Raw genomic sequence first — 57,671 nt, 5'->3', positions numbered from 1 at the left:
GCTATTAGCTATTGGGGCACTAATGACGCTGACAAAAGTTGATATAACAGATCCGCACCCAACACTTTCTGAGTCACCTTGGCACTTTGGCTTTAGCCAATTAGTCGACCGAAGTGCCCCCTGGATTATCCTTAGCTTAGTATTAGCAAACCTAATAGGTCATCCCTCTGTTCCGCTTGAGAACCCCGCATTACAGGTATTTATTTTGCTATTAGTCTTTTTACCGATGCGTTTTTGTAATTTAGGCACGGTAATTTTGGCGCTTGCCTTGGCTTACAGTGGTTGGAGCCAAATTGCAGTGGCATTTACTTTACTCGCTGCGCCGGTACTCAGCATCGGCCAGTTGAAGTTAATGAATTGGAAACAAGGACTCATGTTAGGCGGGATTTTACTGGTAGGATTAATGGTGGCAGATCAACTCACTCTGAGCTCATCATTAACATTACAGTTACCTGAGGCGGCCAATATACTTGGTCTAGTGGCAATCGTTTTATTGTTTGGCGCCAGCTTATTGCGACTTGGACCTCGAAAATTTTTAAGCCGTTTGATGATCAACCTAAAATCAACACCACATAGCCACGACCATGGCCATCATTCAGACACCAAAGCTGCACATCATCACGAGTCAACTTCGACACATAAACATCATCATTAATCATAATCGATTTATTAGGTTATGATGGCGGTGTCGATACTTTTAAGGGGCTGCCATGTGTATTTTATTTATTGCCGTTGAGGCGCATCCGGATTATCCCTTAATTGTCTGTGCTAACCGCGATGAATTTCATCACAGAGCAACCGAACCCGCCTATCGCTGGGCAACAACACCAATCATTATCGCTGGGCAAGATAAACAAGCCGGCGGTACTTGGTTAGGAATTAATGAACAGGGTCAATTTGCTGGGCTAACCAATATTCGAGCAATCGAACAGCAAGATGGCGTACGCAGTCGTGGAGAGTTAGTCGTTGACGCGCTAACCAAACAACACATCAATAGCCAATGGTTAACTGAACACTCGATTAACTACAATCCGTTTAATTTAGTCTTCGAACAGCACAATCAACTCCATTGCTTTAACAGTAAAACCTTAACGACTACTTTGCTTAAGCCTGGTTTTCATGCTGTGAGTAACGGTGCGCTGGATGATATATGGCCTAAAATGGCTAAAGGTCAGCAACAGCTACAAAGCTATATCAAACAAATGCAATCACCTTGCATAGACCAATTACTCAATATCATGCGCGATACTTCTCAACCCAAAGATCAAGATTTACCCCAAACAGGCATCAGTCTTGAGTGGGAGCGACGTCTATCATCTATTTTTATCGAACATGAAGAATACGGCACTCGTTCAACGAGTATTGTGTTGAAACACCGCAGCGGTAAAGTACAACTTACTGAAGTAAGATACGATGGTAAGGCACGCAATTTAGGCTCTCAACGTTTTAACCTTGGCTAGAAGCCAGCCTTATCTAAATAATCGCCAAACACAAACTGTGACCTGCTGCACAGTCTAGTCATTATTTCATATCAGCTATCGCTAAACCTCACTAATCACCATAGGCAACATTCATTTTTACAACCTAGATCAAGGTTATTTGATCACGAACATTGCATACTTCGCCTGTTGCTAATTTACTCCCGGAGGACACGCCTTGAAGCAGCCCACTCAGATTAGTTGGGATCAGTCGATGATCGAAAAGTACAATTACAGCGGTCCCCGTTATACTTCTTACCCGACCGCACTAGAGTTTGACGATGCCTTTACTGAGCAAAATCTACTGACATCTATTAAAAACAGTAAGTCAGACAAACTGTCGCTATATGTGCATATTCCTTTTTGCGCCAAGCTTTGCTACTACTGTGGTTGTAATAAAATTATTACTCGCCATGCTCATAAAGCAGATCAATACATTGAATATCTGGCCACTGAAATTATTAAGCGCGCTCCATTATTCAAAAACTACACTGTAACCCAAATGCATTGGGGTGGCGGAACACCGACATTTTTAAGCCCTGAACAAATTCTTAAACTGACCGCACTAATTAAACAACACTTTAATTTTGCTGACGTGGGTGAATACTCAATTGAAGTTGACCCGCGAGAGATAGAACTCAGCATGTTAGACACCTTAAAAGAAGCTGGGTTTAACCGGGTGTCTATTGGTGTGCAAGACTTTAATAAAGAAGTACAAATTGCCGTTAACCGTGAGCAAGATGAACAATTTATTTTCGACTTAATTGCCAGAGCTAAAGAACTCGGTTTCGTGTCCACTAACGTTGATTTAATTTACGGTTTACCGCTGCAAACGCCAGAAACCTTTGCAAAAACCATTGCACGCATTATTGAGCTATCGCCTGATCGTCTATCGGTCTTTAACTATGCACATTTACCATCGCGTTTTGCTGCACAACGTAAAATTAAAGAACATGATATGCCTGCTCCACAACAGAAATTAGATATGCTTCGCCAAACGATAGAATCGTTAACAGATGCGGGTTATCAATTTATTGGTATGGACCATTTTGCCAAACCCAATGATGAGTTGGCAAAGTTACAAAATGCCGGCAAATTACATCGTAATTTCCAAGGGTACACCACCCAAGAAGAATGTGACTTGCTTGGGTTAGGGGTATCATCTATCAGCCAAATTGGCGACTGCTATGCCCAAAATCAAAAAGATATTCGTCCATACTACGAATCTATTGATGCTAATGGTCATGCATTATGGAAAGGCTGTAGCTTAAATCACGATGATGAAATTCGTCGCGCGGTCATTAAACAGATTATCTGTCATTTTGATTTAGACATGGATAAAATTGAACAAAAGTTTGCTATTAACTTTGATGAATATTTTGCTGAAGATCTAAAACTGTTGCAAACATTCATTAATGATAAATTGGTTGATATCACAGACCGCAAACTTACCGTTAGCACGACCGGTCGTCTACTTATTCGAAATATCTGTATGTGCTTTGATGTATATTATCGTCAAAAAGCTCGTCAGCAACAGTTTTCAAGGGTTATTTAACTCACTGTTTATGCAAAGTAGAATACAAAAATAGCCAGCATTTGCTGGCTATTTTTTCTCACATTCGCCATTTACTTCGCTTTTTTAGCGTATAACGCTTTGCGGTCACTGTCAGACATAAAGGCCATTTCAACCCCATTACGTTGCAATGTCGCCAGTTGACTATCACTGAAACCCATTTCAGATTTAACCACACGATATTCATGAGCGATATCAATAGCACTCACTCCTGGGTCATCGGTATTAAGACCAATTAATACACCAGCATCCATAAATTTACGCAGTGGATGAACATCGTAATCTTGAACGGTAGACGTATGTAAGTTGCTAGTTGGACATGATTCAATTCCAATACGATGCTTGGCCAAATACTCCATCAACTTCGGATCATGAATCGCATTCACGCCATGCCCAATTCGGGTTGCACCCAGTACGTTAATGGCTTGCCACATACTTTCAGCACCCGCGGCTTCACCAGCATGAGCGGTAACTTGTAGCCCTGCATCTCGAACACGCTTAAAGTGCTCAGTAAACAAATCGCCTGGGAAACCAAGTTCATCGCCGGCTAAGTCCATCGCCACAATGCTGTCACGATGAGCAAGTATGCCTTCAAGTTCTAAGCGGCATTTTTCTTGTCCAAAAGAACGCGACATAATACCAATGAGGTTAACGCTAATATCCTGCTCTTTTACACCTGCACGTACACCATCGATAACGGCTTCAACGACACCTTCAATGGGCAGATTATGATTCATCGCCATGTAATAAGGGCTAAAGCGCAATTCAGCGTAATCTAACCCTTGCGATGCTGCATCAATAACATTTTCATAAGCAACACGCTTTACAGCATCTAGATCAGCTAATACCGCGACCATCCAATCTAGTTTCTTCAAAAAATCGACTAGGTTGTTCTCTTTCCCTTGGATTTGCACAAATGGCGCAAGCTCTTCTAGCGAATTAGCGGGTAACTGAATACCGTGTTGGTGGCCTAATTCCCAAATAGTTTTTACATTAACATTACCGTCTAAATGTCGATGCAAATCAACCAACGGAATGGTTTTATCTATCATAATTAACCCCTATAAACTTACCCTGCCATTAGTTTAATTTTGTCGGTCAGAGAATCGTATTCAGTTTAACATGTATTTATACAAATTCTGATGGCCAATGTTTTTTTCTGGAATCTACCACACTAAAAAGCAAACGCTAATTTGGAATGTGTTTTTTATACTTAAATCGGGCATACTCTAATGCTAACAAACAGATTAAACCATAAAGGACTATAGATGCGCTTGCTGATCCTACCTGCACTGATAATGTTAAGTTTATTGGGTTGTAGTAGCCATTCAACCACGACTCAGGTTGATACCCCAATCACTGGCCAACAAACGCAGATAGATAGAGATTTACAAGCGATTATAGACCAGAGTTGGGCGGTTAATTTAGCTTACTCACCGGAGTTAGCCGCCAGTTTAGGAGATGCATCAGTAGCTGCAAAGCTTGACGATTTATCTGCAGAAACATTAGCAGAAAAGAACCAACAGACGCTCAAAATTCTCCATACACTTAAGCAGCTTGACCGGAAAAACTTATCCAAATCAGATGTCATCAATGCTAAGATTTTACAAGACCAGCTACAAAACGAAGTCGACATGTATCGGTTTCATGACCACTATTTACCGATAACAGCTGAAAGTGGTTTTCATGCTTATATTGCGTCTATTGCTAAAGCTCGCTTCAATAGTATTGAAGATTATCAGCACTATTTAGCTAAACTTGAACAATTACCACGTTATTTCGCCCAACAAACATATTGGCTCAAACAAGGCTTAGCCAGCGGTATTACCCCAGCAAAAATCACCCTGAATGGATTTGAAGACAGTATTAGCGCATTTATTGTTCCGGTTGAGAGCAGCGGCTACTTTACTCCGTTTACCCACTATCCTGACCATTTTAGCGCAACAGAAAAAAATACGCTGACCCAACAAGGCAAAACAACCGTAGAACAAATCGTGCTTCCTCTGTACCAACAGTTTTATAATTTCATGACTGAGGAGTATATTCCCAACGCACGAATAGACATCGCGGCTTCGGCTTTACCAGATGGCGCTGCGTTTTATCAAAACAGAGTTGAGTATTACACCACGCTGCCAATGACAGCTGAACAAGTCCATCAACTTGGATTACAAGAAGTTGCTCGTATAAGATCAGAAATGGAGCAGGTAATTAAAGGTGTTGGCTTTAAAGGCAGTTTTGCGGACTTTTTAATGTTTTTACGCACGGATCCACAGTTTTATCCTAAAACCGCTGATGAGTTACTTAAAGAAGCAGCATTTATTGCCAAAAAAGCAGATGCCATGTTGCCTAAGTATTTCGGCAAATTACCGCGCACACCTTATGGTATTGCACCGGTACCTGCTGAAATTGCGCCTAAATACACCACAGGGCGCTACTCGGGTTCAAACCGTGACGACGAGCCAGGCTATTATTGGGTTAACACCTACGCCTTAGATAAGCGACCGCTATACGAGCTTGAAGCCTTAACCCTACACGAAGCAGTACCTGGGCACCATTTACAAATATCACTCAATAAAGAACTCACTGACTTACCTAATTTTAGACGTTACAGTTATATCTCTGCATTTGGTGAAGGTTGGGGCTTATATTCAGAATATTTAGGCTTAGAAGCTGGGTTTTATCAAGACCCATACAGTAACTTTGGCCGGCTAACCTATGAGATGTGGCGTGCGGCGCGTTTAGTCGTCGACACCGGCATGCATGCTAAAGGTTGGAGCCGCCAACAAGCGATAGATTTTATGGCCGGTAATACTGCACTTTCAATGCACAACGTTACCACTGAAATAGATCGCTATATTTCCTGGCCTGGCCAAGCGTTGTCATACAAAATTGGTGAATTAACCATAAAACGGTTACGGGCTAAGGCTGAAAAGGCATTAGGAAAAAACTTTGATATCCGAAAGTTTCATGATGCCATTTTAAAAAATGGTTCTATCCCAATGTCGGTATTAGAACAAATGGTTGATGAGTTTATTGCTAGCCAAAAGGCGATAATAAAACAAGCAAGTACCTGATAATCAGACAGATAAATACATCGAACACACAATACTTTAGATATAAATGAGCTGGCTTAATAACTATGCATTACATGAAATTTTCATCAGAACTAAAGCTCGATACCAGTGAGCAACGACACTTTTGGCAACAAGTACACCAATCGAGTTTCAGTACTGATGACGGTATAAATATTGCCTATGCGATGATCCAACATCCAAACAATCAGCGCGCAATCGTGATAAGCAATGGCAGAGTTGAATCCTATATAAAATATCAAGAATTGATGTTTGATTTATACCAACAAGGATTTAGCGTTTACGCTTTAGATCATCGAGGACAAGGGTTATCAGACCGGCTGACACACAATCCACATCAGGGTTATGTTGCCAACTTTACCGATTACACTGAGGATTTAACTCAATTTATTGAGCAGGTCGTACGCCAACAACAGCATGATGAGCTATTTATCATCGCTCACTCAATGGGATGCACCATTGCCAGCGATTACATTAATCAACACCCAAATACGTTTACGGCAGCAGTCTTCTCTGCTCCAATGTTTGGTATTCGATTACCGTTTACAAAACCCATCATTCGGTGGCTAGCACAAAAGCTTGATACTAATCGTCTGGAAGCAAATAAAGTACACAGTACATTTGTAATAGGGGGAACTCATTACAAACCAGACAGCTTTAAACGCAACCGACTCACTCATAGCCAACAACGCTATAAGCACTATCGCAACATCTTTGAAGAAACCACTAAAGCACAGTTAGGCTCACCGACTAACCATTGGTTACTAGAGGCAATGGATGCAGCGGAGAAATGCATTGACTACGCTAAGCACAGCCAAACTCCGATACTAATTTTGCAAGCTGAAAGAGACACTATTGTCTGCAATGAGGCGCAAAACGTAGCACTAAGTACTCATTGCCATAAAGTCATTATTGAAGGCGCATATCACGAAGTGTTCATCGAAAAAGATAACATGCGTAATATCGCCCTATCTCATACCATTGACTTTATTGCACAACACTCAAAGATAACTGTGTCTTAATTAATTGAATAATGTCGTCATGTGCTAATGGGCGGCTGATAATATAGCCTTGAAACCAAGTACATTTTGCATGGGTCAGTAAATTGAGTTGCTGCTTATTCTCGACTTGTTTAGCCACTACAGGGAAGTTTAACTTAGTGGCAAACTCAACAATGGCATTCACTATGTTAAAGGTTTCAGGGTTATATTCTATGTCCTCAATATAAACAGCTGCTAACTTCACTTGTGAAAAACGAATACCTTGTAATAAATGGACCGCGCAAGAACCTCCACCAAAATTATCCATCGCAATGTTGACACCAAATCGTTGTAACTCAGCTATTTTGTTTCTGGCAACATTTGCGTTCACCACGAATACATCTTCAGATAATTCGAACTGAAACAATGCAGGAGAGACATGTGCTGCATTGATTCGGTTCATCACTACGTTTACAAAATGATCTTGATGAAAGTGACGTGAAGATACATTTAATGACATTAAAGGAACTGTCGCATTTGCCTGTTGCAGTGTTTGAATAAGTTCACAGACTTGATCTAATGCCCACAGCTCTAATTCAAAGATACAATCAGACAGTTCAGCTGACGCAATAAACTTACGAGGGCTAATATATCCGTACTGTGGGTGATACCAACGCATTAGTACTTCAATGCTATTGAGCTGCCCGGCCTGATCAACAACGGGTTGATAAACCAATGACATCTGCTTGTTCTGGATAGCCAGTTTCAACTCGTTTTGTAATTTGAATGGTTGCACTTGATTCTGGTCTAATTCCGGTTGATAAATAGCGCAACCATTAGAGCGACTATCTTTTGCTTGCTCCAGAGCGCTATCTGCACGGGCCAATAATATTTGAGGTTCTAATGACTCAATACCATCAAAAACAACTAATCCGATCCGAGCTGAAATTGATAAGTTTTGATCTGAAATGGTGTAACCGCGGCCAATTAACTGCCTCACTTCACTTGCCAATGCTAATGCACGTTTACTTGCTTGATCAATTTCATTACCAAAATTTTTGGCTAGAATAACGAACTCGTCCGCGCCAAGTCGAGCAACCAAACCAGCACTAGAAAATGTGCCAGATAAGCGTGCTGCTATCTGCATTAATAATCTATCACCAAGTTGATGACCCAAAGCATCATTAATTAATTTAAAATTATCTAAATTAATCATAAGCAGTGCAGAAAACTGACCAGTCTTGCGGCTAAGAACCTGTAAATCATAGAGCTGATCGGCTAATACATCACGATTAATTAAATCCGTAAGACCACTATGACCCTGTTTATCGGTTGTAATATGTTGGCTTTTTACATCACCAGAAACATCTGTTATTGTGCCGATAATTCGTAATGGCCGTCCTAATTCATCCCACTCAACTATTTTGCCACGATCTAGAATCCAAATATATCGGCCATCTTTATGACGTAAACGATGCACACTTTCATAATATTCATGTTGATTACTGATGTAATTCTGTAAGGTATTTAATACCTGCGCCTTATCATCACGATGTAAACGCGACTCCCAAACAGAATAATCATTATCGAGCTCATAAGGTTGATAACCTAGGATATCTTTCCAACGATCAGAAACAAACACATCGCCAGTAGCAATACACCAATCCCAAATACCATTACGAGCACCCTCAACCACAAAAAGCCAACGTTGCTCTGCATCATTGAGGCGTTTTTTACTGCGAGATAACCGGCCATTAACCTGATTCAAATAATCGCGTAAGTTAACTAGTTCGGTCGATGTGCACACGATATCAGTATTGAAATCAGGAGAGTCGAGGTTTTTAGCGGCTTGGCTTAATTGAGTTAACGGTCTAATCAGTAAATAATGCAACATGACACAGAATAAAGACAACAATAGAGCACCAATCCCCCATATCTCTATAAAGCGCTTTAACAGACTATCAACCGCTTCTGATAAAATATTGGCAATGTCATATTCTAGATAAATAAGCTCTACAGAATTTGAATAACTATAACGAGAATTAGCATTAAGAGGATAGTAAGCCTGAATCGATAAACGGTCCAAATTCACCTTTAAATAAGGTTTATTATTGGTGATAACAATTCTATGTAAATCAACAGAATAACCTTCTAGCACGTTAGTGGCATTACTTTCTCGCCAAATAATATGATTAGCGAATTGAATTTCACTACTCGAATCAAGTATCACATACACCATCATGTTTTGATCTGTTGAAACTAAAGCAACCTCCTGCTCTATTCGTTCTAAATCATGCGTCAACAGCGATGATTCAACGACATGCCGCATTCGAAATAAATCTTTCTGTATTTGCTCTGACTGTCTTAATGCAAGCTGATCATTTAGCTCTGCATGCTCATAGAAATACTCCCCACATACCAAGCCAAGGTAAAGGATAAAGATACATGCAGGAACAAGTAGAGACAGAGAAAGTTTTGGCAACCGAGGCAAAATAGACCCACCCAATTAAATATATGAAGATATGCTAGCGGTAATCTTATCAATAAGTAAAGAAATAGTTATGAATCCTAATAGCATATACGACATAAAAACTTTTTATTTATTAAACACTTTAAATAGATCTACACACTTTAACTTGTTTAACGGATAAGTGTTATTTTATTTACACAGATGAAGTATGGCACACAGCTCAAACCACTAGCATATTATCAATAAGGTTAAAGTGGTAGGAATATACAGCAGACGAAATCAACTTATGTTAACAATAGATTATATCAATTTTCAGATACCGAAATTTGGTTTCAAGATTAATAATTGCTCGCAAAAAAACAATAAAGCCTTATACCTACTACATATCATGTAAAAAATGATGATATCTTCCACAATATTTTACATTGTCACCATGAATTAGCAGTAATGACTCTGGTGAAAAAAATTTGCATCTTGTTTACTGAAGTAAATATTGTTATAGACCTGCATGTCAGTAAATGGCAGAAGTAAAAATACCTGATTATCACGCCAGGTCACGACTCTTTCAAGTCAATTAGGCGCCTGGAAATGACCTACTCTTGATTATCCCCGAAGGGGACGCATGGGTATATCGTCTGCACTATGATGGATGCTATCAACCACCGTACTCTCAAATTTTGAACTAAAAAAACCCGCTATATGATCGCGGGCTGTTTCGCGACTCTCTAAAGTCAATTAAGCGCCTGGAAATGACCTACTCTTTTATCCCCGAAGGGGACGCATGGGCATATTCGACAAACTGCTGTCATGTTTTGGCCAATAACAAACTCTACACTATAAATTGCAGACGTAAAAAAGCCCGTTACGTTAGTAACGGGCTTATCACTACTCTTTCGAGTCAATTAGGCGCCTGGAAATGACCTACTCTCGCATGGGGAGACCCCAAACTACCATCGGCGATACTGTGTTTCACTTCTGAGTTCGGAATGGGATCAGGTGGTGCCACAGCTCTATGGTTTCCAGACAAATTTTGTTTATCTAACGCACTATTCTTGATGCATTAAATAATAATTCGGAAAGCTGATTGCTTTTACTCTATCAAGAGTCTTGAGTTCAACAAGTACACGAATGTACTTGATGTCATAAACGCATTGAGCATTTTATGACCACTGTTTAAGCGCCTCATTCTAATACTAAGTCGTATCAGTAAAACCCATCTGGGTTGTATGGTTAAGCCTCACGGGTCATTAGTACAAGTTAGCTCAACGCCTCACAACGCTTACACACCTTGCCTATCAACGTAGTAGTCTCCTACGGCCCTTTAGAGAGCTTAAAGCTCTAGGGATGACTCATCTTAGGGCTCGCTTCCCGCTTAGATGCTTTCAGCGGTTATCGATTCCGAACGTAGCTACCGGGCAATGCCATTGGCATGACAACCCGAACACCAGCGGTTCGTCCACTCCGGTCCTCTCGTACTAGGAGCAGCTCCCTTCAATCATCCAACGCCCACGGCAGATAGGGACCGAACTGTCTCACGACGTTCTGAACCCAGCTCGCGTACCACTTTAAATGGCGAACAGCCATACCCTTGGGACCGACTTCAGCCCCAGGATGTGATGAGCCGACATCGAGGTGCCAAACACCGCCGTCGATATGAACTCTTGGGCGGTATCAGCCTGTTATCCCCGGAGTACCTTTTATCCGTTGAGCGATGGCCCTTCCATTCAGAACCACCGGATCACTATGACCTACTTTCGTACCTGCTCGACGTGTATGTCTCGCAGTTAAGCTGGCTTATGCCATTGCACTAACCGTACGATGTCCGACCGTACTTAGCCAACCTTCGTGCTCCTCCGTTACTCTTTGGGAGGAGACCGCCCCAGTCAAACTACCCACCAGGCACTGTCCTCAACCCCGATAAGGGGCCAGAGTTAGAACATCAAAACTACAAGGGTGGTATTTCAAGATTGACTCCACTCAGACTAGCGTCCAAGCTTCAAAGTCTCCCACCTATCCTACACATGTAGGTTCAATGTTCAGTGCCAAGCTATAGTAAAGGTTCACGGGGTCTTTCCGTCTAGCCGCGGGTATACGGCATCTTCACCGCAATTTCAACTTCACTGAGTCTCGGCTGGAGACAGCGTGGCCATCATTACGCCATTCGTGCAGGTCGGAACTTACCCGACAAGGAATTTCGCTACCTTAGGACCGTTATAGTTACGGCCGCCGTTTACCGGGGCTTCGATCATGAGCTTCTCCGAAGATAACCCAATCAATTAACCTTCCGGCACCGGGCAGGCGTCACACCGTATACGTCATCTTGCGATTTTGCACAGTGCTGTGTTTTTGATAAACAGTTGCAGCCACCTGGTATCTGCGACTCCCGTCAGCTTAGAGAGCAAGTCTCATCACCAACAAGAGCGTACCTTCTCCCGAAGTTACGGTACCATTTTGCCTAGTTCCTTCAGCCGAGTTCTCTCAAGCGCCTTGGTATTCTCTACCCGACCACCTGTGTCGGTTTGGGGTACGATTCCCGCTAACCTGAAGCTTAGAAGATTTTCCTGGAAGCATGGCATCAACTACTTCATCACCTTAGTGACTCGTCATCAGCTCTCAGCCTGTACATTAAAGTACGATTTCCCGGATTTGCCTAAGAAATCAACCTACCACCTTAAACGCGGACTACCAACGCCGCGCTAGCCTAGCCTTCTCCGTCTCTCCATCGCAGTTAGCGGAAGTACAGAAATATTAATCTGTTTCCCATCGATTACGCCTTTCGGCCTCACCTTAGGGGTCGACTCACCCTGCCCCGATTAACGTTGGACAGGAACCCTTGGTCTTCCGGCGAGGGAGTTTTTCACTCCCTTTATCGTTACTCATGTCAGCATTCGCACTTCTGATACGTCCAGTGTGGGTTACCCCTTCACCTTCAACCGCTTACAGAACGCTCCTCTACCGCGCATCTCTAATGAAATGCACCCGTAGCTTCGGTGGTATGTTTAGCCCCGTTAAATCTTCCGCGCAGGCCGACTCGACTAGTGAGCTATTACGCTTTCTTTAAATGATGGCTGCTTCTAAGCCAACATCCTAGCTGTCTAAGCCTTCCCACATCGTTTCCCACTTAACATACACTTTGGGACCTTAGCTGACGGTCTGGGTTGTTTCCCTTTTGACAACGGACGTTAGCACCCGCTGTCTGTCTCCCGAGTAGTACTCATTGGTATTCGGAGTTTGCAAAGGGTTGGTAAGTCGGGATGACCCCCTAGCCTTAACAGTGCTCTACCCCCAATGGTATTCGCTCGAGGCGCTACCTAAATAGCTTTCGAGGAGAACCAGATATCTCCGAGTTTGATTGGCCTTTCACCCCCAGCCACAAGTCATCCGCTCATTTTTCAACATAAGTCGGTTCGGTCCTCCAGTTGATGTTACTCAACCTTCAACCTGCCCATGGCTAGATCACTCGGTTTCGGGTCTACACCTTGCAACTAAACGCGCAGTTAACACTCGGTTTCCCTACGGCTCCGCTATTCGCTTAACCTCGCTACAAAATGTAAGTCGCTGACCCATTATACAAAAGGTACGCAGTCACGGTCTCAAGAACCGCTCCCACTGCTTGTACGTATACGGTTTCAGGTTCTATTTCACTCCCCTCACAGGGGTTCTTTTCGCCTTTCCCTCACGGTACTGGTTCACTATCGGTCAGTCAGGAGTATTTAGCCTTGGAGGATGGTCCCCCCATATTCAAACAGGATGTCACGTGTCCCGCCTTACTCGTTTTCATCTATGGTTAGTTTTCATGTACGGGGCTATCACCCTGTGCCGCTGTGCTTTCCAACACATTCCACTAACACCCCATAGACTTAAGGGCTAATCCCCGTTCGCTCGCCGCTACTAGGGGAATCTCGGTTGATTTCTTTTCCTCCGGGTACTTAGATGTTTCAGTTCCCCGGGTTTGCCTCACTACACTATGTATTCATGTAGTGATAACAGCTTATGCTGCTGGGTTTCCCCATTCGGATATCGTTAGCTCAAATGCTTATTACTAGCTCGCCAACGCTTTTCGCAAGTTATTACGTCCTTCATCGCCTCTGACTGCCAAGGCATCCACCGTATACGCTTGGTCACTTAACCATACAACCCAAATGAGTTTCACTTACGTGAACATCTGGGTCATATCATGACCAGCTGGTTTTTACTTGTCTCACCTCCGACCAGGAAGTGGACTCGCCTTAGTTTTTAGAATATTCAAGACACTTAAACAGTGTTTTGAGAACTCAAGTGTTAATGCTTTCGCATTAACGTTTTTCGCACTAACATCATCACACCAATAACAACGAATCATCATCTATGCGCCTTTAGTTAGTACTATCAGCTTTCCAAATTGTTAAAGAACAACACTTAACCGGCAAGCGGTGTGTTTCACTCTACTTCCGAAGAAGTTAACAAGTAATCTGTGTGAACACTCACATGCATCTCTGCACTTTAGGTATTGAGTTAGTCGTATAGGTAAGGAGGTGATCCAGCCCCAGGTTCCCCTAGGGCTACCTTGTTACGACTTCACCCCAGTCATGAACCACAAAGTGGTGAGCGTTCTCCCGAAGGTTAAACTACCCACTTCTTTTGCAGCCCACTCCCATGGTGTGACGGGCGGTGTGTACAAGGCCCGGGAACGTATTCACCGTGGCATTCTGATCCACGATTACTAGCGATTCCGACTTCACGGAGTCGAGTTGCAGACTCCGATCCGGACTACGACGTACTTTGTGAGATTAGCTCCACCTCGCGGCTTTGCAACCCTCTGTATACGCCATTGTAGCACGTGTGTAGCCCTACTCGTAAGGGCCATGATGACTTGACGTCGTCCCCACCTTCCTCCGGTTTATCACCGGCAGTCTCCCTAGAGTTCCCACCATTACGTGCTGGCAAATAAGGATAGGGGTTGCGCTCGTTGCGGGACTTAACCCAACATTTCACAACACGAGCTGACGACAGCCATGCAGCACCTGTCTCACAGTTCCCGAAGGCACAAGTCCATCTCTGGTCTCTTCTGTGGATGTCAAGAGTAGGTAAGGTTCTTCGCGTTGCATCGAATTAAACCACATGCTCCACCGCTTGTGCGGGCCCCCGTCAATTCATTTGAGTTTTAACCTTGCGGCCGTACTCCCCAGGCGGTCTACTTAATGCGTTAGCTTGGGAGCCCAGTGACTAAGTCACCAAACTCCGAGTAGACATCGTTTACGGCGTGGACTACCAGGGTATCTAATCCTGTTTGCTCCCCACGCTTTCGTGCATGAGCGTCAGTCTTTGTCCAGGGGGCCGCCTTCGCCACCGGTATTCCTCCAGATATCTACGCATTTCACCGCTACACCTGGAATTCTACCCCCCTCTACAAGACTCTAGTTCGCCAGTTCCAAATGCAATTCCCAGGTTGAGCCCGGGGATTTCACATCTGGCTTAACAAACCGCCTGCGCACGCTTTACGCCCAGTAATTCCGATTAACGCTCGGACCCTCCGTATTACCGCGGCTGCTGGCACGGAGTTAGCCGGTCCTTCTTCTGTAGGTAACGTCACAGTAATAGTTTATTAAACTATTACCTTTCCTCCCTACTGAAAGTGCTTTACAACCCGAAGGCCTTCTTCACACACGCGGCATGGCTGCATCAGGGTTTCCCCCATTGTGCAATATTCCCCACTGCTGCCTCCCGTAGGAGTCTGGGCCGTGTCTCAGTCCCAGTGTGGCTGATCATCCTCTCAGAACAGCTAGGGATCGTCGCCTTGGTGAGCCATTACCTCACCAACTAGCTAATCCCACCTAGGTTCATCCAATCGCGGAAGGCCCGAAGGTCCCCTCCTTTCCCCCGTAGGGCGTATGCGGTATTAGCAGTCGTTTCCAACTGTTATCCCCCTCGACTGGGCAGATCCCTAGGCATTACTCACCCGTCCGCCGCTCGTCACCTCAGGAGCAAGCTCCCTTGTGTTACCGCTCGACTTGCATGTGTTAGGCCTGCCGCCAGCGTTCAATCTGAGCCATGATCAAACTCTTCAATTAAAGTTCTTTTGAAAACCCCACTCTTATAAATAAGAACGACGCTTTCGGCTCAATGAATTCTGATTTCATTTAAAAGACTCGGAAGAATCAATTAAATGTTTGTACATATTACTATGAACACTCATCGTTGCATTGAGTTGTAATTTTTTGATTGCCAACATTCCGAAGAACAGAAGACAATTTCGAATAACTCAATACCTGTGAATGTCCACACAGATTTCTTGTTTAGATTGTTAAAGAACGTTGCTAACATGAACATCTTTCGATTTTTCATTCAGCGGCCGTTGACGCTAGGTCGTTGGCTTGGGGTGCGTATTCTACGCTTTCCCGGGTTGGCGTCAAGTGTTTTTTCAAACTTTCTTTTCACCTTGAACTCAGTGTTTTGAAGCACTTAATTCAACCTGACTCAGTAACCGCTTGCGCTGTCTGCCGTGTCAGTGGATGCGCATTATAGGCACCACACGTTTTTGCGCAAGGCCTTTTTCAAGGTTATTTGTTATTTTCGGCTTGTTTGCGGATAATTTAGCCTGACCAGCTAGTTTTTAAGCATTATACTGTCACAAACCATGAATATATAAGGATTGTTATGTCGACTAATATAAGAACTTACCAAGGAATACACCCTGATTTAGCTGATAACGTCTATGTTGACGAGTCTGCAGTGCTGGTTGGTGACATTAAATTAGACCATGACGCGAGTGTTTGGCCATTAGTTGCTGCGCGCGGTGACGTAAATAAGATACGCATAGGTAAACGCAGTAATGTGCAGGACGGCAGCATATTACATGTAAGCCGTAAGTCTGCGGCAAATCCTGATGGGCATCCATTGATTATTGGTGATGATGTCACTATTGGTCACAAAGCAATGTTACATGGCTGCAAGATTGGTCATCGTGTACTTATCGGTATGGGGGCAATTTTACTTGATGGTGCAATAGTAGAAGATGATGTGATTGTGGGAGCGGGTTCATTAGTTCCTCCCAATAAGGTTTTGCAGAGTGGTTATTTATATGTTGGCAGCCCATGCAAACAAGTGAGGCCATTAACTGAAGCCGAACGTGCATTTTTGCCACAGTCTGCTGATAACTATGTTCGTTTAAAAAATGAATACTTAGTAGACCTACAACAATAAGCCTGTTCGTTTAATGTAATGGATCGATTTTTCTTGGTCCATTGCATGTCCCCACTAAAATGCCTTACTCCACACATTTTTTTATACTATCTGTTGATAAACTAATGTGGTCTTATATGATAGTAACTCATTAAGTTATGAAGTACTGCGTGTTTGATTGTTGCAACTAAAAATCTAAGAGTCACTATATTGAGCTTTATTGCTAGATAGAGTGACTACATACAGTTTTGAATGCTAACCAGTATCGCCGAATATTTAACAAGGATGGTTAAGTGAAAACCCAAAAACGCGTTTCCACCAAATATATCGGCTATCTTGATATTAAGCAGCACTTACTACTCTTGCTCATCCCTTTATTACTTATCAGTATTATTTCATTTACAGCATTTGATACAGGTAGTGCTTATCAATTCCTATCTCTTATTGGTTGTGGTTACACTACCTGTTATGCCATAACATATTTTGTCCATAGACAAAATATGTTACGCCTTTGGCAACATTTAGAGCAAGTTGTCCACATTAACGATACGACTTATGAATTAGTGAATTTATCCAGTCAATACGATTCTGAAAAAACCTTTTTAGACGCTCTATTGCAAAAAGCAGTAAGTGCTATCGATGATGCCGAAATGGGCAGTATCATTCTGGTTGATAAGAATACCACTAGATTACAATTTGAGTCGGTTGTGGGGTTGGATATAGATGCTCTTCGAAAAATAAACTTTACCTTAGAAGAAACCTTTCAGTTCCGACGGACGAATGGTCGTTGTGATAAGGCGGTTGTGATTAACAACATGAAGAACATCAATGCTAAAAGCACTCTCACAAATGAAGACCAACACGCACTATTACATGCTTCGATACAACCAATTTGTTCCACCTTGTCTAGCCCCATCCGTATTGACGGAGAGCTTTACGGAATGATGAATTTAGACAGTAGCAAGATGGAAGCCTTTGGTGATTACGATATAAATCTGGTGAATATTCTTACATCAGAAGCCGCGAACGCAATTTCACTGTACCAAAAGTCTAAAAAAATTGAGCTCCTGGCTGATTATGATGGATTAACAGGACTGTATAATCGCAAAAAATTTGATGCAACAATTCTACAATGGCAACACCACCCAGAGTTAGCAAGCTATATCATTATTTTGGATATGGATAACTTAAAGCCGTTAAATGATCAGTACGGACATCAAGCCGGGGACGATGCATTAAAGGCTTTTGCGCAATCACTAAAATCAATGTGGCATCCACATTTTTTAGTCGCTCGATATGGCGGTGATGAATTTATTGCACTATGCCGTGGCCCCATCGATGTCTTAGAGCAGCAAATAACACAACTGCAGCATGACCTAACGCTGTTAAACCCCGCGATTCATTTTAGCTATGGACTTGCCCAGTATAATCAAGATTGGTCTAACGCGTTTAAACAGGCAGATAATAATATGTATAGCCAAAAGCGACTGAAGAAACAACTGAATCAGCCTTAAGCTAGAATAATATTACCACTGTCACTAAAAGCTTCTTGTTCAATCAATGCTTCTGCTTGGTCTTCAAGGTCAAAACGACATTGCTCAAATAAACACACGGCATTACTTCCACTCACAATTTGCTTGTCGCAAAGCTCACTGATGGCCGAAAAACTGGCATAACAGTTGATATTAACCCCTTGCTGCTGAGCAACAAACTTCACTTGATTGGTTTCGAGGTAGACTTGATCGGTAAATATCACGCTTTGATTCATTAGTCAGCTGCCTTTTGTGCTAATGATTCACGCAGTTTTAGCATAACCGAACCAGTATCAGGAGTAACCCCACGCCACAAACTAAAGCTTTTTGCCGCTTGACCAACCAACATACCTAGCCCATCAGCAGTTTTACGAGCGTGTTGTTCTTGAGCCCATTGGTTAAAGACTGTGGTTTGTTGGCTGTAGGTCATGTCGTAACAATCTGTTGTTTCATCAACTATAACGTTAGGCAAGGAAATTAATTGTCCAGATAGACCTGCTGAAGTTGAGTTAATCACTAAATCAAATGGCGATATTAGCTCTTCAATGGGTTTAGCAAAAAAGTTACCATACTCATTGAATAAAGCTTGAAGTTGCTCTGCTTTTTCGTGGGTCCGATTACAGATAATCAACTGAGCCACATTGTGTTGTAATATCGGTAAAATGCAGCCTCTTGCCGCGCCACCAGCTCCCACCAATAACACTCGCTTACCTTTCAGCGAACCGAACAGCATTTCCAGGTCATTCACCAAACCAACACCATCGGTGTTGTCACCGCCAATTTTACCATCTGACAAATTAAACAGGGTGTTTACTGAACCTGCGAGTTTAGCCATCTCACTGAGCTCGTCACACATGGCAAATGCTTGCTCTTTAAAAGGTGCAGTAACATTAGCGCCTTTACCACCATCGGCAAAGAATGCCGTTAACGAAGAGTCAAATTGATCGACCGGCGCGAGAATAGCTTCATAGCTTAAGTCTTGCTGAGTTTGCTTGGCAAACTCAGTATGTATAAATGGTGACTTACTTTGGGCTATTGGGTTACCAAATACAGCATACTTATCTGTCATTCGCTTTGTCTCTTCATTAACGATTTAGGGAAACGCCCCACGTAAATCGTGAGATGCTATCGGCTATAGGCTTCAGGCATTGCCGTTTTTTGTAAATAGCGATCACGGAGCTTGTCTTGACGACTGTCTGTGCTTTGCTCCTCTCCTGCAATCCACATCTTTTGCACTTTACTACTGAACTCGAAAGGATCGCCGCTCCATAATACTAAATCGGCAGGCTTGCCGACCGCAATCCGCCCAGAGTCTAAATGAAAAATATCAGCCACATTTGCCGTCACAGAAGCCAGAGCATCATCATAATTCATCCCGTTAGCAACCGCATTACCAGCACTAAAGCGTAGTGCGTAAATACCATGACTATCACCGGGTAATGCAATGGCTACTTTGACACCCGCGTTTGCTAGTTTACCTGCATTTTCGAGTGAATTATGCAATGCATCAAAACTTTCTGGTAAGTTACGCATGCTATCAATAACCACAGGGATGTTTGCTTGCGCGAGCTTATCAGCCACTAATACAGCATCAGCAGCATTGACTAGGATAAGATCTATGCCTAAGTCTTGTTTAAGTTTAATTAAATGCAAAATATCGCTGGCACGGTCGACGTCGATAATTAATGGTTTTTCACCCGCGAGTACCGCGTGAATAATCTCATCTTCACGACTTGGCACTTCGCTATCATCTTCAGCTGTTTTTTTCGTTTTACTCTTTTTGGCTTGCGCTTTTTTAGCATCTTCAAGTTTATGGATCAATTGCTGCATTCCTGCTGCACGAGAGCCTTCTTCTTTGGCACCTAATGCAACCACTAATCCGGTGTTAGCGGCCAGTATACTGTCCCAATCACCACTTAAGTCTACGGTAAATATTTGTCCTGCAAAAATGCCTTCACCACCACCTGATGACACTACATTACGAGTTATTCCGCCTTTGCGAGCAAATGGCACCGTAGACGCCTTGGGGTTGTAAGCTAAACTAGGATCAAAAATGACATCCGCTTCTTTTTCGTAAGCATCACGTGAAGATGCTACCGCACCAATTTCCACTAAGCCCAAATCATTCATACTCGCGATAAAGCCTGGAGTTAATATTGCCCCTTTAGCATCTATCACGGTATCAGCAGTCGGTGACGCCGGATTTATGGCCACAATAGTGCCATCTTCAATCACAACAGTAGCATCGGTTAATACGCCTTGTTCTGTGGCGGTATGCACTGTGGCATGGATAATTGCTACGCTTTCAGCTTGAACTACACCGCAACTTAACGCAAAGCTTATAGATAAACTCAAGGCAAGTACTGATTTATTAAATAATGTCATTGTCTTGATCCTTATTGTTGACCTAACATAAAGTCACTTTGTGCCTGGTAGGCAGGGTCTTGGCGGTCATACACTTTTGCACCATCAATAAATACCTGATCAGCTTGAGCGTATACGCTAAACGGGTTGGTATTCCATACAACCACATCTGCATTTTTACCCTTTTCGAGTGAACCGGTCTTATCGCTAATACCCAATGATTTTGCCGCATTAGCAGTAATCCAACCAATTACGTGCTCAGCTTTTAAGTCAAAGCCGTTAGCATTCGCGTTATTCATGATTTTTGCCGTTTCTTGATTAAGGCGCTGAATGGTTACGCCAGAGTCTGAATGTACGACAGCACAAGAATTTTTAACGGCATCGACCATGGCAACATTTTCAAGCACCATGTCGTATGCTTCGAGTTTAAAGCCCCACCAATCTGGCCACATAGCAGCACAGTTACCATTCTCAGCAAGTAAATCGGCAATTTTATAAGCTTCTACCGCATGATGGAATGTACCTGCGTGATAACCGAACTCCTTACCTAGGTCGATCATCATTGCCATTTCTTCAGCTTTGTAACAATGGTTGTGAATTAAAATATCACCTTCAAGCACACCTTTTAGCGTGTCTTTCATTAAGTCGCGCTCTGGTGCTACAGGGTTCTTACCTGCGGCATAGTCAGCATCATATTTATCCCAAGCACGTTTGTATTCTGTTGCTTGAATAAACGCTGTACGGTAGCCCGCCATATTACCCATACGAGTCATAGGTAATTCGTTACGGCTGCCATATAAAGATTTAGGATTTTCACCACAGGCCATTTTTAATCCATAAGGCGCGGCTGGGAACTTCATCGCTTGCATGGTCGTAGCGGGAACATTTTTGAGTGTCACCCCACGGCCACCAATCAGGTTGGCTGAACCAGGTAAAATTTGTAGCGTAGTGATGCCACCTTCTCGGGCACGATTAAACCCAGGGTCTTGTGGCCATACACTATGCTCTGCCCATACCTCAGCGGTTACTGGGTTGGTCATTTCATTACCGTCATTGTGTGACTCGGCATTGGGACTTGGATAAACCCCTAAGTGTGAATGCACATCAATAATACCAGGGGTAATCCACTTGCCTTTAGCGTCGATAACTACAGCATCTTCAGCGGAAAGCTGTTGACCAACTGCGCTAATTTTACCGTCTTTAATTAATACATCGGCATCATCAATACGTTCACCAGTGCCGGTTAACACAATGGCATTTTTTAACAGTGTGGTTGAATTAGGCAGTATTTGATAAGTACTTGGATACGGATTGGCATTGATTGTGATTTTAGGGTCTTGTTGTTCTGCTGGACTACAACCTGCAATTGCAGTTGATAGCGCCACAGCAACCAAAGAAGGCATTAATTTTGCCATTGGGATCTCCTGTCTTATTTTGCGACTAATCTAACCAAGTTAACTGCCGAAATACAGCCTAATCGTTAAATAATTGGTATCAAAACGTTAACAAAAAAATGATCCTGCCATGACCTTGATTTAGATATAATAACCCCGACACTCTTAAACACTGACTTAAACACTGACAATATGAACTGGTTACGTAAATTATTCGCTAAGCCGCAAACCGCTGATGACAGAGATACAGCGCAGTCAAATGCCTACGACCTTATTGGTGGCGACAAGGTTATCCGCACAATTACCCATGACTTTTATCAACAAATGCAAACACGTCCCGAAACCCAAGCGTTATTAGCGATGCATCACTCGCCAATGCAAGAGTCTGAACAAAAACTGTATGAGTTCTTAAGTGGTTGGTTAGGTGGTCCGCAACTGTATCAACAAAAACATGGTCATCCGGCTTTACGTGCCAGACACATGCACTTCGCGATTGATGAATCAATGCGAGATCAATGGTTAATCTGTATGCGTGCAGCCATTCAAAACAACATAAAAAAGCCTGAACATCAGCAAGTGATTATTCAGGCTATTTCTGCGCTAGCAGATAATATGCGTAATCGTTAGACTGCAGCTAACCAGTCTTGTGGCTTTAGGTAGATGTCATACAGCTCTGCTTCTGCAGTCCCTTCTTCTGGGGTGAATGCATATTCCCAGCGAACCAATGGTGGCATCGACATTAAAATGGATTCCGTTCGGCCACCAGTTTGCAGGCCAAATAAAGTGCCACGATCATAGACCAAGTTAAACTCAACATAGCGACCACGGCGATAAAGCTGGAACTGGCGTTCGTCATCGCCATATTCTAACTCTTTGTTGCGTTCGACTATCGGCGCATAAGCTTCAATAAAACCGTTGCCTACCGCTTGCATAAACTCAAAGCTTCGCTCAAAACCAGGTTCGTTAAGATCATCAAAAAACAATCCACCGACACCACGGGTTTCATTACGATGCGGTAAGAAGAAGTACTCATCACACCATTTTTTATACTTTGGATAAACATCTTCACCAAATGGATCGCAAATATCTTTAGCCGTTTGATGCCAGCTAACGACATCTTCTTTAAATGGATAGTAAGGCGTTAAATCAAATCCACCACCAAACCACCATACTGGGTCGGCACCTTCTTTACGGGCGATAAAAAAACGCACGTTAGCATGAGTCGTTGGAATAAACGGATTATTAGGGTGAATAACCAATGACACCCCCATAGCTTCAAAACTTCGGCCAGCTAATTCTGGACGATGTGCCGTGGCCGATGCGGGCATAGCGGCGCCCATCACATGAGAAAAGTTAACGCCGGCTTGCTCAAATACTTGGCCTTGAGTTAATACTCGACTCGTACCACCGCCACCTTCTTCACGTTCCCACGAATCTGCTTTAAACGTCGCTTTACCATCGAGCAGCTCTAAACGCTGACAAATATTTTGCTGTAATCCCAACAAAAACGATTTTACTTGTTGTGCGTCTGGCACATGGGAAGAGGTGTTTGACATAGTATTAGCTTCCATTACGAAGAATTTGACCACTGCGAGCATCGATAATGGTTGATGGCTGACGTTGTTCGCCCAGCTTACCTAAAATCAATGCATCAATTTTATCGCTAAAATCAGTGATGATATGTTGTGCATCGACTACCGGTTGCTCACCGGCTAAATTGGCACTTGTCGATACTAAGGGTTTATTGAGGGTGTCGCATAACTCTCGAACTACTGGGTGAGCAGATACCCGTACGGCAATTGAATCAAACTCGCCGCATAATAATTTTGATACGTGTGACTGAATAGGCATAACAAATGTAAATGGCCCAGGCCACTTTGATTGAGCAAACTGCAGTTGTTGCTCAGTTAACTGAGTGATATCAAGATAAGGTAATAGTTGCTCAAATGAACTGGCCACCAAAATTAAGCCTTTTTGCCAAGGACGCTGTTTTACTGCCAACAGTTTCTCGATAGCACTGTCATTATCAGGATCGCATCCTAAACCAAATACAGCTTCTGTTGGGTAAGCTATCACGCCACCTTGTTGTATGGTGGTGGCGACAGCCGATGGCTGCAGTTGTAACATTGGATTTCCTTTCATGGTATAGAAACTATAAAGCACGCTTATATTTACAGGATTTTTGCGGACACTCGACTCGGCTACCAGCCGCACCTTTACGTTCGACTAAAATTCCGAAGCCACAGTCTGGGCACGCTTCATTATGGGGAGGATAGTTTACGATAAACTTACATTTTGGGTAGGCACTGCATGCAAAAAAAGTTTTACCATACCGGCTCGTTCGAGATTCTAGATGGCCTTTTTTGCACAATGGGCAAGTTATCTGCTCAGCTTCATTGGCGTGGTCATGCTTTTCAATATGGGTACATTCAGGATAATGCGTACAACCGATAAAAATACCAAATCGACCAGACTTAACAGCCAACTCATTACCACATTTAGGGCACTCAGAACCGCTAATAATTTGGGTTTCGATCGACTCGTGTTGCACTAGCGGACGGGTATAGTCGCAGGTTGGATAGTTATTACAGCCAACAAAACTGCCATGTTTACTGTGTTTAACCGACAACTCAGCGCCACAAACAGGACAAAGTTCAAACTCTTTCTCCAATGCATGTTCGTGGACAGTAAATAGCTGCTGATCAATTTTCGACATGGGTTTCTCTATGAGTAATATTCTATAGACCTAAAAAAGGAGGCTAAGCCTCCTTTCTGTTATGAGTGTAAGCGCCCTTCTGGCTGCTCGAAGATTAAATCTTCCATTTGCTCATAGGCTGACTCATTTCCTGGCACATTAAATAGTACCATTAATACCACCCATTTGAGATCTTCTAACTCTAATGTTGGTTCATCTAACTCCATAACACGGTCAATAACCATTTCACGAGTTTCGACACTGAGCACTTGAATCTGTTCTAAAAACAGTAAAAAACCACGACACTCAACATCTAATTTGGCCATTTCCGCTTTAGTATAAATACGGAATGAATGTTGTGCATGATTACACAAGTACGGTTTATCACTCTCTTGTAGATCAGCTAAGTGCTCTAACCAAGAAAGTGCTTTGATAATATCAACTTGATGAAAACCCGCACGGGTTAACTCTTTAGTGAGTTCATCTTCATCAACTAATAACTCAATCTCACTATGAACATAATTTTCAAATAAATACATGAGGATATCGAACATGGCTAACTCCTCTTTAGTCTGACGTAACCACCGGGCACAGCTGCAACCCACCCTTGTAACTCAAGTTCAAGCATTTGTATTAACACCAGATCTATCGGTTTCCCACTATCCTCAACCACCGAGTCTATCGCGGTTGTTTCATATCCTACACTAGCTAACAGCGGAGGAAATGGCAAATCACTAATATCATTATCCTGTATATGGTGCCGTAGATGCAATTGTTCAAGGTGATAATCTGATAAACAGCCTAATTCTTCTATTATATCGGCAGCAGACTCGACAAGTTTTGCACCATTTTTAATTAAATCATGACAACCTTGGCTATATCCTCCTAATACCGATCCAGGTACAGCAAACACTTCACGATTTTGCTCCATTGCCAACCGAGCACTTATTAATGAACCACTTTTACGGCTTGCCTCAACCACCACAGTACCTAAGCTTAAACCGCTGACAATACGGTTACGCCGAGGAAAGTTACCAGCAAAAGGCCCTATACTTGGCCAGTATTCACTGATGACGCAACCAGTATTAATGATCTCATGATACAAGTGTTGATGACGCTTAGGATAAATACACTCTACTCCACAGCCCAGCACTGCCATGGTCGTTCCATTAACCGCCAAAGTCGCTTTATGGGCTGCACCATCAATACCCGTCGCCATGCCGCTAGTGATCGAAAAACCTTGATTAGCTAAATGACCAGCGAGATCTGTTGCCATATCTAAGCCGCCTCGAGAGGCATTACGGCTACCAACAATCGCAATACTCGGTAATAAAAGGGATGCTATCGAGCCTTTAATAAATAATACCTGCGGTGGATCTGATATTTGCGCAAGTAATGGGGGGTAAAGTGGATCAGAGAGGGTCACAATGTAGTGATTAGGCTGCGAATCGAGCCAGGTTAGAGCTTGCTCTACTTTATTAAAGTCGATATGGCATTTAGCCAACAGGCTTGCCGATAAAGGTAAGGCCTGTGGCTCAAACTCTAGACGTTGACGAATCTCTTCAACGTCCATTTGAGTTAACAATTGTTGAATCCGAGCAGGTCCTAGCCCAGATACTGCACAAACAACTAGCCAGTCGACCAGTTTATCTGAAATTATTCACCTTTAATCGTCAATGGATTTGGTTTGGTCAATTTATCACCCACTCGAACAGGATGGTCATTAAACATAATCAACCCTAAACTGGTTTTATCAAACACTTTAAAAACCATCAAATTACCATGGAAAATATCGGGCATTTTATACACGGTATCTTCTGAAAAATTCGCCAACACTTTATCGTAAGATGAACGGTCAAGAGGGCGAACAGGATTACCATCATTATCGATAATAATGTTTTCGCCATCACGGTACATTGAAAAAACATGTCCAGTCTCAACGCCATCATTGGCACCACGATCTATATAGACAACGTCTAATTTACCTGCTTCGCGAATATTACCTGTTGTACCAATAATAGATGTAGCAACGCTTAAATCTGCCGCTTTAGGAATAAAATAAGCCGACATTAACGCTTCATCTTCTACAGGTGCAACATGAAATCCACCTTTGGTTTCACGTAAACTACTCAGTAATTCAACTTTCGAGACATCGCCAGACTCAATAACACGTCCACTAGAGGTTAAAATAAGTTCTAGGCCTAATAATTCACCGCTATCTGGAGCAAAAAACTCACGTCCAGTTTGATAAATTGCCACTTTAAGACCTTGCTCAAGCTTTGAGTTCACATAGACAACGTCATTGACCACATGATGAATTGATGAGCTTTCACCACTCATAACTATCGGTAATCCCGCCAACCAAGTTGGATCAACAACTCTGTTCTGCACTAGATAGGGCTTAATCAACGCAAGGTCAACAGGTGGGATAGGACCATCTTTCGATATCATCCGCCCTTCTGGACTCTTTTTAATGTGCTGCTTAACAACCAAACGGGGCTGACCATCAATAAAGACTAATGTCAGTCGATCCCCTGGATAAATTAAATGTGGGTTAGCAATTTGTGGGTTTTCCCCCCACAATTTAGGCCAACGCCATGGGTCATTTAAAAAATAACCAGAAATATCCCATAGAGTATCGCCTTTTTTAACGATATACGTATCTGGATGTCCAGCTTTCAAGGTTAATGTATCAGCATTGACCCAATAAGAATTTAGACATAAAAAAACAAGTAAAAGTAAGCGTTTCATGGTGCAGTCCATGTTGTTTAGCTCTTTATTAGAGCTTTTTGCTGTTATTGATAGGCTGTAAGGATTAAAATTACCCTAATCGCAAAGGCCAGTATAGCTAACTGGCTGAAATTTGACAGACTTGCTAAGAGTTTATATATGCCATTACTTAATGTTTTACGCTTTCCAGATGAACGTTTACGCACTATCGCTCAACCTGTAACGGATTTCGGTCCACAATTACAGACACAAATAGATAACATGCTCGAAACCATGTACCTAGAGAAAGGTATCGGTTTAGCTGCTACTCAAGTGGATTTTCATCAACAATTGATTGTGATGGATCTACAAGATGAAGTTGAACGGCCAACTATTTTTATTAATCCTCAAATAGTGGCTAGCAGTGGTGACTTGGCTAATGAAGAAGGTTGCCTATCGGTACCCGGTATTTACGCCAAAGTTGACCGTGCAGAATTTGTCACCTTAAAAGCGCTAGATCGTCACGGTAAAGAGTTTACTGTTGAAGCTGATGAGTTGTTTGCTATTTGTATTCAACACGAAATGGATCACCTTAAAGGTAAGCTATTTGTCGATTATTTATCGCCTCTAAAACGTCAACGCATTAAAACTAAGCTTGAAAAAGAAGCTCGTTTAGATGCTAGAGAAGCATAGGAAAAAATTTGAAACCGTTAAAAATTATCTTTGCCGGTACTCCGGATTTCGCAGCTCGACACTTACAAGCACTCATCGACTCTGAACACGATGTGATTGCGACTTATACTCAACCCGATAGGCCTGCTGGTCGAGGTAAGAAACTCACCGCAAGCCCAGTAAAAGCGTTGGCTTTAGAGCATGCTATTCCGGTATTTCAGCCTGCATCATTACGTAATGAAGAGGCACAAGCGGCATTAGCAGCTCTTAATGCAGATATTATGATTGTTGTGGCTTACGGGTTGATTTTGCCAAAGGTAGTGCTTGATACCCCACGTTTAGGTTGTATCAATGTGCACGGTTCAATTTTACCTCGCTGGCGTGGAGCGGCCCCAATACAGCGCGCTTTATGGGCCGGTGATACCGAAACCGGTGTCACCATTATGCAGATGGATATAGGCCTAGATACTGGCGACATGCTGCTCAAAACGCACTTACCGATAGAGGCTACGGATACCTCGGCTAGCCTTTATGAAAAGCTGGCAGAACAAGGGCCAAAAGCCCTAGTACAAGCACTGATTGGTTTAAGTGATGGTAGCCTCAAAGCACAAAAGCAAGATGAAACTCTGGCTAACTACGCTGAAAAATTGTCCAAAGAAGAGGCTCGTCTTGATTGGAATAAAAGCGCAAAACAGTTGTGGCAAGACATTCGCGCCTTCAATCCATGGCCAGTAAGTTATTTTGAACACCAACAAAGCGTGATTAAAGTGTGGCAAGCAGATTACAGCGCAGAATTCTGCTCGCAAGCGCCAGGAACCATTATTGCAGCGACTAAGCAAGGTATTGAAATTGCTACCGCAGACGGCAAGTTAATGATTAAAACCATGCAACTGCCCAACAAAAAGCCGCTTGATGTGGCCGACATTCTTAATGCTCGTGGTGATTGGTTTACCGCAGGTGTGTGTTTAAACCAAGAGGCTAACTAGCATGAATGTTCGCGCACTGGCAGCTAAAGCGATTTATGAAGTCCTTGAAAAAGGCATTTCGTTATCGGTGGCTCTACCCGATCAACAGCAACACTTACAAAATGGCAAAGACAAAGCCCTATTAGCTGAATTATGTTACGGCGTTATGCGTCAATTACCACAACTAGACAAGTGCGTGAGTGACTGCTTAGCAAAACCGTTTAAAGGTAAACAGCGTATATTGCATCAATTGCTGATCGTAGGTTGTTATCAACTCTACTTTACTCGTATTCCAGCGCATGCGGCGATCTCAGAAACGGCAGAAGCTTGCAGACAATTACGTTTTGATGGTTTGGTGAAAGTGGTCAATGGCGTATTGCGTAATATTCAGCGCCAAGACAGTGCATTAAATACTGACTCAGACACGCTACGTTTTAATACTCCAGCTTGGTTTATTAAGCGTTTACAACAAGCGTATCCAGATAACTGGCAAGACATTATTGAGCAGAGCCACCAGCGTCCGCCAATGTGGCTACGCAATAATCAGCAATCACAGACATGTGATGCTTATTTAGCGGCACTAGCTCAACACGATATTCCAGCCCAAGCCGGTTCAAGTCAAGATGCTATATTGCTCGAAAGCGCAAAAGATGTCGCAGCATTACCCAACTTTATGGAAGGAGCTGCATCGGTGCAAGATGGCGCGGCGCAATGGGCTGCTACCTTACTTGCTCCTGCAGCAGATGAACTCGTTTTAGACGCTTGCGCCGCTCCTGGCGGAAAAAGTTGCCATTTACTAGAGCTTGCTCCCACTATCAACTTAGTCGCTGTCGACTTTGATCAAAAACGCCTTGCTCGAGTACAACAAAATCTGGACAGGTTGCATTTAAAAGCGCAACTTATTCACGGCGATGCGGCAGATATTCCATCATGGTGGCAAGGGCAACAATTTGATCGAATCTTGCTTGATGCGCCTTGTTCTGCAACTGGGGTCATTCGCCGTCACCCAGACATAAAATGGTTACGTAAAAATAGCGATATTGAAGAGTTAGCCAACTTACAAAAACAAATATTGGATCATTGTTGGCAATGGCTTAAACCGGGTGGCACCTTATTATATGCAACCTGTTCTATTTTACCGCAGGAAAACAGCCAACAAGTTGAACAGTTTCTAGCACGGACACCCGATGCGAGTTTAGTACCGATAGAGCAACAAGCTCATATCAGTGATATCGGTTGGCAAATTTTGCCTGGGCAAGACAACATGGACGGCTTCTATTACGCGCGCCTAGTTAAAGCAATTTAAGGATGTACCTCAAGCCATGAAAATTATTATTTTAGGGGCTGGGCAAGTAGGCGGCACGTTAGCTGAAAACTTAGTCGGTGAAAATAACGACATCACACTCGTCGACAGTGATCGCGCTCGGCTAAGGCTATTACAAGACAAGTTTGACCTACGAGTTGTTGTCGGTCATGGCGCTCATCCGAGTGTATTAAAAGAAGCGGGTGCAGAAGATGCTGACATGCTCATTGCGGTAACCAATAGCGATGAATGTAACATGGCAGCTTGTCAAATTGCTTACAGCTTATTTGGTACACCAACAAAAATTGCTCGTATTCGCTCAGAAGCTTATTTAGAACTGCAAGATAAACTGTTTATCAATAGTGAAATTAAAAGCGGTGACGCTAAGCCTCGCGGCGGTTTTATTATTGATGAGCTGATTGCACCAGAGCAGTTAGTGACCGCTTACATACAAAGATTAGTAGAATACCCAGGTGCACTCCAAGTACTTGAATTTGCTAAAGGTAAACTAAGCCTCGTTGCGGTTAAAGCTTATTATGGCGGCCCATTAGTGGGTAACGCATTAGCCACATTACGTGAGCACATGCCCAATATTGATACCCGCGTTGCCGCTATTTTTAGGCAAGGCCGGCCTATCATGCCGCGCGGCACGACCATTATTGAAGCCGATGATGAGGTGTTTTTCGTTGCCGATAGTCGTCATATTCGTGCAGTAATGAGTGAGATGCAAAAACTGGATAATTCGTACCGCAATATCATGATTGCGGGTGGCGGTAATATTGGTTTTGGTCTTGCGCAAAAGTTGCAACGTACTCATTCGGTTAAGTTAATTGAACACCGTCAAGAGCGCGCGGAGTTACTTTCAGAAAAACTGGAAAAAACCACTGTGTTTTGTGGCGATGCTTCAGACCAAGAATTATTGTTGGAAGAAAACATCGATCAAACCGATGTGTTTATCGCTGTCACCAATGATGACGAAGCCAATATTATGTCTGCCCTGCTTGCCAAACGCATGGGGGCGAAAAAGGTCATGGTACTTATTCAGCGTGAAGCCTATGTTGATATTGTGCAAGAAGCTAACATTGATATTGCCATATCTCCGCAGCAAGCCACTATTTCGGCGTTACTGACTCATATTCGCCAAGGTGATATATGTAATGTTTACTCATTACGCCGTGGTGCAGCAGAAGCTATTGAAGCGATTGCCCATGGCGACTCAAGCACGTCAAAAGTTGTCGGTAAACAGATTGGCAACATTAAACTCCCGCCAGGCACGACTATTGGCGCCATTGTACGTAATGATGAAGTGTTAATGGGCCACGATAAAACGGTAATCGAACAGGGTGACCATGTTATTTTATTCTTAGTGAATAAGAAGTTCATCGGTGACGTAGAGAAACTGTTTCAACCAAGTGCTTTTTTCTTTTAATTTTCTATGTTTAACGTCAAACAAATCATTTTTATCCTCGGTATTTTTCTCTCAATACTGACAGGATTTATGTTAGTTCCAATGGCTTTTGCGCTATTTTATGGCGAAGAAACCATTGGTGACTTTATGATGTCCGGTTTATTTACCGGCTTTATTGCTATTTTGTGCATTCAAAATGGTCGCAACCATCATTTTAGTCTTAATATTCGCGATATGTTTATGCTGACCAGTATCACTTGGTTTGTCGTGAGCTTATTCGCCGCGCTGCCCTTCACGCTTTATCACGGTATTAATTATACCGACGCTTTTTTTGAAACCATGTCAGGCATAACCACCACCGGTTCAACGGTGTTATCCGGATTAGACAATATGGACCATAGCATTTTAGTCTGGCGTTCATTATTGCAATGGCTTGGCGGCATTGGTTTCATTGTGATGGCAGTAGCAATCCTGCCATTTTTGAACGTGGGGGGAATGCGCTTATTTAGAACTGAATCATCAGACTGGAGCGACAAAACGATTCCTCGCACCCAGCACATGGCCAAACATTTATTCCTGATTTATGTAGTCTTAACACTATTGTGCACATTGTCCTATCACCTTGCGGGCATGCATTGGTTTGAGGCTATCAACCATGCCATGACCACATTATCAACAGGTGGATATTCCACTTCAGACAGCTCAATGGCGGCCTTTTCACACGAGGCACATTGGGTTGGTATTGTGTTTATGTTAGCGGGTGGACTACCGTTACTAATGTTTGTTCAAACCATACAACAACGCAGCTTACGCTTATGGAATGATCAACAAGTGATAGGCTTTTTACGCTTTGTGTTACTGGTGTCATTCTCATTAGCCTTTTGGCTGTGGCAACATCAGCAAATAGACTTTTTAGATGCATTAAGACTTGCTAGCTTCAATGTTATTTCTGTCATCACCACAACCGGTTACGGTCTAACAGATTATCAATCGTGGGGCTCTGTCGCCAGTGTCGTATTTCTGTTTTTAATGTTTATTGGTAGCTGTTCTGGGTCAACGTCTGGTGGTATAAAAATATTTCGTTTTCAAATCGCATTCTCAATTATGCGTCAGCAGATTAAACAGCAATTCCATCCCAATGGCGTGTTTAAAGACAAATACAATGGCCACCGCATTCAAGATGACATTGTCCGTTCAATAATGGCTTTTTTTATGCTGATGATAGTGGTGATATTATTACTGTCGCTCACACTTGTACTAACCGGATTAGATCCAATGACCAGCTTTACCGGAGCAATAACCGCAGTGGCAAACGTAGGACCAGGCCTTGGTCCTATTATTGGTCCTGCAGGAAACTTTGCCCCACTTCCTGACGTCGCTAAGTGGGCTTTGGCAATAGGAATGTTATTAGGGCGTTTAGAAATACTGACAGTCGCAGTGTTGTTTCACCCTAAATTTTGGCGTTTTTAATATAGGTTGGATTATCGTCTTAAGATGCGGCTGGGTTGATGGTTAACCTGTCACTGATGAGCCTTAGTTAACCATCTGTTGGGTATAATCACTACGCAGGTACGACTGCCGCTAACTTGGCAATATGATCAGCATAAACCTTCACATCATTCCAATCGGTATAATCAATAATGGCTGTTGGGTCGGTGGGGCCATCGGTCATTTTCATGATAAGGCGGATCATCAAGCTGTCATACCAAGGCCAAGAAGGGTAATCGACTTTACCGGCAATAATTTTCACATCTTGCGGTTGCCACTCAGATAAAGTTAAAAACTTCTGTAGATATTTATTGTTTTCAGGAATGCGTTTTTCAGGATTACGAGCCACAACGTTGACGCAAAAAAAACTGTTTGGCAGTTGCGATAAATGCTGCTGATTTTCACGCACAAACTCAAACACCGATTTATGATACGAGCCATATAATACACAAGCCCCTAACGCAACAGCTTGGTATTTAGACCATTCAATTGGCGCTTTATCTTGAAGATTAACCACATCACAATGATCGCCTTTAGATTGAATTTGTTCTGCTATTGCACGGCTAATATGTGCAGTATGGCCACCTCGGGAATAATATAACACTAAAATATTGGCCATTTTGCGATTCTCATTGTTGGATTATTTGCCTCAGTTTGGCAAAAAAAGCCTTTTTAAACCTCTGCAATGATCACAAATTAGAAATAGCTCATATATTTAATAGTTAAAATTGAGATCTCCATGATGCGGAAGTATGATAATGAACAAAACACAGCAAAATCCAACCAGATCGTAATTTAAGGTTATATAAGGACACTCATGAAGCAAGATATCGATGTCGCAACCATGCTTAATAATGCAGAAACGGCAGCACAATGGCTAAAAGCCATTGCGAATCCTTACCGCTTAATGATTTTATGTTTATTGTTAGAACAAGAACTAAGTGTCACAGAGCTAAATGAGACTGTGCCTTTGAGCCAATCAGCTTTGTCACAGCATTTAGCGGTACTGCGCACCCAAGATTTGGTCAACACTCGTAAGAGCTCACAAGTGGTTTACTACACGCTTAAAAATGAGCAAGTCACCGAAGTGATCTCGATACTACATCGACGCTATTGTGCCTAAACAGCTATTATGGCTAAGCAACAACTGTGACTAAACAACATAGGATTTAAACATCATAGGCGCTTAAGTCACACTGAGAATAAATGGCGTTTCCAATAAGGTATATTAGGCACGCTATAGGGTTTATGAGGCTATTTTTGCGCTGCTATTTGTTTAGCATAGTCATCTACTTTACCCCAATCAGTAAACTCAAACGTTCCCTGAGTATCTGTCGGTCCCTTAGTCATCCACATGATAAATCGGATCATAAACTTATCGAAAAATCGGTAACGAGGGTAATCAATCTTACCGGCAAAAACGCCTAATAACTGAGGTTTCCAGGCAGATAAATTTGAAAATTTCTGCATATATGGGTTGGTTTCAGGGGTGTTTTTTTCAGGCTTTCTTGCCACTACGTTTACGCTAAAAAAACTGTTGAGCTTGGTGTCGAGCAGTGCTTGGTGTTGCTCAACAAACTTGAATAATTCTGGTCGATGTTTGCCATATCGAATACTGGCACCAATAACGACTTTATCAACACTCGCTAAATCATCAGCCTGAGCTTCAGCGAGATTAACCACATTAACTTGCTCACCCTGTTCAACTAATATTTGCTTAATTTTCTGACAAATTGCCAATGTTTGCCCATCGATCGTTGAATATAAAATCACAGTATTTAACATTAATTCTTCCAAAATGTGGGGGTAAATAGCACCAATAAGGTGAACACTTCTAACCGACCAAATAGCATTGCCATCACGAGTACCCACTTAGCACCGTCTGAAATACTGGCATAATTTGATGCCACATCGCCCAAACCTGGGCCTAAGTTATTTAAGCTGGCTGCCGTTGCACTAAATGCGGTAATGGCGTCCATGTCCATTGCCATTAAAATCACCATACACACCACAAACACTAAAGCATAAGCAGAGAAGAATCCCCATACCGCATCAATAATTCTGTCGGGTAATGCCGTAGAGCCAATTCTAATGGAATACATAGCTTTAGGATGAACAAGTCGTTTCAGTTCACGCGACCCTTGTAGTACTAATAGTATTAAACGAATTACCTTCATGCCGCCGCCTGTCGAGCCAGCACAACCACCAATAAAGCTTGAGAATATTAATAGAATAGGTAAAAACAGCGGCCAAGAATGGAAGCTTTCTGTACCGAAACCTGCCGTTGTTGAAATCGAGACCACTTGAAAGAAGGCGTAATCGAGTGTTTTCTCTGGAGAGTCGTATATTCCAGATTGATACAAGGTAGCGAAACAAATTGCGGTCAATACTACCTGTACAGCGATAAGCACCTTAAATTCTGCGTCTTTTAAATATACTTTGACGTTAATGCCACGACGAGTAAATGCGGCAAAGTGTAAGCTAAAATTGACTGCCGCAATCAACAAGAAAAATGCACAAATCACATTAATCAGCGGGCTTTGAAAGTAACCAATACTGGCATCATGAGTCGAAAAACCACCAATAGCGATAGTCGAAAACGAATGGCAAATAGCATCAAATGCATCCATACCGGCAAAGTAAAATGCCAATGCACAAGCAGTAGTAAGTAAAAAGTAAATGTACCATAAGGCTTTGGCCGTTTCGGCTATACGAGGAGTCACTTTAGTGTCTTTAACCGGACCAGGCACTTCAGCTTTGTATAGCTGCATACCACCAATACCAAGTAGAGGTAAAATGGCCACTGCGAGTACGATGATACCCATACCGCCCATCCACTGCAGTAAATGGCGATAAAACAATATTGACTTAGGCAAGTCATCTAGCCCGACTATCACGGTCGCACCTGTAGTCGTTAAGGCCGAAAACGATTCAAAAAAACTATCGGTCCAACTTAAATCAGGGTTATTAGAAAAAATAAATGGCAGTGCACCTATCGATCCAAGCACCGTCCAGAACAACACCACAATCAAAAAGCCTTCACGCGTTCGTAGATCACCTTTTTGATGACGGTTGGGATACCATAATAAAAAGCCTAGAAAAATACTGACAAAAAAGGCCTGAATAAATGCAGTACCACCACCATCTTTATACAAGATAGCCACCAATGCGGACGGCAGCATGGTGATTGAAAATAATCCCATCAGCAAACCGGTGATTCTAATAATTGTTTTATATTGCATTAAGGGTTCTGTTTAAGTTGTGCTGCGTCGAATTTAACAATTGAGTGACATTTTGGCATAAGTTCGTCATAGCTCAAACAGTAAACTTTACTTGTAGCTGACCCTGCGTCTGGGTAGCTAATGCTTGATTAAAAGCCTGATGGTGCGATTTAGCCAGTTCAAAGTGTATTTCAACTTTTTCGGTAAACTCTTTATCCATCACCACACCATCATATTGAGCAATTAAATACTCAACATCGGTGAGTTGAGCATAATGACATACCAAGCGTGCAGGATACCTTAAATGCTTAACCTGAGTCTGTATTTGCGTTAACCCTTGCTTTATACCCGAAGTATAAGCACGCACTAAACCGCCCACACCCAATTTAGTGCCACCAAAATAACGCACTACAATAACCCCTAGCTCACCAATGTTTGCGCCTTGTAAGCATGCTAGCATGGGTTTGCCGGCGCTACCTGACGGTTCGCCATCATCGCTAGCGCCCATATCAATGGTATTTTCTGGGCTGCCGGCTACAAATGCATAGCAATAATGGTTGGCTCCTGGATATTGCTGCTTTACGTCAGTAAGCGCTAACTTCATATTATTAGGATGTGGGCAATGAAATAACAAAGAGATAAAGCGGCTATGCTTTATCTCTTCTTCTATCAGTACGTTAGCTTGCGGTATTAAATATGACTCAATCAACTAGACCAAACTCTCTCGTCATATTTTCTACTCGGTCTTGATGCACAATGACGTTATCTTCAATGCGAATGCCTCCAAATGGACGCATCTCATCAACCGTAGTCCAATTAATAGCTTGCTTAGCGGTAGCAGATAACTGATTAAGTAAGGTATCGATAATATAAAGGCCTGGCTCAATAGTCAGTACCTGACTAGCGGCTAATACTCTTGTACAGCGTAAAAAAGGATGCGCCTCAGGTGCAGCAATATGGGTTCCACGCTCATCGTGGGAATAACCGCCCATATCATGAACTTGTAACCCCAACATATGCCCTAACCCATGCGGGAAAAAGGCACTCGTTACGCCTTGGGCAACTAACTGTTCAGCAGTGCCATTAGCCAAGCCAAAATCAATCAGTAACTGACCTATATAATGGTGTGTCGCGATGTGCAGGTCGACGTACTTAACCCCTGGCTTCATCTGCTCAATAATGGCTAATTGCACTTTATCCAATGCGACGATTAATTCGTAAAAACGATTTTTCTCGAATGAGTAAGTACGGGTAATATCTGCGGCATAGCCATGATAACTGGCCCCAGCATCAATCAAAAAAGATAAACGCTGCGCAGGCTTAACATGTTCTAAAGCGGTGTAATGTAAAATAGCGGCATTTTGATTTAATGCCACGATATTGCCGTAAGGCACTTCATTTTCGCCTTGGCCAATTTCGAGCAAATAACGTTGCTGAATTTCAAACTCACTGGCACCATCATAAAACGCATTTTTGGCAGCCAAATGTCCTTTTACCGCAATTTGGTTGGCTCTGCGCATGCACTCAAGTTCATACTGAGTTTTGTCTGCACGATGATAATGTAGATAGTTCATTACTGCATCAGGGTTACGAGCCGCAAAGCCCAATACATCAGCCACATCTAAGTGCTCACCAATATACGCCCACGAGGCTAAGTCTTTAGGTAAAAAATCAGCAATTCGATCTGGCTTGGTCAGTAATTGAATATCGAAATGCTCAGTCCAGAAGGCTTGCGGTACATCATTCACCTTATGCCAAAAATCAACTGGGCGATAAAACACTAAAGTAGGCTTATCTTGACCATTAGCGATAACCCAACAATTTGGCGTATCTAAAATAGGTAACCACGCTTTAAATTGCGGGTTCACTTTAAAGGGATAGTTAAGGTCATCTAAAAACTGTCGATGAGGTTGTCCCGAGTGAATCACTAAACCCGAAAGATTTCCACGCTGACAAATTTCGCCTACTCGGCGATTTAATTCCGCCATGTGCGCATGATACAGATGTGCTAACTGATCCATTGACTATCCCTTTGCATGAGTTTTAACCCAATAAGTCTATCACAAACAGAAAAAGACCTCGCTAGATGATAAAAAATTAAACGGCCGTTTAAATTGGGTGTTGTAATTTATCTCATTTAGTCGCACACTGAGAATTAGCTGGTCAATAGATGGCCGAAACTGCTGTGATTCAAGCTTGATAACTGCACAGTAAATAAGATGTGGAAGTCGCTTTTAAGCAATAAGGAAGCAAGCAATGATCTACCAAAGCCCTACCATTCAGGTTGAGTTACTTGAAGATAATATTGCCAAACTGTGTTTTAACGCACAAGGTTCGGTAAATAAATTCGACAGAGAAACAATAGCCTCTCTTGATGCCGCCCTAGACAGCATCAAACAAAATACCAATATTAAAGCCTTGCTGCTGACATCAGCAAAAAGCACCTTTATTGTTGGCGCAGACATTACCGAATTCTTAACGCTATTTCAGCAAGACGATGCCACGTTGCTAGCTTGGGTTGAACAAGCCAACGCAGTATTCAATAAGCTAGAAGACTTACCGTTTCCGACAGCATCAGCGATTAACGGTTTTGCGTTAGGCGGTGGTTGCGAAACCATTTTAGCGACTGACTTACGCGTTGCTGATACCAATGCTCGCATCGGTTTACCAGAAACCAAATTAGGTCTTATTCCTGGTTTTGGTGGCACTGTGCGTTTACCTCGAGTAATCGGTGCAGATAATGCACTTGAGTGGATTACCACAGCTAAAGACCAACGCCCAGAAGATGCGTTAAAAGTAGGCGCTATTGATGCCGTTGTTGCACCAGAAAACCTAGAAGCTGCTGCGATTCAAATGTTGCATGATGCCCTAAATGGTAGCCTTGATTGGCAAGCTCGTCGCACCAAAAAGCAATCACCATTACAGTTACCAAAACTTGAAGCCATGATGTCTTTTGCAACCGCAAAAGGAATGGTGTTTTCTGTTGCAGGCAAGCATTATCCAGCGCCAATGGCCGCTGTGAATGTTGTCGAACAAGCAGCTGGTTTGGACCGTGATGGCGCATTAAAAGTAGAAGCACAGGCTTTCATTAAATTAGCTAAAACAGATGTAGCCCAAGCGCTAATTGGTATTTTCTTAAATGACCAGTTCGTCAAAGGTAAAGCAAAGAAAGCCGGTAAACTCGCTAAAGATGTTAACCAAGCAGCAGTATTGGGTGCAGGTATTATGGGCGGCGGCATTGCTTACCAAAGCGCCAGCAAAGGCACACCAATTGTAATGAAAGACATCGCTCAGCCAGCATTAGAGTTAGGCTTGAACGAAGCGGCTAAAATTCTGACAACACAAGTTGCTCGTGGTCGTTCTACGCCAGAGAAAATGGCTAAAGTATTAAACAACATCACCCCTTCACTAGATTATGCCGCTATCAAAAATAGCGATATCGTTGTAGAAGCGGTTGTTGAACATCCAAAAGTTAAGGCTACTGTACTAGCAGAAGTTGAAGGTTACGTATCAGAAGATGCCATTATTGCATCAAATACCTCGACAATCTCAATCAACTTACTGGCTAAAAGCCTTAAGAAACCTGAACGTTTCTGCGGTATGCACTTCTTTAACCCTGTGCACAAAATGCCATTAGTTGAAATTATCCGTGGTGAGCACAGCTCTGAAGAAACCATCGCAACGGTAGTGGCTTACGCCAGCAAAATGGGTAAAACCCCAATCGTAGTGAATGATTGCCCAGGCTTCTTTGTTAACCGTGTATTGTTTCCATACTTTGCTGGCTTTAGTGGTCTACTTGCTGAAGGTGCTGACTTTGCCGCTGTCGATAAAGTCATGGAAAAGCAGTTCGGTTGGCCAATGGGCCCAGCCTACTTACTTGACGTAGTCGGTTTAGATACCGGTCATCACGCTCAAGCAGTAATGGCTGAAGGTTTCCCAGACCGCATGGGTAAAAATGGCAAAGACGCTATCGACATTATGTTTGAAAACAAACGTCTAGGTCAGAAAAACACTAAAGGTTTCTATGCCTATTCTGTTGACCGTCGTGGTAAGCCGAAGAAAGACATTGATCCAACAAGCTATGAATTATTAAGCGCTGAGTTCGGTGAATTAAAGGCATTCGAGTCTGATGACATCATCGCTCGCTGTATGATCCCGATGATCATCGAAACGGTTCGTTGTTTAGAAGAAGGCATTATTGCATCACCTGCTGAAGGCGATATGGGTCTAGTTTACGGTATTGGTTTCCCTCCATTCCGTGGCGGTGTATTCCGTTACTTAGACACCATGGGCGTAGCAAACTTTGTTGCCCTAGCAGACAAATACGCACATCTTGGTGGCTTATATCAGGTTACCGATGCAATGCGTGCACTTGCAGCCAACAACGGTAGTTACTACCAAGCCTAATTAGTGGGAAAGGAATTAAATCATGAAACAAGCTGTTATCGTAGACTGCATTCGTACCCCAATGGGCCGTTCTAAGGCAGGGGTATTTAGAAATGTACGTGCAGAAACATTGTCTGCAGAATTAATGAAAGCACTGATGTTGCGCAATCCACAATTAGACCCTAACGACATTGAAGATGTGATTTGGGGTTGTGTGCAGCAAACACTAGAGCAAGGTTTTAACATTGCCCGTAATGCATCATTGTTAGCTGGCATTCCTAAATCGGCAGGCGCAGTAACGGTAAACCGTTTATGTGGTTCGTCAATGGACGCCCTTCATCAAGCTGCTCGTGCCATCATGACTGGTCAAGGCGACACCTTTATTATTGGTGGTGTTGAGCACATGGGTCACGTACCAATGAACCACGGGGTTGATTTTCACCCTGGCTTGGCAAACCGCGTAGCTAAAGCATCTGGCATGATGGGCTTAACCGCTGAAATGTTAGGTAAAATGCACGGTATTACTCGCGAACAACAAGATGCATTTGCGGTACGTTCTCATCAACGTGCACATGCAGCAACTATCGAAGGTCGTTTTGCCAAAGAGATTTGGGGCATTGAAGGCCACGATGTAAATGGCGCACTGATCAAAGTGATGACTGACGAAGTTATCCGTCCAGAAACAACACTAGAGTCACTTGCCGGTTTACGTCCAGCATTCGACCCAGTTAACGGTACTGTGACTGCCGGTACATCATCTGCATTATCAGACGGTGCTTCTGCAATGTTGGTGATGGAAGAATCTAAAGCTCGCGCTTTAGGTTTAACCATCCGCGCACGTATTCGTTCAATGGCCGTTGCCGGTTGTGATCCTGCAATTATGGGTTATGGTCCAGTACCAGCAACCAAAAAAGCATTAGCACGCGCTGGCTTATCTGTTGCCGATTTAGACCTTATCGAATTAAACGAAGCGTTCGCGGCACAGTCATTACCTTGTGTTAAAGATCTTGGCTTACAAGATGTTGTCGATGAAAAGATTAACCTTAACGGTGGTGCAATTGCATTGGGTCACCCACTAGGTTGTTCTGGCGCACGTATCTCGACAACACTGATCAACTTAATGGAAGAAAAAGATGCAACGCTTGGTCTTGCCACTATGTGTATCGGTTTAGGCCAAGGTATCGCAACTGTATTCGAACGCGTTTAATCGTTCTCATACCAAGCTGATACTTTTCAGTTGTATCAAGTGAGTTGTAAAAACGAGCCAAATTGGCTCGTTTTTTTTATTTTTTAATTTTCCTACTTTGGCTAATGTTCCACGTGAAACATGTTTTATGAAAATTAAAAAATAATAAAAAAACTCAATATAACTTTAAAACCAAGCAAACTTGGCAAGCTTAAATGACAAGAGTAACATTAGCGCTAATTCGATAGGTAAACATAGACAGCATTTCATGAACGATATTTATACCCAAGCACAACACCAACTCGATGCTCTTGGTCTTCGATGCCCAGAACCTGTAATGATGATTCGAAAAACAGTACGCAAAATGGCAGAAGGTGAAACCTTATTAGTCATTGCAGATGATCCTGCCACCACTCGTGATATTCCAAGTTTTTGTGAATTTATGGATCACACGTTAATTGCCAGTGATATCAGCAAGACTCCTTACCACTATTTACTCAAAAAAGGACTGTAATGAATGACCATCACATTGGAAGCTATCGCGTATAAAACAGCAAAACGCGGCATAATGAAGTCAGCCTTTTGTGCTAATGTGACCTTAGAGCGAGGCGTCGAAAACGATATTTTTGGCAGACCAGGAAAACGTCAAGTAACCGTCATGTCGAAACAGCAGTGGCACACAGCCTGCCAAAAAATTAATGCCGATTTAGACTGGTTAACTCGAAGAGCTAATTTATTGATCAGCGGCTATGAATTTAGCGCAGCAGATGTCGGTAAAACGATCACCATAGGTACTGAGCTTAAACTACAAATCACAGGTGAAACCGATCCATGTAAAAAAATGCAGCAAGCTTACTCAGGTCTAGAACAAGCACTAACGCCCGACTGGCGTGGCGGAGTCACCTGCCGCGTGATGCAAACTGGATTAATACAACTAGATGACTCAGTAAAAATAGATTAGTAAAACCGATAAATCATTTTCGTTTAAGCCTTTCATAATAAAATCTAACGCTATAGCACTCATTGTCTATTAATCGATAACAGACATATGTGTTAACGTCTGTCATTAATTGATACAGATTTGTTGTACACCTTATCGGTAATTTATGCGATAAAGGAACTATTCAAACCGACAAACGCAGTAAAGCCAAATACTCTTTAGGTCATCTAATCATGCAAAATGAAATTTCCTAAACGGGTATTGGGCTTGATTAAATCCACTGAAAATAAAAACGACAACGGATAATCTACTCTATGTTGACTCAAAAACTCACTCCACTTTACACCGCAATGGCACTTACTCTAGGTATATCTAGCTTTGCCTATGCCGAAGATGACAAAGTAAAATGGCACGTAAATGCTCCAGAAAATGCGCCATTAAGTAAAATTGATATCAATGTAACCGAAGGCACATGGATGAACGTCAATGTATCGCCAGATGGTGAACACATTGTATTTGATTTATTAGGTGATATTTATCAAATACCGATAGCAGGAGGCGAAGCCAAACCACTGGCACAAGGTATCGCTTGGCAAATGCAGCCAGTATATAGCCCTGACGGTAAGTATATCGCTTTCACCTCTGATGAAGATGGTGGCGACAATATCTGGATAATGAATGCCGATGGTACCAATCCACACGCTATCACTACTGAAACATTTCGTTTACTCAACAGCCCAGCCTGGAGTCCTGATTCACAATACCTAGTAGCACGTAAACATTTTACCGGCACCCGCAGCCTTGGAGCGGGTGAAGTGTGGATGTTTCACGTTGCTGGTGGCGAAGGCGTTAAACTAACAGAGCGCCCTAACGAACAAAAAGATTTGGGTGAACCGGCCTACTCGCCAGATGGACGCTATATCTACTTTAGCCAAGATGCGACCCCAGGCAAGACCTTTCATTACTCAAAAGATTCGGTCAAAGGTATTTATAAAATTAAGCGCTATGATACCCAAACGGGAGATATTGAAGTATTAATTGAAGGAACTGGTGGTGCTATCCGCCCAACACCAAGCCCTGATGGCAAAACGCTTGCTTACATCAAACGCGATGGATTCCAATCGACACTATATTCACTGGATTTAAAGTCTGGTGAAGAAACTAAGCTGTATGACAAACTCGATCGTGATATGCAAGAAACATGGGCAATTCATGGCGTGTATCCAACAATGTCTTGGACCAAAGACAATAAGCACATCGTATTTTGGGCTAAAGGTAAAATTAATAAACTTGATGTCGACAGTAAAAAAATATCTGACATTCCATTCAGTGTTAAATCTCAAAGAGATATTCAGCCATCTGTCCGCTTTACTCAAAACTTAGATCAAGATGAATTTGATGTAAAAATGCTGCGTATGGCACAAGTGTCACCGGACGGCGAAAAAGTGGTATTTGAAGCCTTAGGTAAAATTTGGATTCGTGATATTAAAGACGGAAAACATAAACGATTAACCCGTTTAGATGATGACATCAATGAGCTATTCCCACAGTGGTCACGTGACGGTAAAGACATCGTGTTCACTACATGGAATGATCAACAGCAAGGCACCGTCAGTGTTGTTAGCGCCAGAGGTGGTAAAGCCAAAGTGTTAACCAACGAGCCTGGTAAATATGTCGAGCCAACTTTTTCGCCTGATGGCGAATATATTGTTTATCGAAAAGCTCGCGGTGGATACATGACACCACGAACTTGGTCACAAGAACCGGGTTTATATAAAGTCGATATCAAAGGAAAGCAAAGCACTAAACTAACTGCCAGTGGCCATCAACCACAATTTGGTAACGACTCAGATCGTGTTTACTTTATGGATTCTGGGGAGACCCCAGAGTTTGCATCAATCGGTATGAACGGTTTTGAAAAACGAACCCATTACACCAGCGACCACGCTACCGAGTTTCGTTTATCACCAAACGGTGAGCACCTAGCTTTTGCAGAGCGCTTTAGAGTGTACGTCACTCCTTTTGCGAAACACGGCGAAACCATTGCTATTGGACCTAAAGCAAGCAACTTACCCATTACCCAACTAAGTGCTCGTGCAGGCGAAAGCATTAGCTGGAACGGTAAAAATAACCAACTGTATTGGACATTGGGCCCTGATTTATACCAAGCCGATGTCGACACTCAATATACAAAATCTGAAACCAAGGTCGATCCTAAAATAACCTCTATTGGCTTTAAAGATAAGGCCGATGTTCCACGTGGAACAGTTGTGTTTACTGGCGGTAAAGTGATCACTATGGAGAATGATCAGGTTATTGATAATGGCGTTGTTATTGTTAAAGACAATAAAATTGTCAGCGTTGGTGATGCCAATACGATTATTCCTAAAAATGCTCAAGTCATCGATATTAGCGGTAAAACCATTATGCCTGGCATATTTGATGCCCATGCACATGGCGGCCAAGCGGATGATGAAATTATTCCACAACAAAACTGGGCCTTATATTCTGGGCTGTCGCTTGGGGTAACGGCTATTCACGACCCATCGAATGACACTACCGAAATTTTTGCTGCTTCTGAACAACAAAAAGCAGGCAATATTGTTGGCCCTCGTATTTTCTCAACCGGGACTATATTATACGGAGCCAACTTACCAGGCTATACCTCGCATGTAGATTCACTTGATGACGCAAAGTTCCACTTAGAGCGTCTTAAAAAAGTCGGTGCATTTAGTGTTAAGAGTTACAACCAACCACGCCGGGATCAACGCCAGCAAATTATTGCTGCTGCACGAGAGCTCGAAATGATGGTAGTACCTGAAGGTGGCAGTTTGCTGCAACACAATTTATCGATGATAGCGGATGGCCACACCACGGTAGAACATTCGTTGCCAGCAGCGTCTATATACAATGACATCAAACAATTCTGGAGCCAAACCGAAGTACACTACACACCGACCTTAGTTGTCGCTTATGGTGGTATTTCTGGCGAGCATTACTGGTATGACAAAACTGACGTTTGGGCTCACCCTCGTCTAAGCATGTATGTTCCGCATGATATTCTTGATGCCCGTTCAATGCGCCGCACTACCGCGCCAGATGAACATTACAACCACTTTAATGTTGCCCGCGTAGCCAATGAGTTAAACAACATCGGCGTTAAACCTAATATTGGTGCTCATGGTCAACGAGAAGGATTAGCTGCACATTGGGAAATGTGGATGTTTGCTCAAGGCGGCATGAGTAATATGGAAGTATTAAAAACCGCGACAATCAATCCGGCGACAACCTTTGGTATGGACCATCAACTAGGTTCTATTAAAGTGGGTAAATTGGCTGACTTAATAGTGATTGATGGCGATCCATTAGCCGATATCAGAACGACGGATAAAGTCACTTACACTATGGTTAATGGTAAGCTGTTTAATTCAGAAACCATGAATCAACTCAATGGTGATAAACATAAACGTAAGCCTTTTTTCTTTGAAAAAATCTAACGATTAAATTAATCCAATAAAAAGGGTGTTCCATGTGGAACACCCTTTTTTTATATAAATATCAAAATCAATACTGGCCGTAACAATGACAGTCAGTCGTGTGGTCATTCACCATGCCTACCGCTTGCATAAAGGCATAACAAATTGTTGGGCCAACAAAGTTAAAACCAAGTTTTTTTAACGCTTTAGACATCGCTTCAGATTCTGGTGTTTGTGCAGGAACTTGGCTTGATGAACTGAAGTTGTTTTCTCTCGGTTCACCGCCGATAAAACTCCATAAAAACTTAGAGAAATCATCACCCTGCTCCACAAATGTTAAATAAGCTTTAGCATTTCTGATGATCGAGTTTATTTTAAGACGATTACGAACAATACCTGGTTCAAGCATTAACGCTTCCACTTTAGCTTGATCGTACTGAGCAATAATACTCGGCTCAAAATTAGCAAACAGTTGTTGGTAGTTTTGTTGCTTTTTAAGAATCGTAATCCAAGATAATCCAGCTTGTTGACCATCAAGACAAAGCTTAGCAAAAAGCTGTTTGGCATCAAACTCAGGACGTCCCCATACTGTATCATGGTAATGCTGATATAAAGGGTCTTCACTTACCCAGCCACATCGGTTAACTTGCATGGTATGGTTCCATTAACGTTTTTAGTAGTACGTTAAAAAATAACCTACATCTGCCTTGCTCTACAAGGTATAATCATTAACATTTTCTATTAATAGCCTGACAGTAGTAGACATGACGACGAAACACGACGTAAAGACATTTCAGGGTTTCATCCTAACCCTTCAGGAATATTGGGCGCAGCAAGGTTGCGCAATTGTTCAACCTCTAGATATGGAAGTTGGCGCTGGTACTTTCCACCCTCAGACGTTCTTACGTTCATTAGGCCCGGAGCCAATGAGCAGTGCATACGTGCAACCGTCTCGCCGTCCTACTGATGGACGTTATGGTGAAAACCCAAACCGCCTGCAACATTACTACCAATTTCAAGTAGTCCTAAAGCCATCTCCAGATAATATTCAAGAGCTATATTTGGGCTCACTTGAAGCACTTGGCATCGACACCAAAGTACATGACATTCGCTTTGTTGAAGATAACTGGGAGTCACCAACATTAGGTGCTTGGGGTTTAGGCTGGGAAATTTGGCTTAATGGTATGGAAGTCACTCAGTTCACCTACTTCCAACAAGTTGGCGGAATTGAATGTAGCCCTGTTACAGGTGAAATCACTTACGGGCTTGAGCGTTTAGCCATGTACATTCAAGAAGTGGATAGCGTATACGATCTTGTTTGGACTGACGGACCACTTGGTCGTGTCACTTATGGTGACATTTTCCATCAGAACGAAGTAGAACAGTCTACCTATAACTTCGAACATGCCGATGTCGATTTTATGTTCACCCTATTCGATCAATGTGAAAAGATGTGCATGCACTTATTATCACTAGAAAAGCCATTACCACTACCTGCTTACGAGCAAGTAATGAAAGCATCACACGCTTTTAACTTACTTGATGCTCGCCATGCTATATCAGTCACTGAACGTCAGCGTTATATCCTTCGCGTTCGTACTATGGCAAAAGGTGTTGCAGAATCTTATTATCAAGCACGTGAAGCTCTTGGCTTCCCTATGTGTAAGTAGAGGTAACGAATGAATTTTGAAAACTTACTCATTGAAGTGGGTACCGAAGAATTACCACCAAAAGCGCTGCGCACGTTAGCTGAATCATTTTTAACGAGCTTTACAGATGAATTAACTAAAGCTGATTTACCTTTTGAGTCTGCAGTTTGGTATGCCGCCCCTCGCCGTTTAGCGATTAATGTGTTGGGTCTTGCATTAGCACAAGCTGATAAAGTCGTTGAAAAACGCGGCCCCGCAATTAGCTCGGCATTTGATGCCGACGGTAACCCAACTAAAGCAGCACAAGGCTGGGCTCGTGGTAACGGTATTACGGTTGAGCAAGCAGAGCGATTAGTCACCGATAAAGGTGAATGGTTAGTCCATCAAGCTAAAGTGGTTGGCGTTGAAACTAAAAGCTTAATAGCTGACATGGCACAACGCGCACTAGATAAATTACCGATCCCTAAACCAATGCGTTGGGGTAACAACAAAACTCAGTTTATTCGCCCGGTTCACACGGTGACTATGCTATTAGGTAGCGAATTAGTTGCAGGTGAATTGCTTGGTATTAAATCTGACCGCATTATTCGTGGCCACCGCTTTATGGGTAAAGCCAGCTTTGAGTTAGATCATGCCGACAATTATTTAGCCGCGCTAAAAGAGCAAGGTAAAGTCCTAGCAGATTATGAATTACGTAAATCGCTAATCAAAGCTGATGCTGAAGCAGCTGCAGCAAAATTAGGTGGTATTGCCGATATTCAAGATGGACTACTTGAAGAAGTGGCTTCACTGGTTGAATGGCCAATAGTGTTAACAGCTAGCTTTGAAGAAAAGTTTTTAAATGTGCCTTCAGAAGCCTTAGTTTACACCATGAAAGGTGATCAAAAATACTTCCCAGTATTTGATAAAGCCGGCAAATTATTGCCTAACTTTATCTTTGTTACTAATATCGAATCTAAAGATCCGCAGCAGATTATTTCAGGCAACGAAAAAGTGGTTCGCCCACGTCTTGCTGATGCGGAGTTTTTCTTTAACACCGATAAAAAGCAAACATTAGCATCTCGTATTGCCAGCTTAGAAACCGTGGTGTTTCAAAAACAATTAGGCACATTGAAAGCGCGTGTTGAACGTATTTCGGAACTTGCAGGTTTCATTGCGACGCAAATGAACAACAACGGTGTTGAAACCAACAATGTAGATGCTAGTCGCGCCGGTTTATTGTCTAAAGCAGACCTTATGAGCAACATGGTCATGGAATTTACTGATACTCAAGGCACTATGGGCATGCACTACGCCCGCTTAGATGGCGAAACAGAAGCTGTTGCTATCGCACTTGAAGAGCAGTACAAACCTAAATTCTCGGGTGATACAGTACCAACAGCCAGCGTTTCATGTGCGGTTGCTTTAGCTGAAAAGTTAGATACGCTTGTGGGTATTTTTGGCATTGGCCAAGCACCAAAAGGTGCCGCCGACCCATTTGCACTTCGCCGTGCAGCCATTGGTATTTTGCGCGTTATCGTAGAAAACAAACTGCCACTGGACTTAGTTGAGTTAATTGCTAAAGCACAAGCTTTACATGCGACTAATATCACTAACACTAATACTAGTGAAGATGTACTTGAGTTTCTTCTCGCACGTTTCCGCGCTTGGTACCAAGATAAAGGCATTCAAGTTGACGTTATTTTAGCTGTACTAGCTCGTCGTCCAACCAAACCTGCTGATTTTGACAGTCGTGTTAAAGCTGTATCGCATTTCCGTAGCTTAGAAGCTTCTACAGCGCTAGCAGCGGCAAATAAGCGTGTTTCTAATATACTGGCTAAAGTTGAAGGCGAATTACCCGCAACCATCAATTCAGCTCTATTAACAGAACCAGCAGAAAAAGCGCTAGCTGATAAGCTTGTACAATTACAACCACAGTTAGCCCCACTGTTTGCTGATGGCGATTACCAACAAGCATTAACGCTATTGGCTGACTTACGCGAAAACGTCGATCAGTTCTTTGAAGATGTGATGGTAATGGCAGATGATGAAGCATTGAAAAATAACCGTTTAGCGTTATTAACCAATCTTCGTGAGCAGTTCTTGCACGTTGCAGACATTTCGTTGCTGCAATAATGTAAATTAGCTGTAGTTGAGATAAAAGCGCCGCAAGGCGCTTTTTTTATGGATTACTTCTTATGACTTACTTTTTATGGCTTAAGAGTATCAGCCACAACGTGGGGCTATAAAAGGTTAAGGCAGACACCTTACCCGCATTGATATCAATTTAAAACTGGATAAGCTTTTGATGCAAAACGATAAAATCTTCTTCACTACACTCAACCTGAGCTAACAACACGGCTAGTGCTGGTTGAGGCAATTTGTCGACTTGCTGCAGCATTGAACACTCACTAATAATATTGGCTTTCCAAATAAGCAGTGTCATGCCATCAGTAGGTTTAATATTGGTATTGGCCAATAACGTTAACGGTGTTTCAAAGTGCAGTGGTAATTGCCAACAGCGCGCTAACAGTGCACTTAAGGTCAACGATTTTGTGGTCATCACCTGCTTAAATAGTATTGAATTAGGCTGCTCTCCAGGTTCTGCTTGATAAAAAGCATCCACCAGCATTTTAAAAATCGCAATTTTACCTACATCATGCAGTAAGCCGACTAAAAAAGCGCTGTCTCGTTGCTCGGGGCTCGCTAACTCGCTGGCCAAAAAAGCAACTTGCATAGAATGACGCCAGATTACAGCCCCAAAGCGTCTAAAATAAATAGGCTTTATATCAATTAACTCACGGGCTAAGCTCGCGGTAATAAATTGCCTTAATTGTTGTCGCCCCACTTGTACTAGCGCTTGTTGAATACTGCTAACATCATTCTCAGCTCGTTTAAAAGCAGGCGAATTACATAACTTAAGTACTTCAACACACAACAGAGGGTCTTGTTCAATAAGTTGTATTAGTTCTTGGGTTTCAATACTGTCGTCGGCTAGTTTTTTATCTAGCTCGAGTATTTTGCTGGGCAGCTTTAATACATTTTCCGCAATCGACTGAGGTGAGCTTAATGCCAGTTCAATATTGTGCATCACGCTTCGCTCTAAATTATTCGCTATTCCTGTTGTTGTAGTTTGTTGGTTTGCAAATAATAAACTGTAAAATAAAGCCGACAGATCTAACTGTGATTCAACAGCTTGATGTTGCGTAACCTCTATTGCAGGTACTGGTGCTTTGGATTTGGTTTGCTGACGTTTCTCTGCAGTGCTAATGCCAGTGAATTTGGCCTGTTCATTGCGGTCTCGAACATTAAACAATTTTTTAAAGAAACCAATAACCACTGTAAATAGCCTTATTAAATGTTAAGTAAATACTATTATAACCATAGCACTAAAAACAAAAATGGGTGCCAAAGGCACCCATTTATACACTAAAATTTTGTTATACGTCTAAGTTGGCCACATTAAGCGCGTTAGTTTCAATAAACTCACGACGCGGCTCAACTTGGTCACCCATCAAACATGTAAATAGCTGATCAGCAGCAACCGCATCTTCAATAGTAACGCGTAACATACGACGTGATTCTGGATCCATTGTAGTTTCCCACAATTGTTCAGGGTTCATTTCACCCAATCCTTTATAACGTTGAATATATAGGCCGCGTTTAGCTTCACTAATAGTCCAATCTAATGCTTCTAAGAAGCTTTCAACTTCTTTAACACGTTCGCCACGTTGTACATAACCACCCTCTTCAATCATCCCCTCTAATGCAGCACCTAGCTTAGCGATACGCTGATAATCAGATGATGTGAAGAAGTCATAACCAAATAGATAGTTAGTATCAATACCGTGCTTGCGGATTGTCACGCTAGGAGTGTAAACCTTGCGCTCAGGGTCAAGCATTACATTAGCTGTAAAAATAATACCGCTACTTTCACGTTCTACTAGATCTGCAATGAAGCCATTACACCATGCCGTCATTTGCGCTTCGTCACTTAACACTGCAGTAGTCACTTCTGGGTGATACAACATACGGTCAAGTAGGTTGGTTGGGTAGCGTTTTTCTAAGCGCTTAATAATGCGCTCAACTTCACGATACTGCGCCACTAAACGCTCTAATGGCTCACCAGACATACCAAAAGCACCTGGGCTTGGATAAATATTGGTGCCATCGAGTGCTTGAGTGGTTAAATACTCAGTTAATGCTGGCTCATCTTTCAAATACTGTTCTTGCTTACCTTTTTTCACTTTGAAAAGTGGTGGTTGAGCAATATAAATATAGCCACGTTGGATCAATTCAGGCATTTGACGGAAGAAGAAGGTCAACAGCAAAGTACGAATGTGTGAGCCGTCGACGTCAGCATCGGTCATGATGATGATGTTGTGATAACGAGTCTTATCTGGATTATATTCATCGCGGCCAATGCCACAACCTAATGCAGTAATCAGCGTTGCCACTTCTTGTGAAGATAACATCTTGTCAAAACGCGCTTTTTCTACGTTTAAGATCTTACCCTTTAGCGGAAGAATTGCTTGGTTTTTACGATTACGTCCCTGCTTGGCTGATCCGCCAGCAGAGTCCCCTTCCACTATGTATATTTCAGAAAGACCAGGATCTTTCTCTTGGCAGTCAGCTAACTTACCTGGCAAACCACCTAAATCTAGTGCGCCTTTACGACGAGTCATTTCACGGGCTTTACGCGCCGCTTCACGAGCACGTGCTGCATCAACAATTTTACCCACAATTAATTTAGCATCTGCTGGGTTTTCTAATAGATAATCGTTTAACTGCTCACCCATTGTTTGTTCAACAGCGCTTTTCACTTCACTAGACACAAGTTTGTCTTTAGTTTGCGAGCTAAACTTTGGATCAGGTACTTTTACTGAAATAACCGCAGTTAAGCCTTCGCGCGCGTCGTCACCTGTCGCGTTAGTTTTGCCTTTTTTGTTAAAACCTTCACGTTCCATGTAGTTGTTCAAGTTACGTGTTAAAGCACCACGGAAACCGGCTAAGTGAGTACCACCATCACGCTGAGGAATATTATTAGTAAAACAGAAAATATTCTCTTGATAACCATCGTTCCACTGCATCGCAACTTCAACGGTGATACCATCTTCGCGCTCATGAGAAAAATGGAAAACATCTTTGTTAATCGGCGTTTTATTACGGTTTAAGTAATCAACAAAAGCACTAATACCGCCTTCATACTTAAAGAACTCATCTTTACCGTCGCGCTCGTCAACTAAACGAATGCCGACACCTGAGTTTAAGAATGATAGTTCACGTACGCGTTTGGCTAAAATTTCAAAATGAAATTCAACATTGGTAAACGTGTCACCACTTGGCCAAAAGCGGAGTTCGGTACCGGTTTTAACCGCATCACCAATTTCTTTGATAGGCGCATCGGGTACACCATGAGTATAAAACTGCTCATAGACTTTACCTGCTCTACGAATGGTTAACTGTAGTTTTTTCGATAACGCATTAACGACCGAAACACCCACACCGTGCAGACCACCAGAGACTTTATAAGAGTTATCATCAAACTTACCGCCAGCATGAAGTACGGTCATAATAACTTCAGCGGCAGAGATACCCTCTTCTTCATGTATCGAAACAGGAATACCACGACCATCGTCTTTTACTGAGACTGAACCATCTGAATGAATGCTAATGGTGATATCACTACAATGGCCTGCTAAAGCTTCATCGATAGAGTTATCGACCACTTCGAATACCATGTGATGAAGACCTGTGCCATCATCAGTATCACCAATGTACATACCAGGTCTCTTACGGACTGCATCAAGGCCTTTTAATACCTTGATACTCGAAGAATCGTAACTATTCTCTGACATATTTATCTCTCGTTGTTATTCAATAACCGTTACCAACCCTTGTTCCACATGAAACATCCTGTTTGGAGGGCTAGATAACGAATCGACTATTGCTTGCGGTTCGATCGCAGTGACAAAAATTTGTGCACCGGTTTCGGTTAACTGCTGTAGCAATAGCTGCCTATGCTGTGCATCCAACTCCGACGGTAAATCGTCGACTAAATAAATACTATTTTTATCTAGTTGTTGTTTGAGCAACTTTCCCTGTGCAATACGCAGTGCACAGACTAATAATTTTAATTGTCCACGGGACAACGCATCCTGCGCCGGTAAATTACCCACGCGCAAACGTAAATCTGCTTTGTGGGGGCCGCTGCCCGTATTTCCAGCGGCTAAATCTCTTGAGTATTGGTTTTCAAGTAATTGGGCAAAATCCGTTTTACTATCCCATCCTCGAGTAAAAGAAACCTTAATATCAATCTGAGGTAAAAACACTCCGATTATACCCTTTAGTAGCACATTTAACGAGTCTACATATTGATTTCGTATATCGGTAACCTGTTCAGCATACCGCACCAACTCCTTATCCCAAAACTGTATTTGGTTATAGGGAGAGTGATTTCTAAGCAATTGGTTTCGTTGCTTTAATACCTTTCTAGTATTCACCCAAGCTTGATAAAAATGTGGGTCAGAATGAAATGCACCCCAATCAATAAATTGACGGCGGGCTTTAGGTCCCTCGAACAACAAAGAAAAACTTTCGGGAGTAATAACTTGAATGGGTAACGTTTCGGCCAGGGTTGATAAACGCTTTACTTTCTCGCCATCAATTTTTACTTCGATCTCACCGCTTCGATGACGACGTAAGCCAATTTTACAATCTCTGTCAGCATCAATTAAATGCGCAAACAAAGTCAGTTTATCGTCATCATGGTTGATCACACGTTGGGATAAATGGCTTCTAAACGAACGGCCCATACCCAAAAAATAAATAGCTTCGAGAATACTGGTTTTGCCACTGCCATTTTGACCGTAAATCAAATTTAAGCCATCACCCGGTTGTAATGATGCTGAGGTAATATTACGAAATGAACCTATGGTAATACGCGATAAACTCATGAAGACCTATTGTGATAACCCAATAAAACGGTAGAAACAAAGAAGGTGCTTTGCAGCACCTTTCATATAGCAATAACACAATAACGCATTACAGACGCATTGGCATCACGACATACATAGAATCTTCTTCTTTGTGGTTCTCAATCAAGGCACTTGAATTGCCATCAATTAAAGTAATTCGTACTTCATCACTGGCTAAGTTATTTAACACATCAAGTAGATAACTGACGTTAAAACCAATTTCTAGCTTATCAGAGTCATATTCAACATCAATGATCTCTTCAGCTTCTTCTTGTTCAGGATTATTGGCAGTTATTTTCAATAAGCCAGATTCAAGCTGAATACGTACTCCACGGAATTTCTCATTCGAAAGAATAGACGCACGAGTTAACGCTTGTTTTAATTGGTTACGACTGGCGATAACCACCTTATTGCCACCCTTAGGTAACACTCGGCGGTAATCAGGGAAACGGCCATCGACAAGCTTACTGGTAAATACCGCGGAACTGGTAATCGCTCTAATGGCATTATCACCAATGGCAATGGTAATGTCCTGGTCGTCACTGTCGAGCAAGCGCGCCATTTCAACCACCCCTTTACGAGGCACAATCACTTGTTTTTCGGGTAATGAAACATCAAGCGTACGATGACTTAAGGCTAAACGGTGTCCGTCGGTGGCAATAGCACGTAATACATTACCTTCAGTTTCAAATAACAAACCATTGAGGTAGTAACGTACATCTTGGTTAGCCATTGAAAACTGAGTTGAATCAATAATCGACTTCAACACGCCTTGCTTTAAGCTAAATTCGATATCCGCTTGGAATTCTTCAACGTTGGGATAATCTTCGGCGGGTAATGTTGCCAATGAAAAACGGCTGCGACCTGAACGCAATAACCATTTATTATCTTGTTGCTCGACCTTTAATTCGCTCTGCTCTGGTAATGACTTAACAATATCCAGTAACTTTTTAGCCGGAACCGTCGTACGACCGATATCAATGTCACCATGAATAGCCGCTTGGCCCACCAACTCAACCTCTAAATCAGTGCCTGTTAGCTTAAGTGATGACTCACTAACTTCAACTAATAAGTTGGCTAAAATAGGTAAGTTGTGTCTGCGTTCTACCGCGCCGCACACTAGCTGCAACGGCTTTAATAGGGCGTCCCTATCAATTGAAAATTTCATCGTGTCAACATTCCCTGAATTAAGAAGACAAAGTTCTAATCAAGTTAGCATAATCTTCTTTAATATCATGACTTTCTTCGCGCAATTGGGCGATTTTACGACAAGCATGTAATACTGTCGTATGGTCACGACCACCAAAAGCATCACCAATTTCCGGTAAACTTTGGTTAGTAAGTTCTTTAGATAGCGCCATCGCCACTTGTCTAGGCCTTGCCACACTGCGAGAACGGCGTTTAGACAGCATATCTGCCATTTTTATTTTGTAGTATTCAGCAACAGTCTTCTGAATATTATCTATAGTGACTAATTTTTCTTGTAGTGCCAAGAGATCTCTTAATGCTTCACGCACAAAGTCGATAGTGATTGGGCGGCCAGTAAAGTTAGCATTAGCAATCACGCGGTTTAGTGCACCTTCTAATTCACGTACGTTTGAACGTAAACGCTTGGCAATAAAGAATGCCACTTCATCAGGTAGATTTATTCCGCTCTCTTGTGCTTTACGCATTAAAATCGCTACGCGGGTTTCTAATTCAGGTGGCTCAATAGCAACCGTTAAGCCCCAACCAAAGCGAGATTTTAAGCGATCCTCTACCCCGTCGATCTCTTTCGGATAACGGTCTGAGGTTAAAATAATTTGATGATTACCTTCTAACAATGCATTAAAGGTATGAAAAAACTCTTCTTGTGAACGATCTTTATTGGCAAAAAATTGAATGTCATCAATAAATAACGCATCAACACTACGGTAATAACGCTTAAATTCTTCGATCGCGTTATTTTGCAGCGCTTTAACCATGTCCTGAACAAAACGCTCAGAATGCATATACACCACTTTGGCATTGGGATTATTTTTAATAATGCCATTACCTACAGCGTGTAAAAGGTGAGTTTTACCTAAACCAGTGCCGCCATATAAAAATAACGGATTATAAGCACCACCAGGATTTTCAGAAACTTGCAATGCAGCAGCTTTACCTAACTGGTTTGATTTACCTTCAACGAAGTTATCAAATTGGTAAGTAGGATTAATATTGCTGCGATGATTAGGGTTAATAATCGGTTCAGCCTGGGTATTAAAGGACGTGGTTCCTACCTGGGCTTTAGTTTGGCGATTAACAGGCTTAGCCGCTACAGGAGCTGGCGCAACCGGACGAGCTGAAGGACGGCTACCAATATCAAAACGTAACTTAGGTGCATTACTGCCCATTTGTTCAGTAAAAAATTGATTAATGATATTGATGTATTTATCGCGTACCCAATCCAGCACAAAACGATTTGGCGCATACAAAACCAAAGTATCACCATCCATTTCAGCCTGTAACGGACGGATCCACATACTGAACTGCTGTGCTGATAACTCGTCTTGCAGTCTGCCGATACATTGTTGCCAAAGTGAAACCGCCAC

Annotated in this window: 44 protein-coding genes and 3 rRNA genes (1 of these 47 running past the window's edge); 21 read left to right on the top strand and 26 right to left on the bottom strand. The window is 42.5% G+C overall.

What is annotated here, in order from left to right; genetic code table 11:
* From GUY17_RS00235 to hemN, 3 genes are all read left to right on the top strand, one after another.
* Nucleotides 1–655: the final stretch of a metal transporter gene (locus GUY17_RS00235; protein ID WP_254439843.1), read on the top strand. 932 nt of this gene lie to the left of the window's left edge; 655 of the gene's 1,587 nt are visible here — the last part of the coding sequence; its start codon lies off the left edge, out of view; its stop codon occupies nt 653–655.
* A gap of 55 nt (nt 656–710) precedes the next feature.
* Nucleotides 711–1,460, top strand: a complete 750-nt coding sequence (locus tag GUY17_RS00230; RefSeq protein WP_059745304.1) for an NRDE family protein — start codon at nt 711–713, stop codon at nt 1,458–1,460.
* Between the two features lie 196 nt (nt 1,461–1,656).
* Nucleotides 1,657–3,033: an oxygen-independent coproporphyrinogen III oxidase gene (gene hemN / locus GUY17_RS00225; RefSeq protein ID WP_162021978.1), complete on the top strand. Its 1,377-nt coding sequence runs from the start codon at nt 1,657–1,659 to the stop codon at nt 3,031–3,033.
* Nucleotides 3,034–3,104: 71 nt separating this feature from the next.
* Here hemN and add read toward each other — a convergent pair whose 3' ends face one another.
* Nucleotides 3,105–4,103 carry an adenosine deaminase gene (gene add, locus GUY17_RS00220; RefSeq protein WP_101087463.1) on the bottom strand — a complete coding sequence of 333 codons (999 nt, stop codon included), beginning with the start codon at nt 4,101–4,103 and terminating at the stop codon, nt 3,105–3,107.
* A 216-nt stretch (nt 4,104–4,319) separates the two neighbouring features.
* Between add and GUY17_RS00215 the strand changes: the two genes are divergently transcribed.
* Together GUY17_RS00215 and GUY17_RS00210 are read left to right on the top strand one after the other, a co-directional pair.
* Nucleotides 4,320–6,125 carry a DUF885 family protein gene (locus GUY17_RS00215; protein WP_162021977.1) on the top strand — a complete coding sequence of 602 codons (1,806 nt, stop codon included), beginning with the start codon at nt 4,320–4,322 and terminating at the stop codon, nt 6,123–6,125.
* Between the two features lie 65 nt (nt 6,126–6,190).
* Entirely contained in the window at nt 6,191–7,165 is a 975-nt protein-coding gene (locus tag GUY17_RS00210) for an alpha/beta fold hydrolase (protein ID WP_162021976.1), read from the top strand.
* On the opposite strand, the gene GUY17_RS00205 is transcribed toward GUY17_RS00210, so the two are convergent.
* From GUY17_RS00205 to GUY17_RS00190, 4 genes are all read right to left on the bottom strand, one after another.
* Nucleotides 7,131–9,614, bottom strand: coding sequence for a bifunctional diguanylate cyclase/phosphodiesterase (locus GUY17_RS00205; protein ID WP_162021975.1), 2,484 nt, complete (start codon nt 9,612–9,614; stop codon nt 7,131–7,133). The two genes, GUY17_RS00210 and GUY17_RS00205, sit on opposite strands and share 35 nt — an antisense overlap.
* 887 nt (nt 9,615–10,501) lie before the next feature.
* Nucleotides 10,502–10,617: ribosomal RNA gene (gene rrf / locus GUY17_RS00200) — 5S ribosomal RNA — on the bottom strand.
* A gap of 202 nt (nt 10,618–10,819) precedes the next feature.
* A 23S ribosomal RNA gene (locus GUY17_RS00195) occupies nt 10,820–13,724 on the bottom strand.
* Between the two features lie 376 nt (nt 13,725–14,100).
* Nucleotides 14,101–15,643 (bottom strand): 16S ribosomal RNA (locus GUY17_RS00190).
* The 16S, 23S and 5S rRNA genes sit together here, the layout of an rRNA operon.
* Before the next feature lie 586 nt (nt 15,644–16,229).
* On the opposite strand from GUY17_RS00190, the gene GUY17_RS00185 reads away from it, so the two are divergent.
* Entirely contained in the window at nt 16,230–16,775 is a 546-nt protein-coding gene (locus tag GUY17_RS00185) for a gamma carbonic anhydrase family protein (RefSeq protein ID WP_162021974.1), read from the top strand.
* A gap of 272 nt (nt 16,776–17,047) precedes the next feature.
* A complete protein-coding gene (locus tag GUY17_RS00180; protein ID WP_162021973.1) occupies nt 17,048–18,268 on the top strand; it encodes a sensor domain-containing diguanylate cyclase in 1,221 nt (406 codons plus the stop codon).
* On the opposite strand, the gene GUY17_RS00175 is transcribed toward GUY17_RS00180, so the two are convergent.
* From GUY17_RS00175 to GUY17_RS00160, 4 genes are read right to left on the bottom strand one after another with little or no spacing between them, the layout of a single operon-like run.
* Nucleotides 18,265–18,522 carry a DUF1488 domain-containing protein gene (locus GUY17_RS00175; protein ID WP_162021972.1) on the bottom strand — a complete coding sequence of 86 codons (258 nt, stop codon included), beginning with the start codon at nt 18,520–18,522 and terminating at the stop codon, nt 18,265–18,267. The two genes, GUY17_RS00180 and GUY17_RS00175, sit on opposite strands and share 4 nt — an antisense overlap.
* Nucleotides 18,522–19,355, bottom strand: a complete 834-nt coding sequence (aroE, locus tag GUY17_RS00170; RefSeq protein ID WP_162021971.1) for a shikimate dehydrogenase — start codon at nt 19,353–19,355, stop codon at nt 18,522–18,524. The genes GUY17_RS00175 and aroE overlap by 1 nt, the downstream gene beginning before the upstream one ends.
* A 56-nt stretch (nt 19,356–19,411) precedes the next feature.
* Nucleotides 19,412–20,671 (bottom strand): amidohydrolase family protein, encoded by a 1,260-nt coding sequence (locus GUY17_RS00165; RefSeq protein WP_162021970.1) that lies wholly within the window; start codon nt 20,669–20,671, stop codon nt 19,412–19,414.
* An 11-nt stretch (nt 20,672–20,682) separates the two neighbouring features.
* Complete coding sequence (locus GUY17_RS00160; protein WP_162021969.1) at nt 20,683–22,065, bottom strand: amidohydrolase; 1,383 nt, start codon at nt 22,063–22,065, stop codon at nt 20,683–20,685.
* Nucleotides 22,066–22,236: 171 nt separating this feature from the next.
* On the opposite strand from GUY17_RS00160, the gene GUY17_RS00155 reads away from it, so the two are divergent.
* A complete protein-coding gene (locus tag GUY17_RS00155) occupies nt 22,237–22,671 on the top strand; it encodes a group II truncated hemoglobin (protein ID WP_162021968.1) in 435 nt (144 codons plus the stop codon).
* Here the strand turns inward: GUY17_RS00155 and hemF are convergent.
* From hemF to GUY17_RS00125, 6 genes are all read right to left on the bottom strand, one after another.
* A complete protein-coding gene (hemF, locus tag GUY17_RS00150; RefSeq protein ID WP_011635522.1) occupies nt 22,668–23,600 on the bottom strand; it encodes an oxygen-dependent coproporphyrinogen oxidase in 933 nt (310 codons plus the stop codon). The genes GUY17_RS00155 and hemF overlap by 4 nt on opposite strands.
* A gap of 4 nt (nt 23,601–23,604) precedes the next feature.
* Nucleotides 23,605–24,171: an L-threonylcarbamoyladenylate synthase gene (locus GUY17_RS00145; protein ID WP_059746088.1), complete on the bottom strand. Its 567-nt coding sequence runs from the start codon at nt 24,169–24,171 to the stop codon at nt 23,605–23,607.
* A gap of 25 nt (nt 24,172–24,196) precedes the next feature.
* Nucleotides 24,197–24,760, bottom strand: coding sequence for a type I DNA topoisomerase (locus GUY17_RS00140; RefSeq protein ID WP_162021967.1), 564 nt, complete (start codon nt 24,758–24,760; stop codon nt 24,197–24,199).
* Nucleotides 24,761–24,819: 59 nt separating this feature from the next.
* Nucleotides 24,820–25,293 carry a DUF494 family protein gene (locus tag GUY17_RS00135; RefSeq protein WP_011635519.1) on the bottom strand — a complete coding sequence of 158 codons (474 nt, stop codon included), beginning with the start codon at nt 25,291–25,293 and terminating at the stop codon, nt 24,820–24,822.
* 2 nt (nt 25,294–25,295) lie between these two features.
* Nucleotides 25,296–26,312 carry a DNA-processing protein DprA gene (gene dprA, locus GUY17_RS00130; RefSeq protein WP_162024244.1) on the bottom strand — a complete coding sequence of 339 codons (1,017 nt, stop codon included), beginning with the start codon at nt 26,310–26,312 and terminating at the stop codon, nt 25,296–25,298.
* A gap of 83 nt (nt 26,313–26,395) precedes the next feature.
* On the bottom strand, nt 26,396–27,502 hold the full coding sequence (locus GUY17_RS00125; RefSeq protein WP_162021966.1) for a LysM peptidoglycan-binding domain-containing protein: 1,107 nt from the start codon (nt 27,500–27,502) through the stop codon (nt 26,396–26,398).
* A gap of 126 nt (nt 27,503–27,628) precedes the next feature.
* Here GUY17_RS00125 and def point away from each other — a divergent pair, with 126 nt between their 5' ends.
* The 5 genes from def to GUY17_RS00100 are packed head-to-tail and all read left to right on the top strand — an operon-like array spanning nt 27,629 to nt 33,266.
* Nucleotides 27,629–28,141, top strand: a complete 513-nt coding sequence (def, locus tag GUY17_RS00120) for a peptide deformylase (RefSeq protein WP_101087380.1) — start codon at nt 27,629–27,631, stop codon at nt 28,139–28,141.
* An 8-nt stretch (nt 28,142–28,149) separates the two neighbouring features.
* Nucleotides 28,150–29,106, top strand: a complete 957-nt coding sequence (gene fmt, locus GUY17_RS00115; protein ID WP_162021965.1) for a methionyl-tRNA formyltransferase — start codon at nt 28,150–28,152, stop codon at nt 29,104–29,106.
* A gap of 1 nt (nt 29,107) precedes the next feature.
* The gene (gene rsmB, locus GUY17_RS00110) at nt 29,108–30,391 is read left to right on the top strand and encodes a 16S rRNA (cytosine(967)-C(5))-methyltransferase RsmB (RefSeq protein ID WP_101087378.1); all 1,284 of its coding nucleotides are present in this window, start codon (nt 29,108–29,110) and stop codon (nt 30,389–30,391) included.
* Between the two features lie 16 nt (nt 30,392–30,407).
* Nucleotides 30,408–31,817: a Trk system potassium transporter TrkA gene (gene trkA / locus GUY17_RS00105; RefSeq protein WP_011635513.1), complete on the top strand. Its 1,410-nt coding sequence runs from the start codon at nt 30,408–30,410 to the stop codon at nt 31,815–31,817.
* A 6-nt stretch (nt 31,818–31,823) separates the two neighbouring features.
* Nucleotides 31,824–33,266, top strand: coding sequence for a TrkH family potassium uptake protein (locus GUY17_RS00100; RefSeq protein ID WP_162021964.1), 1,443 nt, complete (start codon nt 31,824–31,826; stop codon nt 33,264–33,266).
* 91 nt (nt 33,267–33,357) lie between these two features.
* Here the strand turns inward: GUY17_RS00100 and hemG (GUY17_RS00095) are convergent, their stop codons facing one another.
* The gene (gene hemG, locus GUY17_RS00095) at nt 33,358–33,903 is read right to left on the bottom strand and encodes a menaquinone-dependent protoporphyrinogen IX dehydrogenase (RefSeq protein WP_162021963.1); all 546 of its coding nucleotides are present in this window, start codon (nt 33,901–33,903) and stop codon (nt 33,358–33,360) included.
* Nucleotides 33,904–34,101: 198 nt separating this feature from the next.
* Here hemG (GUY17_RS00095) and GUY17_RS00090 point away from each other — a divergent pair, with 198 nt between their 5' ends.
* Complete coding sequence (locus tag GUY17_RS00090) at nt 34,102–34,407, top strand: metalloregulator ArsR/SmtB family transcription factor (protein WP_011635510.1); 306 nt, start codon at nt 34,102–34,104, stop codon at nt 34,405–34,407.
* 131 nt (nt 34,408–34,538) lie between these two features.
* Here the strand turns inward: GUY17_RS00090 and hemG (GUY17_RS00085) are convergent, their stop codons facing one another.
* The 4 genes from hemG (GUY17_RS00085) to pepQ all read right to left on the bottom strand — a co-directional run bounded on the left by hemG (GUY17_RS00085) (nt 34,539) and on the right by pepQ (nt 38,526).
* Nucleotides 34,539–35,069 (bottom strand): menaquinone-dependent protoporphyrinogen IX dehydrogenase, encoded by a 531-nt coding sequence (gene hemG / locus GUY17_RS00085; protein WP_162021962.1) that lies wholly within the window; start codon nt 35,067–35,069, stop codon nt 34,539–34,541.
* On the bottom strand, nt 35,069–36,526 hold the full coding sequence (locus tag GUY17_RS00080) for a TrkH family potassium uptake protein (RefSeq protein ID WP_059746096.1): 1,458 nt from the start codon (nt 36,524–36,526) through the stop codon (nt 35,069–35,071). Before GUY17_RS00080 ends, hemG (GUY17_RS00085) begins: the two co-directional genes overlap by 1 nt.
* A 73-nt stretch (nt 36,527–36,599) precedes the next feature.
* Nucleotides 36,600–37,214 carry a YigZ family protein gene (locus GUY17_RS00075; protein ID WP_101087373.1) on the bottom strand — a complete coding sequence of 205 codons (615 nt, stop codon included), beginning with the start codon at nt 37,212–37,214 and terminating at the stop codon, nt 36,600–36,602.
* On the bottom strand, nt 37,207–38,526 hold the full coding sequence (pepQ, locus tag GUY17_RS00070) for a Xaa-Pro dipeptidase (protein WP_162021961.1): 1,320 nt from the start codon (nt 38,524–38,526) through the stop codon (nt 37,207–37,209). The genes GUY17_RS00075 and pepQ overlap by 8 nt, the downstream gene beginning before the upstream one ends.
* A gap of 235 nt (nt 38,527–38,761) precedes the next feature.
* Between pepQ and fadB the strand changes: the two genes are divergently transcribed.
* From fadB to GUY17_RS00045, 5 genes are all read left to right on the top strand, one after another.
* Nucleotides 38,762–40,912: a fatty acid oxidation complex subunit alpha FadB gene (fadB, locus tag GUY17_RS00065; RefSeq protein ID WP_162021960.1), complete on the top strand. Its 2,151-nt coding sequence runs from the start codon at nt 38,762–38,764 to the stop codon at nt 40,910–40,912.
* Between the two features lie 22 nt (nt 40,913–40,934).
* On the top strand, nt 40,935–42,098 hold the full coding sequence (fadA, locus tag GUY17_RS00060; RefSeq protein WP_101087370.1) for an acetyl-CoA C-acyltransferase FadA: 1,164 nt from the start codon (nt 40,935–40,937) through the stop codon (nt 42,096–42,098).
* A gap of 247 nt (nt 42,099–42,345) precedes the next feature.
* Nucleotides 42,346–42,591 carry a sulfurtransferase TusA gene (gene tusA, locus GUY17_RS00055; RefSeq protein WP_011635503.1) on the top strand — a complete coding sequence of 82 codons (246 nt, stop codon included), beginning with the start codon at nt 42,346–42,348 and terminating at the stop codon, nt 42,589–42,591.
* Between the two features lie 3 nt (nt 42,592–42,594).
* A complete protein-coding gene (locus GUY17_RS00050) occupies nt 42,595–43,038 on the top strand; it encodes an MOSC domain-containing protein (protein WP_162021959.1) in 444 nt (147 codons plus the stop codon).
* A gap of 293 nt (nt 43,039–43,331) precedes the next feature.
* Nucleotides 43,332–46,514, top strand: a complete 3,183-nt coding sequence (locus GUY17_RS00045) for an amidohydrolase family protein (RefSeq protein ID WP_162021958.1) — start codon at nt 43,332–43,334, stop codon at nt 46,512–46,514.
* Nucleotides 46,515–46,581: 67 nt separating this feature from the next.
* Here GUY17_RS00045 and GUY17_RS00040 read toward each other — a convergent pair whose 3' ends face one another.
* On the bottom strand, nt 46,582–47,145 hold the full coding sequence (locus GUY17_RS00040) for a DNA-3-methyladenine glycosylase I (protein WP_162021957.1): 564 nt from the start codon (nt 47,143–47,145) through the stop codon (nt 46,582–46,584).
* Nucleotides 47,146–47,257: 112 nt separating this feature from the next.
* Here GUY17_RS00040 and glyQ point away from each other — a divergent pair, with 112 nt between their 5' ends.
* A complete protein-coding gene (gene glyQ / locus GUY17_RS00035; protein ID WP_011635499.1) occupies nt 47,258–48,163 on the top strand; it encodes a glycine--tRNA ligase subunit alpha in 906 nt (301 codons plus the stop codon).
* A gap of 9 nt (nt 48,164–48,172) precedes the next feature.
* Nucleotides 48,173–50,257 (top strand): glycine--tRNA ligase subunit beta, encoded by a 2,085-nt coding sequence (glyS, locus tag GUY17_RS00030; protein ID WP_162021956.1) that lies wholly within the window; start codon nt 48,173–48,175, stop codon nt 50,255–50,257.
* Between the two features lie 151 nt (nt 50,258–50,408).
* On the opposite strand, the gene GUY17_RS00025 is transcribed toward glyS, so the two are convergent.
* The 5 genes from GUY17_RS00025 to dnaA all read right to left on the bottom strand — a co-directional run bounded on the left by GUY17_RS00025 (nt 50,409) and on the right by dnaA (nt 57,671).
* Entirely contained in the window at nt 50,409–51,461 is a 1,053-nt protein-coding gene (locus tag GUY17_RS00025) for an HDOD domain-containing protein (RefSeq protein WP_162021955.1), read from the bottom strand.
* Between the two features lie 100 nt (nt 51,462–51,561).
* Entirely contained in the window at nt 51,562–53,979 is a 2,418-nt protein-coding gene (gyrB, locus tag GUY17_RS00020) for a DNA topoisomerase (ATP-hydrolyzing) subunit B (protein WP_101087365.1), read from the bottom strand.
* A gap of 15 nt (nt 53,980–53,994) precedes the next feature.
* Nucleotides 53,995–55,077: a DNA replication/repair protein RecF gene (gene recF, locus GUY17_RS00015; protein ID WP_162021954.1), complete on the bottom strand. Its 1,083-nt coding sequence runs from the start codon at nt 55,075–55,077 to the stop codon at nt 53,995–53,997.
* Between the two features lie 88 nt (nt 55,078–55,165).
* On the bottom strand, nt 55,166–56,266 hold the full coding sequence (dnaN, locus tag GUY17_RS00010) for a DNA polymerase III subunit beta (RefSeq protein WP_101087363.1): 1,101 nt from the start codon (nt 56,264–56,266) through the stop codon (nt 55,166–55,168).
* 19 nt (nt 56,267–56,285) lie between these two features.
* Nucleotides 56,286–57,671, bottom strand: coding sequence for a chromosomal replication initiator protein DnaA (dnaA, locus tag GUY17_RS00005; RefSeq protein WP_011635493.1), 1,386 nt, complete (start codon nt 57,669–57,671; stop codon nt 56,286–56,288).

It is taken from the genome of Shewanella sp. Arc9-LZ (assembly GCF_010092445.1).
Lineage (GTDB): Bacteria > Pseudomonadota > Gammaproteobacteria > Enterobacterales > Shewanellaceae > Shewanella.
The sequence above is the reverse complement of the archived record's forward strand: the minus strand, read 5'-3'. Positions and strand labels throughout refer to the sequence as shown.

Bases quoted from the DNA above. Each gene is read 5' to 3' on its own strand.
- GUY17_RS00230 (WP_059745304.1), top strand. From the start codon at position 711: ATGTGTATTTTATTTATTGCCGTTGAGGCGCATCCGGATTATCCCTTA.
- add (WP_101087463.1), bottom strand. From the start codon at position 4,103: ATGATAGATAAAACCATTCCGTTGGTTGATTTGCATCGACATTTAGAC.
- GUY17_RS00215 (WP_162021977.1), top strand. From the start codon at position 4,320: ATGCGCTTGCTGATCCTACCTGCACTGATAATGTTAAGTTTATTGGGT.
- GUY17_RS00210 (WP_162021976.1), top strand. From the start codon at position 6,191: ATGCATTACATGAAATTTTCATCAGAACTAAAGCTCGATACCAGTGAG.
- GUY17_RS00185 (WP_162021974.1), top strand. From the start codon at position 16,230: ATGTCGACTAATATAAGAACTTACCAAGGAATACACCCTGATTTAGCT.
- GUY17_RS00175 (WP_162021972.1), bottom strand. From the start codon at position 18,522: ATGAATCAAAGCGTGATATTTACCGATCAAGTCTACCTCGAAACCAAT.
- aroE (WP_162021971.1), bottom strand. From the start codon at position 19,355: ATGACAGATAAGTATGCTGTATTTGGTAACCCAATAGCCCAAAGTAAG.
- GUY17_RS00165 (WP_162021970.1), bottom strand. From the start codon at position 20,671: ATGACATTATTTAATAAATCAGTACTTGCCTTGAGTTTATCTATAAGC.
- GUY17_RS00160 (WP_162021969.1), bottom strand. From the start codon at position 22,065: ATGGCAAAATTAATGCCTTCTTTGGTTGCTGTGGCGCTATCAACTGCA.
- GUY17_RS00155 (WP_162021968.1), top strand. From the start codon at position 22,237: ATGAACTGGTTACGTAAATTATTCGCTAAGCCGCAAACCGCTGATGAC.
- hemF (WP_011635522.1), bottom strand. From the start codon at position 23,600: ATGTCAAACACCTCTTCCCATGTGCCAGACGCACAACAAGTAAAATCG.
- GUY17_RS00145 (WP_059746088.1), bottom strand. From the start codon at position 24,171: ATGTTACAACTGCAGCCATCGGCTGTCGCCACCACCATACAACAAGGT.
- GUY17_RS00140 (WP_162021967.1), bottom strand. From the start codon at position 24,760: ATGTCGAAAATTGATCAGCAGCTATTTACTGTCCACGAACATGCATTG.
- GUY17_RS00135 (WP_011635519.1), bottom strand. From the start codon at position 25,293: ATGTTCGATATCCTCATGTATTTATTTGAAAATTATGTTCATAGTGAG.
- dprA (WP_162024244.1), bottom strand. From the start codon at position 26,312: ATGGACGTTGAAGAGATTCGTCAACGTCTAGAGTTTGAGCCACAGGCC.
- GUY17_RS00125 (WP_162021966.1), bottom strand. From the start codon at position 27,502: ATGGACTGCACCATGAAACGCTTACTTTTACTTGTTTTTTTATGTCTA.
- def (WP_101087380.1), top strand. From the start codon at position 27,629: ATGCCATTACTTAATGTTTTACGCTTTCCAGATGAACGTTTACGCACT.
- rsmB (WP_101087378.1), top strand. From the start codon at position 29,108: ATGAATGTTCGCGCACTGGCAGCTAAAGCGATTTATGAAGTCCTTGAA.
- trkA (WP_011635513.1), top strand. From the start codon at position 30,408: ATGAAAATTATTATTTTAGGGGCTGGGCAAGTAGGCGGCACGTTAGCT.
- GUY17_RS00100 (WP_162021964.1), top strand. From the start codon at position 31,824: ATGTTTAACGTCAAACAAATCATTTTTATCCTCGGTATTTTTCTCTCA.
- hemG (WP_162021963.1), bottom strand. From the start codon at position 33,903: ATGGCCAATATTTTAGTGTTATATTATTCCCGAGGTGGCCATACTGCA.
- GUY17_RS00090 (WP_011635510.1), top strand. From the start codon at position 34,102: ATGAAGCAAGATATCGATGTCGCAACCATGCTTAATAATGCAGAAACG.
- hemG (WP_162021962.1), bottom strand. From the start codon at position 35,069: ATGTTAAATACTGTGATTTTATATTCAACGATCGATGGGCAAACATTG.
- GUY17_RS00080 (WP_059746096.1), bottom strand. From the start codon at position 36,526: ATGCAATATAAAACAATTATTAGAATCACCGGTTTGCTGATGGGATTA.
- pepQ (WP_162021961.1), bottom strand. From the start codon at position 38,526: ATGGATCAGTTAGCACATCTGTATCATGCGCACATGGCGGAATTAAAT.
- fadB (WP_162021960.1), top strand. From the start codon at position 38,762: ATGATCTACCAAAGCCCTACCATTCAGGTTGAGTTACTTGAAGATAAT.
- fadA (WP_101087370.1), top strand. From the start codon at position 40,935: ATGAAACAAGCTGTTATCGTAGACTGCATTCGTACCCCAATGGGCCGT.
- tusA (WP_011635503.1), top strand. From the start codon at position 42,346: ATGAACGATATTTATACCCAAGCACAACACCAACTCGATGCTCTTGGT.
- GUY17_RS00050 (WP_162021959.1), top strand. From the start codon at position 42,595: ATGACCATCACATTGGAAGCTATCGCGTATAAAACAGCAAAACGCGGC.
- GUY17_RS00045 (WP_162021958.1), top strand. From the start codon at position 43,332: ATGTTGACTCAAAAACTCACTCCACTTTACACCGCAATGGCACTTACT.
- GUY17_RS00040 (WP_162021957.1), bottom strand. From the start codon at position 47,145: ATGCAAGTTAACCGATGTGGCTGGGTAAGTGAAGACCCTTTATATCAG.
- glyQ (WP_011635499.1), top strand. From the start codon at position 47,258: ATGACGACGAAACACGACGTAAAGACATTTCAGGGTTTCATCCTAACC.
- glyS (WP_162021956.1), top strand. From the start codon at position 48,173: ATGAATTTTGAAAACTTACTCATTGAAGTGGGTACCGAAGAATTACCA.
- gyrB (WP_101087365.1), bottom strand. From the start codon at position 53,979: ATGTCAGAGAATAGTTACGATTCTTCGAGTATCAAGGTATTAAAAGGC.
- recF (WP_162021954.1), bottom strand. From the start codon at position 55,077: ATGAGTTTATCGCGTATTACCATAGGTTCATTTCGTAATATTACCTCA.
- dnaN (WP_101087363.1), bottom strand. From the start codon at position 56,266: ATGAAATTTTCAATTGATAGGGACGCCCTATTAAAGCCGTTGCAGCTA.